General features: G+C 44.5%; 49 protein-coding genes, 1 tRNA gene and 1 riboswitch (1 of these 51 running past the window's edge). Of the genes, 26 read left to right on the forward strand and 24 right to left on the reverse strand.

Translation table 11 applies throughout. From position 1 onward, the window contains the following. Positions 1-186 precede the first annotated feature (186 nt). On the reverse strand, positions 187-1,995 hold the full coding sequence (locus AB6E51_RS08125) for a DUF3413 domain-containing protein (protein ID WP_372058201.1): 1,809 nt from the start codon (positions 1,993-1,995) through the stop codon (positions 187-189). Positions 1,996-2,023: 28 nt separating this feature from the next. After that, positions 2,024-2,251 (reverse strand): YejL family protein, encoded by a 228-nt coding sequence (locus AB6E51_RS08130; protein ID WP_004734063.1) that lies wholly within the window; start codon positions 2,249-2,251, stop codon positions 2,024-2,026. A gap of 84 nt (positions 2,252-2,335) precedes the next feature. Here AB6E51_RS08130 and yejK point away from each other — a divergent pair, with 84 nt between their 5' ends. The 3 genes from yejK to AB6E51_RS08145 all read left to right on the forward strand — a co-directional run bounded on the left by yejK (position 2,336) and on the right by AB6E51_RS08145 (position 6,101). Continuing rightward, the gene (gene yejK, locus AB6E51_RS08135) at positions 2,336-3,340 is read left to right on the forward strand and encodes a nucleoid-associated protein YejK (protein ID WP_017061190.1); all 1,005 of its coding nucleotides are present in this window, start codon (positions 2,336-2,338) and stop codon (positions 3,338-3,340) included. Positions 3,341-3,445: 105 nt separating this feature from the next. Beyond that, positions 3,446-4,846 carry an Hpt domain-containing protein gene (locus AB6E51_RS08140; RefSeq protein ID WP_372058200.1) on the forward strand — a complete coding sequence of 467 codons (1,401 nt, stop codon included), beginning with the start codon at positions 3,446-3,448 and terminating at the stop codon, positions 4,844-4,846. A gap of 76 nt (positions 4,847-4,922) precedes the next feature. Then, complete coding sequence (locus AB6E51_RS08145; RefSeq protein WP_372058199.1) at positions 4,923-6,101, forward strand: chemotaxis protein; 1,179 nt, start codon at positions 4,923-4,925, stop codon at positions 6,099-6,101. Positions 6,102-6,205: 104 nt separating this feature from the next. Here the strand turns inward: AB6E51_RS08145 and nhaC are convergent, their stop codons facing one another. Then, positions 6,206-7,642, reverse strand: a complete 1,437-nt coding sequence (gene nhaC / locus AB6E51_RS08150) for a Na+/H+ antiporter NhaC (protein WP_372058198.1) — start codon at positions 7,640-7,642, stop codon at positions 6,206-6,208. Between the two features lie 500 nt (positions 7,643-8,142). On the opposite strand from nhaC, the gene asd reads away from it, so the two are divergent. Next, a complete protein-coding gene (gene asd, locus AB6E51_RS08155; RefSeq protein ID WP_017061186.1) occupies positions 8,143-9,261 on the forward strand; it encodes an aspartate-semialdehyde dehydrogenase in 1,119 nt (372 codons plus the stop codon). A gap of 152 nt (positions 9,262-9,413) precedes the next feature. Here asd and AB6E51_RS08160 read toward each other — a convergent pair whose 3' ends face one another. Further along, positions 9,414-10,256: an ion transporter gene (locus AB6E51_RS08160; RefSeq protein WP_029235134.1), complete on the reverse strand. Its 843-nt coding sequence runs from the start codon at positions 10,254-10,256 to the stop codon at positions 9,414-9,416. Positions 10,257-10,405: 149 nt separating this feature from the next. Continuing rightward, on the reverse strand, positions 10,406-11,044 hold the full coding sequence (locus AB6E51_RS08165) for a YchE family NAAT transporter (RefSeq protein ID WP_004734056.1): 639 nt from the start codon (positions 11,042-11,044) through the stop codon (positions 10,406-10,408). Between the two features lie 638 nt (positions 11,045-11,682). Here AB6E51_RS08165 and adhE point away from each other — a divergent pair. Continuing rightward, positions 11,683-14,388 (forward strand): bifunctional acetaldehyde-CoA/alcohol dehydrogenase, encoded by a 2,706-nt coding sequence (adhE, locus tag AB6E51_RS08170; protein WP_017061183.1) that lies wholly within the window; start codon positions 11,683-11,685, stop codon positions 14,386-14,388. 186 nt (positions 14,389-14,574) lie between these two features. On the opposite strand, the gene AB6E51_RS08175 is transcribed toward adhE, so the two are convergent. The 3 genes from AB6E51_RS08175 to sodB all read right to left on the reverse strand — a co-directional run bounded on the left by AB6E51_RS08175 (position 14,575) and on the right by sodB (position 16,872). Continuing rightward, on the reverse strand, positions 14,575-15,258 hold the full coding sequence (locus AB6E51_RS08175) for an SDR family oxidoreductase (protein ID WP_372058197.1): 684 nt from the start codon (positions 15,256-15,258) through the stop codon (positions 14,575-14,577). 278 nt (positions 15,259-15,536) lie between these two features. After that, the gene (locus tag AB6E51_RS08180) at positions 15,537-16,040 is read right to left on the reverse strand and encodes a VC2046/SO_2500 family protein (protein WP_276202729.1); all 504 of its coding nucleotides are present in this window, start codon (positions 16,038-16,040) and stop codon (positions 15,537-15,539) included. Between the two features lie 247 nt (positions 16,041-16,287). Further along, entirely contained in the window at positions 16,288-16,872 is a 585-nt protein-coding gene (sodB, locus tag AB6E51_RS08185; RefSeq protein ID WP_004734050.1) for a superoxide dismutase [Fe], read from the reverse strand. 269 nt (positions 16,873-17,141) lie between these two features. On the opposite strand from sodB, the gene AB6E51_RS08190 reads away from it, so the two are divergent. After that, entirely contained in the window at positions 17,142-17,480 is a 339-nt protein-coding gene (locus AB6E51_RS08190; protein ID WP_004741702.1) for a Grx4 family monothiol glutaredoxin, read from the forward strand. Between the two features lie 98 nt (positions 17,481-17,578). Next, positions 17,579-18,208, forward strand: coding sequence for a DsbA family protein (locus AB6E51_RS08195; RefSeq protein WP_017061180.1), 630 nt, complete (start codon positions 17,579-17,581; stop codon positions 18,206-18,208). A gap of 191 nt (positions 18,209-18,399) precedes the next feature. Here AB6E51_RS08195 and AB6E51_RS08200 read toward each other — a convergent pair whose 3' ends face one another. Then, on the reverse strand, positions 18,400-19,725 hold the full coding sequence (locus AB6E51_RS08200; protein ID WP_029235135.1) for a Na+/H+ antiporter family protein: 1,326 nt from the start codon (positions 19,723-19,725) through the stop codon (positions 18,400-18,402). Positions 19,726-19,790: 65 nt separating this feature from the next. Further along, the gene (gene rnt, locus AB6E51_RS08205; protein WP_017061178.1) at positions 19,791-20,435 is read right to left on the reverse strand and encodes a ribonuclease T; all 645 of its coding nucleotides are present in this window, start codon (positions 20,433-20,435) and stop codon (positions 19,791-19,793) included. Positions 20,436-20,623: 188 nt separating this feature from the next. Between rnt and motY the strand changes: the two genes are divergently transcribed. Then, the gene (motY, locus tag AB6E51_RS08210; RefSeq protein WP_017063457.1) at positions 20,624-21,505 is read left to right on the forward strand and encodes a flagellar protein MotY; all 882 of its coding nucleotides are present in this window, start codon (positions 20,624-20,626) and stop codon (positions 21,503-21,505) included. 95 nt (positions 21,506-21,600) lie between these two features. Here the strand turns inward: motY and AB6E51_RS08215 are convergent, their stop codons facing one another. After that, a complete protein-coding gene (locus AB6E51_RS08215) occupies positions 21,601-22,035 on the reverse strand; it encodes a DUF2753 domain-containing protein (RefSeq protein ID WP_004734047.1) in 435 nt (144 codons plus the stop codon). Positions 22,036-22,234: 199 nt separating this feature from the next. Next, positions 22,235-22,651, reverse strand: a complete 417-nt coding sequence (gene gloA, locus AB6E51_RS08220) for a lactoylglutathione lyase (protein ID WP_004734046.1) — start codon at positions 22,649-22,651, stop codon at positions 22,235-22,237. A gap of 765 nt (positions 22,652-23,416) precedes the next feature. Here gloA and AB6E51_RS08225 point away from each other — a divergent pair. Continuing rightward, positions 23,417-26,170, forward strand: a complete 2,754-nt coding sequence (locus AB6E51_RS08225; RefSeq protein WP_102321073.1) for a cation-transporting P-type ATPase — start codon at positions 23,417-23,419, stop codon at positions 26,168-26,170. Positions 26,171-26,350: 180 nt separating this feature from the next. On the opposite strand, the gene nth is transcribed toward AB6E51_RS08225, so the two are convergent. From nth to AB6E51_RS08265, 8 genes are all read right to left on the reverse strand, one after another. Beyond that, positions 26,351-26,986 (reverse strand): endonuclease III, encoded by a 636-nt coding sequence (nth, locus tag AB6E51_RS08230; protein ID WP_017061172.1) that lies wholly within the window; start codon positions 26,984-26,986, stop codon positions 26,351-26,353. Positions 26,987-27,147: 161 nt separating this feature from the next. Beyond that, positions 27,148-27,840, reverse strand: coding sequence for an electron transport complex subunit E (locus AB6E51_RS08235; protein WP_012603531.1), 693 nt, complete (start codon positions 27,838-27,840; stop codon positions 27,148-27,150). Beyond that, complete coding sequence (gene rsxG, locus AB6E51_RS08240) at positions 27,840-28,469, reverse strand: electron transport complex subunit RsxG (RefSeq protein ID WP_017061171.1); 630 nt, start codon at positions 28,467-28,469, stop codon at positions 27,840-27,842. Before rsxG ends, AB6E51_RS08235 begins: the two co-directional genes overlap by 1 nt. A 13-nt stretch (positions 28,470-28,482) precedes the next feature. After that, positions 28,483-29,529 carry an electron transport complex subunit RsxD gene (rsxD, locus tag AB6E51_RS08245; protein ID WP_017063459.1) on the reverse strand — a complete coding sequence of 349 codons (1,047 nt, stop codon included), beginning with the start codon at positions 29,527-29,529 and terminating at the stop codon, positions 28,483-28,485. Then, positions 29,529-31,964 (reverse strand): electron transport complex subunit RsxC, encoded by a 2,436-nt coding sequence (gene rsxC / locus AB6E51_RS08250; protein ID WP_372058196.1) that lies wholly within the window; start codon positions 31,962-31,964, stop codon positions 29,529-29,531. Before rsxC ends, rsxD begins: the two co-directional genes overlap by 1 nt. Positions 31,965-31,975: 11 nt before the next feature. Next, positions 31,976-32,569, reverse strand: coding sequence for an electron transport complex subunit RsxB (gene rsxB / locus AB6E51_RS08255; protein WP_004734040.1), 594 nt, complete (start codon positions 32,567-32,569; stop codon positions 31,976-31,978). Between the two features lie 2 nt (positions 32,570-32,571). Next, positions 32,572-33,150, reverse strand: coding sequence for an electron transport complex subunit RsxA (rsxA, locus tag AB6E51_RS08260; RefSeq protein WP_004734039.1), 579 nt, complete (start codon positions 33,148-33,150; stop codon positions 32,572-32,574). A 487-nt stretch (positions 33,151-33,637) separates the two neighbouring features. Beyond that, a tRNA-Asn gene (locus AB6E51_RS08265) sits at positions 33,638-33,713 on the reverse strand. Between the two features lie 508 nt (positions 33,714-34,221). Between AB6E51_RS08265 and uvrB the strand changes: the two genes are divergently transcribed. The 3 genes from uvrB to luxU all read left to right on the forward strand — a co-directional run bounded on the left by uvrB (position 34,222) and on the right by luxU (position 38,312). Then, entirely contained in the window at positions 34,222-36,252 is a 2,031-nt protein-coding gene (gene uvrB / locus AB6E51_RS08270) for an excinuclease ABC subunit UvrB (RefSeq protein ID WP_372058195.1), read from the forward strand. A gap of 302 nt (positions 36,253-36,554) precedes the next feature. Then, the gene (luxO, locus tag AB6E51_RS08275) at positions 36,555-37,943 is read left to right on the forward strand and encodes a quorum-sensing sigma-54 dependent transcriptional regulator LuxO (protein ID WP_004734031.1); all 1,389 of its coding nucleotides are present in this window, start codon (positions 36,555-36,557) and stop codon (positions 37,941-37,943) included. A 24-nt stretch (positions 37,944-37,967) separates the two neighbouring features. Then, on the forward strand, positions 37,968-38,312 hold the full coding sequence (gene luxU / locus AB6E51_RS08280; RefSeq protein WP_017062179.1) for a quorum-sensing phosphorelay protein LuxU: 345 nt from the start codon (positions 37,968-37,970) through the stop codon (positions 38,310-38,312). Between the two features lie 74 nt (positions 38,313-38,386). Here luxU and AB6E51_RS08285 read toward each other — a convergent pair whose 3' ends face one another. Beyond that, positions 38,387-39,274 carry a YvcK family protein gene (locus AB6E51_RS08285; protein ID WP_017062178.1) on the reverse strand — a complete coding sequence of 296 codons (888 nt, stop codon included), beginning with the start codon at positions 39,272-39,274 and terminating at the stop codon, positions 38,387-38,389. A gap of 195 nt (positions 39,275-39,469) precedes the next feature. Next, positions 39,470-39,622, forward strand: a riboswitch (molybdenum cofactor riboswitch). Between AB6E51_RS08285 and moaA the strand changes: the two genes are divergently transcribed. The 11 genes from moaA to AB6E51_RS08340 all read left to right on the forward strand — a co-directional run bounded on the left by moaA (position 39,611) and on the right by AB6E51_RS08340 (position 49,769). After that, on the forward strand, positions 39,611-40,600 hold the full coding sequence (moaA, locus tag AB6E51_RS08290; protein ID WP_009848642.1) for a GTP 3',8-cyclase MoaA: 990 nt from the start codon (positions 39,611-39,613) through the stop codon (positions 40,598-40,600). (Overlaps the previous riboswitch by 12 nt.) An 86-nt stretch (positions 40,601-40,686) precedes the next feature. Beyond that, positions 40,687-41,199 carry a molybdenum cofactor biosynthesis protein B gene (moaB, locus tag AB6E51_RS08295; protein WP_004734027.1) on the forward strand — a complete coding sequence of 171 codons (513 nt, stop codon included), beginning with the start codon at positions 40,687-40,689 and terminating at the stop codon, positions 41,197-41,199. A gap of 12 nt (positions 41,200-41,211) precedes the next feature. Beyond that, positions 41,212-41,691 (forward strand): cyclic pyranopterin monophosphate synthase MoaC, encoded by a 480-nt coding sequence (gene moaC, locus AB6E51_RS08300; protein WP_004734026.1) that lies wholly within the window; start codon positions 41,212-41,214, stop codon positions 41,689-41,691. Beyond that, positions 41,688-41,933 carry a molybdopterin synthase sulfur carrier subunit gene (gene moaD, locus AB6E51_RS08305; protein ID WP_017063465.1) on the forward strand — a complete coding sequence of 82 codons (246 nt, stop codon included), beginning with the start codon at positions 41,688-41,690 and terminating at the stop codon, positions 41,931-41,933. Before moaC ends, moaD begins: the two co-directional genes overlap by 4 nt. A 2-nt stretch (positions 41,934-41,935) precedes the next feature. Further along, the gene (moaE, locus tag AB6E51_RS08310) at positions 41,936-42,391 is read left to right on the forward strand and encodes a molybdopterin synthase catalytic subunit MoaE (protein ID WP_372058194.1); all 456 of its coding nucleotides are present in this window, start codon (positions 41,936-41,938) and stop codon (positions 42,389-42,391) included. Positions 42,392-43,043: 652 nt separating this feature from the next. Continuing rightward, positions 43,044-44,675, forward strand: a complete 1,632-nt coding sequence (locus AB6E51_RS08315; RefSeq protein ID WP_065583971.1) for an ABC transporter substrate-binding protein — start codon at positions 43,044-43,046, stop codon at positions 44,673-44,675. A 114-nt stretch (positions 44,676-44,789) separates the two neighbouring features. After that, positions 44,790-45,710, forward strand: a complete 921-nt coding sequence (gene oppB, locus AB6E51_RS08320; RefSeq protein ID WP_017062174.1) for an oligopeptide ABC transporter permease OppB — start codon at positions 44,790-44,792, stop codon at positions 45,708-45,710. Between the two features lie 15 nt (positions 45,711-45,725). After that, the gene (oppC, locus tag AB6E51_RS08325; protein WP_017062173.1) at positions 45,726-46,628 is read left to right on the forward strand and encodes an oligopeptide ABC transporter permease OppC; all 903 of its coding nucleotides are present in this window, start codon (positions 45,726-45,728) and stop codon (positions 46,626-46,628) included. A 42-nt stretch (positions 46,629-46,670) separates the two neighbouring features. Then, complete coding sequence (locus AB6E51_RS08330; protein WP_012603544.1) at positions 46,671-47,642, forward strand: ABC transporter ATP-binding protein; 972 nt, start codon at positions 46,671-46,673, stop codon at positions 47,640-47,642. Next, positions 47,639-48,625: a murein tripeptide/oligopeptide ABC transporter ATP binding protein OppF gene (gene oppF / locus AB6E51_RS08335; protein ID WP_017062172.1), complete on the forward strand. Its 987-nt coding sequence runs from the start codon at positions 47,639-47,641 to the stop codon at positions 48,623-48,625. The genes AB6E51_RS08330 and oppF overlap by 4 nt, the downstream gene beginning before the upstream one ends. A 205-nt stretch (positions 48,626-48,830) precedes the next feature. Beyond that, positions 48,831-49,769, forward strand: a complete 939-nt coding sequence (locus tag AB6E51_RS08340; protein WP_136978363.1) for a glutathione S-transferase family protein — start codon at positions 48,831-48,833, stop codon at positions 49,767-49,769. Positions 49,770-49,851: 82 nt separating this feature from the next. Here AB6E51_RS08340 and pta read toward each other — a convergent pair whose 3' ends face one another. Both pta and AB6E51_RS08350 read right to left on the reverse strand, forming a co-directional pair. Next, a complete protein-coding gene (gene pta / locus AB6E51_RS08345) occupies positions 49,852-52,026 on the reverse strand; it encodes a phosphate acetyltransferase (RefSeq protein WP_372058193.1) in 2,175 nt (724 codons plus the stop codon). Between the two features lie 147 nt (positions 52,027-52,173). Further along, positions 52,174-53,370 carry an acetate kinase gene (locus AB6E51_RS08350; RefSeq protein ID WP_017062169.1) on the reverse strand — a complete coding sequence of 399 codons (1,197 nt, stop codon included), beginning with the start codon at positions 53,368-53,370 and terminating at the stop codon, positions 52,174-52,176. A gap of 341 nt (positions 53,371-53,711) precedes the next feature. Here AB6E51_RS08350 and yfbV point away from each other — a divergent pair, with 341 nt between their 5' ends. The 3 genes from yfbV to AB6E51_RS08365 all read left to right on the forward strand — a co-directional run bounded on the left by yfbV (position 53,712) and on the right by AB6E51_RS08365 (position 57,150). Then, on the forward strand, positions 53,712-54,164 hold the full coding sequence (yfbV, locus tag AB6E51_RS08355) for a terminus macrodomain insulation protein YfbV (RefSeq protein WP_017062168.1): 453 nt from the start codon (positions 53,712-53,714) through the stop codon (positions 54,162-54,164). 302 nt (positions 54,165-54,466) lie between these two features. Then, positions 54,467-55,432 (forward strand): ABC transporter substrate-binding protein, encoded by a 966-nt coding sequence (locus tag AB6E51_RS08360; protein ID WP_017062167.1) that lies wholly within the window; start codon positions 54,467-54,469, stop codon positions 55,430-55,432. A gap of 251 nt (positions 55,433-55,683) precedes the next feature. Further along, the gene (locus tag AB6E51_RS08365; protein ID WP_229647109.1) at positions 55,684-57,150 is read left to right on the forward strand and encodes a sensor domain-containing diguanylate cyclase; all 1,467 of its coding nucleotides are present in this window, start codon (positions 55,684-55,686) and stop codon (positions 57,148-57,150) included. Between the two features lie 138 nt (positions 57,151-57,288). Here AB6E51_RS08365 and dusC read toward each other — a convergent pair whose 3' ends face one another. Beyond that, positions 57,289-57,671: the 3' end of a tRNA dihydrouridine(16) synthase DusC gene (gene dusC, locus AB6E51_RS08370; RefSeq protein WP_017069187.1), read on the reverse strand. 574 nt of this gene lie beyond the right edge of the window; only the last 383 of its 957 coding nucleotides appear in the window; its start codon lies beyond the right edge, outside the window; the stop codon is at positions 57,289-57,291.

A 57,671-nucleotide genomic window follows, 5' to 3' on the forward strand; every position in this document is an offset into this window, starting at 1 on the left:
GTTGCCGGTTTTCAAGACCGGTGCTTTCGACCACTCAGCCATCCCTCCAGTGGCGTGAATAATATAAGGGGTGGAGGATCTTGTAAACCCTTAATTTTCATAATTTTGTTTTGTTGCTTGTTTTCTAATCATTCACGGCAATAAAAAAGGGAAGCCATTGGCTTCCCTTTGCTGTTTGCTGATTATTTAGTCATTTTTTGTGTAGAAACGCTGTAGCTCTGTCAGGCCTTGCATCAACACAGGTAAGCGAGGGCTTACGTTTTTCAGGCGCTTGTAATTTTGGTCGTACAATTTGTAGTTACCAAATTTATCCAACACCGTTGTTTGCTGGTCAGTAACAAGAGCAAGTTCACGAGAGTCGCCCGCGAGAATCCACTTTCTGTTACGTTCATTAAACAGGCTGCGACCACTACTGAAATCTGTTGGGTTCGAAGATACACCCAATAGCTCTTGCATCAGTGTTACTGACACGTCTAGATGACTAGAACGGTGGATGTATTCAGAAGCAGACTTGCCAGGCCAGCTGATAAACAGTGGTACTTGTAACTGATAACGACTGTAGTTGGAGTTTGCACCCCAGCTGTTGGTTTTGGTTTCGTTAAACTCAGTACCGTGGTTAGAGGTAATGATAACCACCGTGTTATCGGCAAGCTCTAAGCGTTCCAGTTCAGCGTAGATAGTTGCTAGCTGAGCATCGGCCGCTGTCGCCGACTTTTGATAGTCTGCTGCAAAACGCTCTGCTGTCGTTAGCGTAGAGTCCGACTCTGAACTTGAATCGTAGCTGGCGAAGTTATCCAGTGTGGTTAATTCAATAAAGTTAAACCAAGGGCGTTTAGCTTGCGGTGATTGAATCCAGTTAGACCAAGCTTTTATGGCACTCTGGTCATCATAAGTTGCTTGCTCTGGCATCACATCACGGCCTCGGAAGATAATATCCGAGTAAAGTGCATCGCTAAAGTTGTCGCCACTGAAAGCAGCGAACTTGTAATCGTGATTCTCTAAAACATCGAGCAATACTGCGCTTGACCCCTGAGCTTCAATGCTGCTTGCGTAGCTGCTCGGTAGGCCGTAGAACAAGCCAAAAATACCGAACATATCGTTACTTGAACTGTAGTGGTTGGTGAAGTTGATCGACTGTTGCGCGTAGGCATAGCTGTTTGGCATCGCCGTCGCATTAAGTGCGTCAGAGCGAAGGTTGTTCACACTCACCATCAGGATATTAAGATCATCACTGCGGCGGTTGTATTGAATTTTTTCTAGCGGGTAGCTAACTAGGTTTACGTTCTCTTTGTTCGCTTCTAAACGCTCAAGGTACTCTTCACGGTCTAATAGGCCATGTTTTTCCATAAAGCTTTTCGCTGTCATTGGATAAGACAGTGGGAAGTTCGCTTTCTGGCTAGTAATTGGGTTATAGAAGTACGCATCAGCCCACATGTAGGTCAAGTGGCTGCTGATGAAACACAAGAAGAAGACGGCAGTAATCGGACGGCCAATGTGTTTATGAGACAGTTTACGCTGCTTACGCCAAACCCACTCAGACAGACCAAGCTGTAGTAAGAAGATAAGCGGCATAACAATGAAGAGGTGCTGCAAATCAGACGTGAATGCAGATTCCTCTCCACTGAATAAAACCTCCCACACGACAGGCGTCAGGTGGAGGTTTATATTTTGATACGTTTGGGTATCAATCAGTAGGACAGTTAAACCTATGGTCGCGAAGATAACGGCAACCAAACGTAATAACTTCCTCGACGGAAGAATAAAAGTGAGCGGGAACAGCACTAATAGATAGAGCGCGAACACTAAAAAGCCAAAATGACCAACCCACGATGCAGCCAAATAGAATTGGCCTAGCAAGGTTTCTGGCCAAGCAGATTGAGTAATATAACGAGTACCAATCAACATCGCAGCAATGATGTTGAAAAATGCAAACCAGTGACCCCAACCAACCAGTCGAGATACACGATCGCTATATGAGTTTGCGCTGTCTACCATTTATAATTCTTTTATCCGTCAATCAAATTTAGTGAGACTTTTTATCTTCAAGAGAAGAAATTAAAGCCTCGGCAAATTTTTCAGCAATTCCTTTGCGTTGTGAAGCAGCAACATTCTGATTTAAGACATTGGTTGCGATATTTCCAGCGATCATCAGTGAAAGTTCTGGCGAAGCTTTGTGCTTAGTTAGTACAGCACCTACTTCAGCTAGGATTTTTTCAACTTGATCATCTGTGTATTTAGATATAATCGGCATAAGGACTCTAATAATGATAGTAAAAGCGGCTTATGATAACCTACTATGCACGACAACTGAAACCTGAACGGTAATATTTTCACTATGAGCCTTCACCTTTCCAACGTAATTTTACACCAGCTGAGCAAGAACGATCAGGATGAGCTGATTGTTAACTATCGTGCTGAATCTCTAGAAAACGATGCTTCATCTGAAAGCCTAGTTGCTGAACTTCACCGTGTTTTTAATTCAAAAGCAGGCAAAGGGTTTGGTTCTTTCAAATCTGACAGCGAATTCCAGCAGTGGTTGCATCAACTTCGTGCTGGTGAGACAAACTTTTACGATTTTTCTCAAAAGAGTGCGCAACGTCTAAAAGACGAACTATCAAAGTACCCATTCGCTGACGAAGGTATCTTGGTAATGGCTGAATATCAGTCACTTGCAACAGATTACCTTTTCATTGGTTTATTGCCTTCAAACCAAAGCCTAAAGGTAACTGAAGGGCTTGATATTAGTGCGACTGACTACCTTGATATCTCAAAAATGGATATCGCGGCTCGCCTAGACCTTTCTACTTATGAGACTGATAAAGAGTCAAACCGTTACTTAACTTATATTAAAGGACGTGTTGGCCGTAAAGTCGCGGATTTCTTCTTAGATTTCTTACAAGCTGAAGTCGGTTTGGATGCGAAACAGCAGAACCAAGTACTGATGCAAGCGGTAGAAGACTTCGTTTCTGACTCTAAATTAGAGAAAGAAGAAGCGATCAGCTACAAAAAGCAGGTTGCGGATTACTGTAACGAGCAGCTTAAAGCGGGCGATGAAGTACAAGTTCGTGAACTTTCTGGTGAGTTGCCAGCAAGCACAGATGGCACAAGCTTCTTTGACTATACTAGTGAGCAAGGCTACGAGTTAGAAGACAGCTTCCCAGCCGATCGCGCAACTATGCGTAAACTAACAAAATTTGTTGGTGCTGGTGGCGGTTTGAATGTTAGTTTTGATAGTCTGCTTCTAGGCGAACGTATCTTTTACGATCCGGAGACAGACACGCTAACGATTAAAGGCACTCCACCGAACTTACGTGACCAACTGACTCGCAATAAGTCATAGTCAGAAGTTAACGGATAAAAGCGGCAGCAGGACGTTGTCGCTTATTTTGTGCTTAATCTTTTAGCTACGGTCATGGCTTCAAGTTAACACGCACAAGGAATATAGATGGAACAATCAGTAGCAAAGCCCAAACGCTTTAAAAAACCAGCCACCTTTTTGGTTGTGCTCTTGGCTCTGTGGTTACTTCCTTCATTGGCTCTTCTTAATCTAAGCCGTTCCTACACCAATTCTCTAGCTCAAATCGAAGAGCTCGGTATTCGAGTCAACGAATTGAGGCAATCGCTTTATTTCTCAGAACCGCTTCGAGTCTCTCGTATCAATGAGCTCGCACTCGATGCTCAGTTGGTTTATTCGATCCGACTGCAGATTGAATCTGATTTCCAACACGCCTTGTTTCGTCCTGATGTCAACCAACTGTTGTACGTAGCTGATCAGTTCCTAGAAAAGTTCGATGAGTTCATTCCAATAGAAAGCCAAGTTCAAGACATCGTTGATAACATTAAGATCTTGCGTGCTGATAAAGAGCTTTCCCCTCAGCTAAAACCGCTCCTCAACGAATTCGGTGTTGTGGTATTTGAAGCCATGTATTCTGAAAATCAAAGTTCGTCAGCGACTTATCGCGCCTTTGATTCCATTCTAGAAAAATCTTATTCCTTAGAAAACGAAGAACAAGATGCACTCCAACAACTACTGGCTGATGCGTCAGCATTGTTGAGTGATTACGCTCAGCTTAACTATTTGGTTGATAAGATTAAGAAAAACTCAGTAAATGAACAGATCATAAAACTCGAAGCTGAGTTCCATGATCGTCAATTCAACCTATTGTTGGTGATGCTAGGCTTAAGCTTGGTGGCGATGAGCGGGATAGTGTTTTGGGGCGTTAGGTCCACAAAAACGATGAAAGAAGCAGACCAAGAACTCAGCTCTGAACTAGAAATTAATTCAAGTAAGGAAGACGCTTCTTATAGCGATGTTGTTTCCTCAGCAGTGAAACAAGCAGATAGTGACGCTTATGTATCCGAGAACAGGCCAACGCGCCAGTCTTCCGCCTCTCAACCTATGCAGAGCGTTAACGTTACAAGCCAACCCGTTGTACAAGACTCTATTCAGCAAGCCTCTGAGCAGGCACCAGTAGTCGAGAAACACGTTGCCAGTGTCACAGATTCAAAGCCTGCGATTGATATTGAAGACATGTTAGAAACGCTCGATGGTGACGCTGAGTCTGTCGAACTCTTGCTTGGTGTGTTTGTACAAGACCACGCAGGTGACTACGAGAAGTTTAAGTCTTTGCTGACCAAAGATGAAACCACCGCTGCTCGCATTGTACATAGCTTAAAAGGTGTGGCTGGCAGTATTAAAGCGTCTCGATTAGCCATCATTGCCGCAAGTATTGAAATGACAATGAAGCAGTCCAGAGCGATCAGTGAACATGATTTAGCTGAATTAGAGAAGGCCATAAAAGCCTCTGTGGATTCTGCTCATGAATATTTAGACAGTCAGCGTTAACTTTTACAGGATTTTTGACAATACTCTGACGAAGCGCTCATACAATCCGCGCCCTTAGTCTTTGTCAGAGGTTTATATGTTACGAGTTTCGAGTCGAAGTTGGATGGTGTTGGTGCTTAGCATTGTGCTAAGTGGTTGTTCTCTCTTAGAAGTTAAGTTAGATAGTCAAACGACGCCTCTCACTCAACAAGAGTTAAATGCTCGGATCATGACGCGTGAATACGCCAAGATGTTCTTTACACGAGTAGAAGACTCAGCCGATCTCATCGCGCAATCTTACCCTGCTGATGACACCTTACATCAATCTTATGTGTTGCTTTGGAAGATCCATGCAGAGCAGGGTTTACAACAAGCGGCTTACCAAACTTCCCCTATGTCTGCGTTAATTGATTCGTGGGTTTTCACTGCTCAAATGAATCAGTTTTATAGCCAAGGCGACGGCGCGGATCTGTTCGTGACGGATAATGCAGTAGAGACAGCTCGTTTTCTTGATCAAGAAGCCGAGAAGCTGGCAAAGGGTGTGTTGAGCTCCAGTGATTTCAAAAACAGCAAAGCGTTCGTTGCGCAGTTTTCTGCTAGCCACCCATTTAAAGACCTCACATTCAGAAGCACACCTGCTTACCGTGAATGGCTAAATTACCTTGGTAAAGACGAATCGCAAATCGTCCAGAGCTTAGGCACCATGCCAGAAGCAATGAGTGACGCATCTGATCGTTTAAGCCTTATGGCTGACCAGACACCAAAACTGATGTCGTGGAAGGCGGAGTTGGTTGCATTGAATAGCTCACTAACGGGTGAAGACCTATCGATGACGCTGGAAAGCCTTCGTCAAACATCAGCAAGCATGCAAGACTTCATTGAGAACAATCCGGAGTACATGCAAACACTGGCTTCTATTATGTCGACAGAAATGCAACCATTGCTCAACGACCTCAGTGATAAAACCGACCAAAAATTAGCGATGCTGAGTGATGAACGTGTGGCATTAGAAAAAATGGTGACACGTGAGAGAGAAGCTCTAGTAGAGATGATTGCGAAAGAGCGCATCGAGATTGCCGGCATTGTGACTTCAGAAAGAGAACTGTTCACGCAAGACCTTGATCGCGTCTCTCAAGAGGTGGTGGTACTGGCGATTGATAAGCTAATGGAGTTAATCAAAGGTGTGATTATCTACTTCATCCTGTTTATCTTAGTAGTGTTCTTTGCACCGTTAGGCATCGGTTACTGGTTGGGTAAACGAACCGCCAATAAATAGATAAATAAGTAAATCAGCAGATCAAAAAAGAGCGCTCTAGGGCGCTCTTTTTGCATTTATCCATTAACGTTTTGAGTTACGTTCGAAAGCGTTAGCTCCTGAACTTAAGCTTGTTGCTTGCTTAACTCGGTCGCTTCTTCAGCTTCAAACGCTGGTGCTGTTGGTTCACACTTATCAACGAACCAACCCATGTAAGATGTCACGATAGTCACGATGATACAGATGAAGCTTAACCACATGAAGGGTGCGTAAGACAGCGTCGCAACACCAAGAATACTCGCCATGTAGATACCGTTATCACTCCAGGGAACCATACCCGACGTTAGCGTGCCACCAAACTCAGCATTACGAGATAGGTTCTTACGCTTGTAGCCTAAACGGTCGTAGTTTTTCGCACAGATTTTTGGTGTAAGGATTAACGATACGTACATTGCAGAACCGAACACGTTACCCATGAAGGCCGTACCAATTGTGCTCGTCGCTAGTGAGCCTGCGCTGTTTACGCGGCGCTCAAACACCTTAGCGATTGTCTCTAGTACGCCCACTTTATCCAGTAAGCCACCGAAACCTAGACCAAATACGATAACCGCAACTGAACCTAGCATTGAAGACATGCCGCCACGGTTAAGAATCGAATCAATAAACTCTACGCCAGATGAGATTGAGAACGGTGCCCAAGCAGTGTTGAATGCCGTTAGGAAGTCGATATCTTGGATCATGACTGCCCAGATAATACCCAGCAGAGAACCAAAACTGATGACCGGGAATGAAGGCATACGGCAAGCCAACAGACCAAGCACGATAAGTACCGGAACGAATGAGTAAGGCGTGATGTAGAACTGAACTTCCATCGCTTTGATTACAGAGTCTACTTGGCTCATGTCAACGTTGCCCGCGTAGTGGAAACCAAACGCAGTAAACATGATGCCTGTAATCACGTAGCTGATTAACGCAACTGGAAGCATGCCTTTGATGTGTTCAACCACTTCAACACCAGACATTGAAGAAGCCAGAATCACTGAATCAGAAAGAGGAGACATCTTGTCACCGAAGTAACAGCCTGACAGCACGGCACCTGCAGTAATCGGTGCTGGAACACCTAGGCCTTGGCCGATACCCATCATCGCGATACCTGCTGTACCCGCAGCACCCCAAGAAGTACCGGTCGCCAATGCAGTTAGAGAACAGATGATCATGGTCGCTAAAAGGAAGATAGAAGGGTGGATAGCTTTCAGACCATAGTAAATGATAGTAGGTACGATCCCGCCTGAGATCCAAGTACCAACAAGAGCGCCAACGGCTAAAAGTATTAAAACCGCGCCTAAGCCATTGGATATTCCTTTGAGTGCTGCTTTTTCTAAGTCTTTGTATTGGTGTCCAAGACGAATACCAAGAACCATGATAATGAACCAGCCAATATACAAGGCAAGTTGAATTGGAAGGTCAAGCTTTGCAGTAAAGGAAAAAGCAAGGGATAGAAATAGTCCTAACGCGATGAATACCTGCAATAGGTTCGGTAGGCGAGTTTTACTCTGCTTCATAAAAGCCTCTTGTGATTTCGAGCATTTATAGTGCTTCGTTATAGTGTGTGGTGCAAAACGGACACTACAGTAATTAGTTTATTATATCGAAAAAATACGCCAAAGTTGTGATATTTGACTGTTAATTCAATCAATTGTGGTTTCATAATCTAAATTTTTGTTAAATTCATGATTGTTACATGTTGAAATCTGTCGCACGTTGTTTTCGTTTTGTAAAATAAAACTCTGATTAACCTTGGTTTAAAAGAGGGATTTACTGTTTGTGATGAGCGTCGATTGAATCGACTTTGGCGATGTAAATGTTTGAATTTGACGATAATGGACGCTTAATCAATGAGGTGGAGATGGAATGTCGATACAGAGATAACTGCACGATTCATTACGTTCACTTAAAAGAAACGAAAAAGTTACACTTTTTGACAAAAAGCACTTGAGTTCTGTTTCTGAAAAACTTATAGATGGGGGAGAGCAATTTTTAATTTATACATGGAGAGTGAGCGATGAGAGTAGGTCTAGTTGGTTGGCGCGGTATGGTTGGTTCTGTACTGATGCAACGTATGGTTGAAGAGAAAGACTTCGACTTGATTGAGCCTGTTTATTACAGCACATCTCAGATTGGTATTCCTGCCCCTGTTTTAGGTGGTAAAGATGCGGGTCTACTTCAAGACGCTTTTGATATTGATAGCCTAAAACAGCTTGATGCTGTGATTACCTGTCAAGGCGGCGATTACACATCAAAAGTATACCCAGCACTGCGTCAAGCAGGTTGGAAAGGTTACTGGATTGATGCAGCATCTACTCTGCGTATGGATGCTGACTCAATCATCACTCTTGATCCTGTTAACTTGGCTCAAATCCAGCAAGGCATTCACAGCGGCACCAACACGTTCGTTGGCGGTAACTGTACTGTGAGCTTAATGCTTATGGCTCTAGGTGGTCTGTACGAGAAAGGCATGGTTGAGTGGATGAGTGCCATGACTTACCAAGCAGCTTCTGGTGCGGGTGCTAAGAACATGCGTGAGCTGATCTCACAAATGGGTGTGATCAACGACAGCGTAAGTTCTGAGTTAGCAAACCCTTCAAGCTCAATTCTTGATATCGATAAGAAAGTGGCTGATACGATTCGTTCATCTTCATTCCCAACAGACCAATTTGGTGCTCCGCTTGCAGGCTCACTGATTCCTTGGATCGATGTGAAGCGTGAAAACGGTCAGAGTAAAGAAGAGTGGAAAGCCGGTGTTGAAGCGAACAAGATTCTTGGTCTAGATGGTCAGCCAATCCCAATTGATGGTACTTGTGTACGAATCGGTGCAATGCGTTGTCACGCTCAAGCACTAACGATCAAGCTTAAGCAAGACGTGCCAATGGACGAGATCGAAGAGATCATCGCAACGCACAATGATTGGGTTAAAGTGATTCCTAATGACCGCGACATCACGGCACAGGAGCTAACACCAGCGAAAGTAACAGGCACAATGTCTGTACCTGTCGGTCGTCTGCGTAAGATGTCGATGGGTAACGACTTCCTAAACGCCTTCACGGTTGGTGACCAACTACTTTGGGGTGCTGCAGAACCACTACGTCGTACTCTACGCATTATCCTTGCTGAGAAATCGTAATAGGCAAGATTGCTTAAATTCTATTAGCTGATAAACCGAAAGGGTTGACGACAAACGTCAACCCTTTTTAGTTTATTGCTACCTCGTTATTCGGCCCTCGAAACTGCCCTTAAATCTCTTCGCATCTCGCTACTCGAATCTCGTGTCTGCTTTTATTTCTCGTCGGTGACGACACGCTTGTCTGGATCCGCTAATTCGCTAGCACAGTGCTTGCAATACATGGCGTCTGAATCATGACCCGCTCGGTTACAGTTCGGGCACTTAACCAATTCTTTGTGCGAGTTCATCTCATTACTGAGTTCTGCAGTAATGATCCCGGTTGGCACTGCTAAGATAGAGTAACCCAATAGCATGGTCAGTGATGCTATGGCTTTACCAAGCGCGGTCTGCGGCACCATGTCACCATAACCTACCGTAGTGATAGTCACGATGGCCCAATAGATACTGTGAGGAATACTGGTGAAGCCATTGTCAGGACCTTCAATAACAAAGATCAAGGCGCCAAAGATAACCACCAAGATGCCGACGGTGCTAAAGAAGATCAGTATCTTTCGTCGTGCCATTAATAGTGAGCGCAACAGAATATTGGAATCTTGCAGGTAGCGAACCAGCTTTAGAATTCGGAAGATACGCATCACACGCAGCAGTCTCACCACACCCATAAATGAAGCGCCTGGGAAGATGATTGCTAGGTAGGTCGGAAGAATCGCCAATAGGTCAACGACACCATAAAAACTGGTGGCGTAAGATTTTGGCTTTGGGGAGCAATAGAGCCTTAACAAATACTCAAGAGTGAAGAGTGCAGTGAAGGTGTATTCGATATAACGCAGCTGTTGTGACCATTCGGTCATCACATTAGGGATGGATTCTAAGATCAGAACCAACAGCGAAGCCAAGATTGCAACGATCAGAGTTATATCAAATGCACGTCCGGCTGGCGTGTGAGTACCAAAGATAATGACGTACAAATGATGCTTGAGTGGCTTGCGTGACATAAGGAGAGGTTCGTCTTCTGTTAAATGCATTAACAGTCATTATACAAGCTTCATAATAACGAGGCGAGTGAAAGCCCAATTGCTTTACTCGCCTCATCTATATTTCAATATTGTTGCCCTTTATAGAGCAACCGAAATGTTGTTAAACGTTATGCCAAGCCTGGGAACAGATTACGTAGGCCATTGGCGATGAACTCGATGCCCAATGCGCCAAGAATCAGACCCATGATACGAGTGATCACGTTGATACCCGTTTGACCTAAAAAGCGAACGATAACCGGCGCTGAACGGAACAAAAGCCAAGAGCACGTTGCGAATGCGATGATGCTAATGCCGATGCCGACCGTATCAATAGCAGCAGGGTAGCGAGAACCATAAACAATGGTCGAGCTGATTGCACCTGGGCCTGCCATTAGCGGCATAGCAAGTGGAACAACGCCGATCTGCTCTTTGCTGATGTATTCAGACTTCTCTTGTTTGTTCTGCTTATCTTCACCGAGCTTACCGCTCATCATCGAAAATGCGATGCTCAGTAATAGTAAACCACCTGCAACACGGAATGAGTCCAGCGAGATACTAAACATATCAAGCAGCATTTGCCCCGCAACAAGAGAGACAATGAGGATCACGGCAACAGCAATGTTTGCTTGTAAGGCTGTCCTGTTCCTCTCTTCTGGCGGCATATGAGCAGTAAGAGAAACAAAAACAGGCATGATGCCGATTGGGTTTACGGCAGCAACAAGCCCAAGGAAGAATTGCATAAAAATTGCGAGTTCTAAGCCTTGCATGAGAGCGATCTCCAGTTAGCGTACTTAAGGTTGAAGGGTTGATCTGTGAATAGTTTAGGCGCGTAATGTAAGGGACAAACTCGATTTACGCGAATGAAAAAAACTAACTTGAAATGGGTGATTCTTTTTAGAAAAACTAATTGAATCTCACTTTTGTTTTAAGCCTGTTGCAAGCTAGTTGGTAGTGTTTAATTTTGTAATTTATTATTGAGTAACTGTTAACCGACGCACGAAATTAATAAAAATTATGTCAGAATCTAGCCCGTACAACGGTATGGATATACTCTCAGTAGCACGAATATAGCTGTATACATGTAATTTAACGGACTAAAAATGAAACTTTTTTACAGTTTATTACGCTATGTAGAAAAAAGTTGTCTGTTTGCTTGTTTTTTTTGCGAACGAAAAGTGTGAGTTTAATCTATATAAATCATGCTCTTAAGTTCATTTTTGCGATTGCCTTACTACTTTCTGGTTAATTCTTTTTGGGTAACTGATCTGGGTCAATTTTTTTCACACAGTGAAATAATATACTCAGCCCTGAAAGCAATTTACTAAGAACGTTGGTGTTTAAGGTTAACGGCAAGCAGCGAGTTTAATAAAAAGTTTTTAATATTTATTATTTTAGGAGATCCACCATGCCTGTAACTAACTTAGCGGAACTTGATGCTCTAGTAGCTCGCGTTAAAGCAGCACAAGAAGAGTTTGCAACATTCTCTCAAGAGAAAGTAGATGCAATCTTCCGCGCAGCTTCTCTTGCTGCTAACCACGCTCGTATTCCACTTGCTCAACAAGCAGTTGCTGAATCTGGAATGGGTATTGTTGAAGATAAGGTTATCAAAAACCACTTTGCATCTGAATTTATCTACAACAAATACAAAGACGAAAAAACATGTGGCATCTTAGAAGAAGATGACAACCTAGGCACAATGACTATCGCTGAGCCTGTAGGTATCATCTGTGGTATCGTTCCAACAACGAACCCAACTTCTACAGCAATCTTCAAATCTCTAATTTCTCTTAAGACACGTAACGGCATCATCTTCTCGCCACACCCACGTGCAAAGAACTCAACTAACGACGCAGCGAAACTAGTTCTAGACGCAGCTGTTGCAGCTGGTGCTCCACGAGACATCATCGGTTGGATCGACCAACCATCTGTAGAGCTTTCTAATGCGCTTATGAAGCACGACGGTATCGCACTTATCCTTGCTACTGGTGGTCCAGGCATGGTTAAAGCAGCATACTCTTCTGGTAAGCCTGCTATCGGTGTTGGTGCTGGTAACGTTCCTGTCGTTATCGATGAAACAGCTGACATCAAACGTGCTGTAGCATCTATCCTTATGTCTAAGACTTTCGATAACGGCGTAGTATGTGCTTCTGAGCAAGCTGCAATCGTAGTTAGCGAAGTATATGACGAAGTTAAAGAGCGTTTCGCTTCTCACAAAGCTCACGTTCTATCTAAAGCTGACGCTGATAAAGTACGTAAAGTTCTGCTTATCGACGGCAACCTAAACGCTAAAATCGTAGGTCAACCTGCTCCAGCAATCGCTGAAATGGCTGGTGTTAAAGTTCCTGCTGATACAAAAGTACTTGTAGGTGAAGGTCTTGGTAAAGTTTCTTACGATGACGAATTCGCTCACGAGAAACTATCTCCAACTCTAGGTCTATTCCGCGCAGATGACTTCGAAGACGCAGTTGCTCAAGCGGTAACTATGGTTGAAATCGGTGGTATCGGTCACACATCTGGTCTTTACACTAACCAAGATACTAACGCAGACCGCATCCGTTACTTCGGTGATAAGATGAAGACTGCTCGTATCCTAATCAACATCCCGACTACTCACGGTGGTATCGGTGACCTGTACAACTTCAACGTTGCACCTTCTCTAACTCTAGGTTGTGGTTCATGGGGTGGTAACTCTATCTCTGAGAACGTAGGTCCTAAGCACCTTATCAACAAGAAAACTGTAGCGAAGCGAGCTGAAAACATGTTGTGGCACAAACTACCTAAGTCTATCTACTTCCGTCGTGGTAGCCTTCCAATCGCAATGAGCGACCTAGAAGGTAAGAAACGCGCATTCCTAGTAACTGACCGTTTCCTATTCAACAACGGTTACGCAGATGACGTAGTTAGCTTGCTTAAAGCACAAGGCATCGAAGTTCAAACTTTCTTCGACGTAGAAGCGGATCCAACGCTATCTGTTGTTGAGAAAGGCGCTGAAGCAATGAAGAGCTTCCAACCTGACGTAATCCTTGCTCTAGGTGGCGGTTCTCCAATGGATGCTGCTAAGATCATGTGGGTTATGTACGAGCACCCAGAAACTCACTTCGAAGAACTAGCAATGCGCTTTATGGACATCCGTAAACGTATCTACAAGTTCCCTAAAATGGGTCAAAAAGCTGAGCTTGTATGTATCACTACAACTTCAGGTACAGGTTCAGAGGTTACTCCATTCGCTGTTGTTACTGACGACAAGACTGGTGCTAAATACCCACTAGCTGATTACGAAATCACGCCAAACATGGCTATCGTTGATGCGAACCTAGTAATGAACATGCCTAAGTCTCTAACAGCGTTCGGTGGTTACGATGCAGTAACTCACGCTCTTGAAGCTTACGTATCTGTTCTAGCGAACGAGTACTCAGACGGTCAAGCTCTTCAAGCTCTTAAGATGCTTAAAGAATACCTACCATCAAGCTACAAAAATGGTGCGGCTGACCCAATAGCTCGTGAGAAAGTACACAACGCAGCAACTATCGCTGGTGTAGCATTTGCGAACGCATTCCTAGGTGTGTGTCACTCAATGGCTCACAAAATTGGTGCTGAGTTCCACCTACCACACGGTCTTGCTAACGCACTACTTATCTCAAACGTTGTACGTTACAACGCGAACGATAACCCAACTAAGCAGACTGCATTCTCTCAGTACGACCGTCCACAAGCACGTCGTCGTTACGCTGAAGTTGCTGACCACCTAGGCCTAAGCCAAGCTGGTGACCGTACAGCTCAGAAGATTGAACGTCTACTGACTTGGTTAGAAGAGCTTAAAGTTGACCTAGACATCCCACTATCTATCCAAGCTGCGGGTGTTAACGAGTCTGACTTCATCGCTAAACTAGACGAGCTAGCTGTTGAAGCGTTCGATGACCAGTGTACAGGTGCTAACCCACGTTACCCTCTAATCACTGAGCTAAAAGAAGTTCTAACAACTTCTTACTTCGGCCAACCATACGTTGAAGGCGAAACTTTCGAAGGTACTACAGTTATCCTTAAGAAAGCAGACCAAAAGCCAGCTGAAGCGAAAGCGCCAAAAGCTAAAAAAGAAAAAGCTAACGCATAATAAGTAAGCATTAGTTTTGAGATAAGTTTTCGCTAGCACGATACTTATCTATCGGGAAAAGATGAAAGCCCCAGTCGAGAGACTGGGGCTTTTTTTATGTTTGGTTCGTTTGTAAAACGGATTGAGAGGCAATAGCTCTGCTACTTAATATGAGCTGAGCCAGTCATGTTCAATTGGAATAGGGAGTTAAACCTCTGCCGCGACAACTCGCCCACTGAAGTAGTCATTCGAGACAATGTATTCGGTTGTTCTGGTCAGCTCGTCTTGCAGCTGCGCCCAGTGACATCGGTTGAGCTTGCCATCGGAGTTATGAACGGCGGGAACAACGCCACCGACTCGAATGCCAAAGGGAGTCAGCTCTTTCGCCCAACTATGGGTAAAGCCAGTGATCATTGAGTTTGCGCTCTCTAAGCCAGACACATCGTGAAAGTCATCATGAGATATCACATTCACAATCACGCCTTCCTTATCTTCCTCTCGCAATCTCTCAGCACTGATTTGCCCAAATGCGAACAGGGTCGATGCCATCGATGAGAGATCATTAATAAAGCTGCTCACAGGCTGATCGCCAATTAGGCTAGGCATTGGGGAGCTTATCCAGTTATTGACCAGCACATCGGGTGTCGTGTTGAAGGTGGTTTGAATAAAATCATATACGCTGAGAATCTCTTGGCTGTCATTGCCTTTGAGCGTGTAGTGGTAAACAGAGTCAGAAAACCGGGCACACTGTAGATACGTCGCTTTAAGTGCTTCCGTGTCTTTATCACAAAGGATGACGGTGGCTCCAAGGTTAACAAAGTGGTTCGCAATCGCCCCCCCCAGTAGCGAGCCGGCAGATGTCACCAATATGATTGAGCTTTTTATTTCCATCCCAGTACCTAAACAAATCGTCCATGTCGGATAAGGATGGGTTAAAATTTATACAACGGGTGTGAATTGGTTCAAACTAAGGTGTGCCAATTAATAAGTTTTTATGAACTTAGTGGCACGTCACATTTTGTAGTAACTCCAAGCGGTAACCGACATCAGGTGTTTTTAGGTTGCCTAAGGCTAGTGGTTCATATCATTCGTGTGAATACTTTGAAGTGTGCGAGTTAGTCGAAGAAGAGCTATGGATAGACAGCGAAAAAGGGAAAGGTAGGTGATCGCTATACTTGAGCTTGAATTTGATACCGACGTTGCGCGGTGGTTAGCTCATTGTAGAGCGTGGCATGTGGCAAATCAGGTAAATGCTTGTTTGCGAGTTTGCGTCGGTCATGACCAGAAAGGTTTTGGTAAACCTCTTCGGGTAAGTCGGCTGTATCTTCAGGCATGAAGGCAAGCGCTTCAGGTTTCAAGTAATGGCTGAGTTTGGCGCTGGCAAGGCTAGCTTGATGAAAATGATTCGATTGCTGAGCTGAAATCTCATATGAAGACTGGTTTGAACGCAGTTGTTGAGGTTCTGCTACGCCAAATTGTTTGCGCAGGCGATCTTCATTTGTCTCTGTGATTTCAATGGTGTCAATTGGCGTGCAATCACGGACATCATTAGAAAACATAGATAACAGCAACGCGAAATCTGCACGGCGACCTTGCTCAACCGCTTGGCTGATCCCGATGCCGAACTTCAGTTCGTTGATGATTCCTGCTTTGTCTAAAGTATGTATTTGCATGTCGCCTCTCATTGGATACACCTTTAACGGCATGGAGTCGGCAAACTTTAGTGTTTAATTACAGGTAAATAGAGAATTTATGTAGGGTTGGGAAGAAGGCTATCAATAGTTCGAGAAGTAAGCGCTATTGGCGGGTTTATTACGAAATGTTTAGATTTTGTGGAACACGACAGATACAAAAAAGCTCACGCCGAGGCATGAGCTTTCAATAGATAACTCGCTATAAATAGCGCAGCGTAAGCAATAATTACTTAGCTAGGTTCTCTTCTACGAAAGACCAGTTTACTAGGTTCCAGAATGCAGCCATGTAGTCAGGGCGAACATTGCGGAAATCGATGTAGTAAGCGTGTTCCCATAGGTCAACAGTTAGAAGTGGAGTAACACCTTCTTCTGTTAGAGGAGTAGCAGCGTTAGAAGTGTTAACGATGTCTAGAGAACCGTCAGCTTTCTTAACTAACCAAGTCCAAGAAGAACCGAAGTTGTTGATTGCTGAATCAGTGAATTTCGCTTTGAATTCTTCGAAAGAACCGAATGCAGCGTTGATAGCTTCTGCAACAGCGCCAGTTGGTTCGCCGCCCGCTTTAGGAGCAAGACAGTGCCAGTAGAACGTGTGGTTCCAGATTTGAGCAGCGTTATTGAAAACACCACCAGTAGAAGTCTTAACGATCTCTTCTAGTGTTTTGCCTTCAAACTCAGTACCTGGGATAAGGCCGTTTAGCTTAACAACGTAAGTGTTGTGGTGCTTACCGTGGTGGAAATCTAGCGTTTCTGCTGAGATGTGTGGTTCTAGCGCGTCTTTCGCGTAAGGAAGAGCCGGTAGTTCAAATGCCATTGCTCAATTCTCCATTGATATGAAAGAGTTAACTCTTTCGATTGCTTCCAGTGATATTATTATTCATGGCTCGCTATACTGCCAACCATGGTCAATTTGCTGACTTGCGATATAGTTTAGCAAGTTTTTACTTTATTAAAAGCTTATTTCATTACTTTTGTGTGAATTGTTAGCTTAGCTTGTTAACCGCTTTTTTTATATGGTTTTTATTCTTTTAGTTTGGGGTAGAATAAAGGCAATAAAAGCCGTAATCCATTAACGAGGAAGCAATGGAAACTATCGATAAAATCAAACAGCAAATTGAAGAAAACACTATTCTACTGTACATGAAAGGTTCTCCTAAGCTACCTAGCTGTGGTTTCTCTTCTCAAGCGTCTCAAGCTCTAATGGCATGTGGCGAAAAATTTGCTTACGTAGATATCCTACAAAACCCTGATATCCGTGCAGAGCTTCCTGCTTACGCACAGTGGCCAACTTTCCCACAACTTTGGGTTGAAGGTGAGCTAATCGGTGGTTGTGACATCATTCTTGAGATGTTCCAAAAAGGCGAACTTCAGCCAATCATCAAAGAAGCAGCGGCTAAAGTTGCTGGCGATGACGCTGAATAAGTTCTAGCCTTTGCGCTGAATAGTTAAAATGAGGGGCCTTAATCAGGCTCCTTTTTTGTTTGAATTGATCGAATCATTGACTCGATAAGGAATGAACAATGAACGTAAAACTTCATTATGTGCATGATCCAATGTGCAGCTGGTGTTGGGGTTACAAGCCAACACTTGAGTTATTGAAACAACAATTGCCTGCGAGCATTGAGTTTAACTATGTAGTGGGTGGTTTGGCCCCGGATTCTGATGAGCCAATGTCAGAAGAGATGAAAGGCAAGCTGCAAGCGATTTGGAAGCAGATCGAAGCTAAGTTGGGTACTGAGTTTAACCATGATTTTTGGACAGAGTGCCAACCTGTTCGCAGTACTTACCCTGCGTGCCGTGCCGTGATTGCTGCAGGTTTTCAAGACCACTACGAAGCGATGCTTGAAGCGATTCAACATGCTTACTACCTTCGTGCGATGTTGCCACATAGCCAAGACACACATTTGCAGTTGGCTGAAGAGCTAGGTATGAATGTTCAACAGTTTGAAAATGACCTTTCTAGCAAGTTATTGGAAAGTGAGTTAGATGACCAGCTAGGCTTTAAAGAAGCGATGGGTGTATTTTCTTACCCGACCTTAATGCTTGAAGTGAACGGCATCTTTAGTGAAGTTGAATTGGATTATCATTCAACGGAAGCGACGCTTAAGTCTATTCGCGAAATTTTAGTGAGTAATGCTCCCGCTGCGTAATTCAGCGAGAGTCATCTGTATTCGCAATGATTTCTAAGGCTTACTCATCAGAGTAAGCCTTTTTTGTTTGGTGTCGCTAGTTCAATGAGAGTGAGCGGAAGGAAGAGTAGAATGAATCTCAGAGACAAAAAAGACCGCACGAGGCGGTCTTTATAAAAGTGAGCGTAGGACTGTTTAACTACAGAACCTAATTACAGAACCATGGCTGCAATCCAACCGAATACGATCAGTGGGATGTTGTAGTGCAGGAACGTCGGTACTACGGTTTCCCATACGTGCTCGTGTTGACCATCAGCATTTAGACCAGACGTTGGACCTAATGTTGAGTCAGAAGCCGGAGAGCCCGCATCACCAAGTGCAGCAGCTGTACCTACTAGAGCGATTGTTGCCATTGGCGAGAAGCCAAATGCTGCTGCTAGTGGAACGTAGATAGTTGCAAGGATTGGAATCGTAGAGAACGAAGAACCAATGCCCATAGTAACCAATAGACCAACAATTAGCATAAGTAGTGCTGCTAGAGGCTTGTTGTCGCCGATGCTTGTTGAAAGTGCTTCAACCAAAGATTCAACGCCACCTGTTTGCTTCATAACTGCCGCGAAACCTGCTGCTGCAATCATGATGAAACCGATCATTGCCATCATGTGAACGCCCTTGGTGAAGACATCTTGTGTCTCTTTCCAAGCAATAACGCCACCGAAGGTAAATACCATGAAACCCGCTAGAGCACCGATGATCATAGAGCCAGTCGATAGTTGAACTGTTAGCGCTGCTACGATACCAGCTGCTGCTACTAGGATGTGCTTCTTGTTGATCTCTTTCACTTCTGTTGAAACAACAGTGTGAGAGGTTTCTTTGTATTGGCGAGGCTTACGGTAAGTAAAGAATACTGCAGTAAGAAGACCGAAGATCATGCCCGCAGCGGGTAACAACATCGCCATTGGCACTTGGCTTGCTACTACGTTTTCAAGACCATTGTCGTGAAGGTTTTTAAGCAGAATGTTGTTTAGGAAGATGCCACCAAAACCAATCGGTAGCACCATGTAAGGTGTAATCAGACCAAAAGTAAGTACACACGCAACTAGACGGCGGTCTAGGTTCATTTTTGCGAATACGCCTAGTAGAGGTGGGATTAAGATTGGGATGAAGGCGATATGTACTGGAATCACGTTTTGCGAAGACATGGTCACTAAGATCAACGACGCAAGCATGCCGTATTTAAGACCAGTCGATGCCGCACTGTTCTCTTTGCCGTGAATGCGTTTGATAACACTTTGAGCAAGGAGATCTGTGATACCAGAACGTGAGATAGCAACAGCGAATGTACCAAGCATAGCGTAGCTAAGTGCAATCGTTGCACCGCCGCCTAATCCACTTTCGAAAGCCGCGACTGCGTCGTTCAAGCTCATACCAGAGGCTACGCCACCGATAATTGCACTGAACGTCAGAGCAACGACTACGTTTACGCGCATCAAAGCTAAAACAAGCATGATGCAAACTGAAATTACAACAGGATTCATATTATTCTCGGGATGTTGTGTTTTTTATGAAGGCAATACGAAAAAACGTTTACCGACTCTATTTTTTATTCTTCGTCAACAAGAGGCCAACCACCAAGGGCTTTCCATTTGTTTACAATGCCGCAAAATAACTCTGTGGTTTTTTGCGTATCATACAAAGCAGAGTGTGCTTCTTTGTTGTCAAATTCCATCCCTGCAGTGCGGCAAGCTTTAGCCAAAACGGTTTGACCGTAGGCAAGACCACTAAGAGCTGCAGTGTCAAAAGTAGCAAATGGATGGAAAGGGACGCGTTTAAGCTTACAGCGCTCACTTGCCGCATTAACGAAGTTCAAATCGAATGTAGCGTTGTGAGCAACCATGATTGCGCGACTGCAATCTGAAGCTTTTTGTTCTTTTCTCACTAGCTTGTAGATTTCTTTAAGGGCTTCTTGTTCCGACACAGCACCACGTAATGGGCTAAATGGGTCTTTAATTCCGTTAAAGTCTAATGCTGCCTGCTCTATATTTGCGCCTTCAAAAGGCTCAATGTGAAAATGAAGCGTTGATGCAGGGTGCAGATCTCCGTTCTCATCCATTTTTAATGTAATGGCACAGATTTCTAATAATGCATCGGTTTCAGCGTTAAACCCTGCGGTTTCCACGTCGATGACCACTGGAAAATAGCCGCGAAAGCGTTTTTTTAGGGTCAGAGCTTCGTTTTCTACAGTCATGTTAGCCCAAATAAGTGTGATTAAGGCTGCATTATTGCAGATAATAGCAGTGATAAAAACTAGGGAAGGGCAATAAATCTTAAATTACCCAATCCATTACGGCTTGATAATTGCATATTTAAACGTGAGAGAAAAATGCGGCAATTGGCTGCATTGTTAAACGAATTGCTTAAGAGATACTCCACTTTATGAAGAAACAACTCATAACAGGTTCAATGCTATTTTCGCTACTTGTGTCGTCATCGGTCATGGCACAAGAAAAGCGTTACGGAGCATCTCCTCAACAGTCGACATGGGAGATGGTAGCCAACACGCCACTTGAATGTCGCTTGGTTCACCCAATTCCAAACTTTGGTGATGCTGAGTTCTCATCTCGCGCGAGTAAAAAAATCATTTTGGACTTTGAGCTTAAAATGCGCCGTCCAATGGGTGCGACGCGCAATGTAAGCTTGATCTCTATGCCGCCACCTTGGCGTCCGGGTGAAAGTGCTGATCGTATGACAACCATTAAGTTCTTCCAGCAATTTGACGGCTATGTCGGCGGTCAAACAGCTTGGGGCATCTTGAGTGAGTTGGAGAAAGGGCGTTATCCGACATTCAGCTACCAAGAGTGGCAGAGCCGAGATCAACGTATCGAAGTGTCGTTGTCGTCGGTGTTGTTCCAAGAAAAATACAATGTGTTCAGTGACTGTGTTGCTAATCTGCTGCCTTACAGCTTTGAAGATATCTCTTTCACTATTTTGCATTACGACCGCAACAGCGATCAGCTGAATAAATCGTCGCGTAAAAGGCTGAGCCAGATTGCTGATTACGTTCGCTATAATCAAGACATCGACCTTGTGCTGGTGGCAACGTACACCGACTCTGTCGACAGCAAAGGGATTAGCCAAAACCTTTCAGAGCGCAGAGCGGAATCGTTAAGAGAGTACTTCAAATCTCTAGGCTTGCCAGAAGATCGTATTCAAGTACAAGGCTATGGTAAGCGTCGTCCGATTGCAGACAATAACTCGCCAATTGGTAAAGACAAGAACCGACGTGTTGTGATCTCTTTAGGTCGTACACAGGTTTAAGCTAAACAATAGCTTGTTTTGAAATGACAAAGCCCGTCTTGATGACGGGCTTTTTTATGTTTTAGATTTGGAGTCGTTGTTTGGACGTAACTTGTTTAGTTCAAGCGGAAGCGGGCGATCATTTCACAGTTGGTCGCGGTATCGATCTTCTCCACCATAGAGGCAATTTTAGGGTTTGGGTGGCGTTTCATGAAATCGATCAGCGCTTTCTTACAGCAACCAATAGAATCGATAAAGCTTGAACATTGAGTATTAGGGCACTGAGGGATCAGTGTGAGTACCTTTTCAGAAGCCAGTTGAAGATACTTGAGCTCGTATTCAGTGTCGCCAGCCCAACGCCAGAATTGAGCAAGATTGTGGCAAGAAATCACCGAAATCAGTAACCGCTCATCGGCTTGAATATCGGTGCGTTCTGTAATTTCTTCACTTAAGTTCAAAGCCTGCTGATAATGAAGAATACTTCGTACAGGATCGTCGAGCTGCAATGCAGTATCGGCAAGTAACGTGTGTTTTTCCCATTCGCTAATCATTGTATTACCTCACTAATCAATAGGTGGTTAATTTAAATGATAATCATTATCATGTAAAGTTTCATCAATGAGATTGTTAAGAATAATTGGTAAAGAATATCGATTATGGTGAGAGTGATAAAAAAGAAGCGAGCATAGTGCTCGCTTCTTTTTTATTTCATCAGGCGTTCAAACTCAACTTCTCAAAGAGGTTAAGGAATTAACCTTCTAGACCTGCGCTTGCTTGTTTGTTCTGAATCAGCTCAATCATGTAGCCATCAGGATCTTTCACGAACGCAATGTGTGTAGAGCCGCCTTTAACCGGACCCGCTTCTCGCGTTACGTTGCCGCCAGCTGCTTTAATCGCATCACACGTTGTGTAGATGTCATCAACACCGATAGCAACGTGACCAAAAGCAGAGCCAAGATCGTATTCCGTGGTGCCCCAGTTGTAAGTCAGCTCAATCACTGCGCCTTGAGATTCGTCGCCAAAGCCAACGAAAGCCAGTGTGTATTCGTACTCTTTGTTTTCGTTCTTACGTAATAGCTGCATGCCCATTACATTGGTGTAGAACTCGATAGACTTGTCTAGATCACCCACGCGTAGCATGGTGTGTAAAATACGACCGTTTGACATGATTTGCTCCTAGCTTGTTATTGGTTGTTTCTTTTATAGCACTATATATGAGCAAGCTCATAAGCAACACCAAAGAGATGATGAGTTTGGTCATATTTTCTTATTCTCATCATCTATCCTACTCTCCCCCTCTACCTTTTTTCTTATTTGTATTACAAGAAATTAAAGAGCGACGGCCTTATTAATTTGTCAGTCACTAGCGCTTAATTCGCAGTTTTGCATAAATAGTAAGTTTGAGTGTTGGTCTTTTTTGTAATGGCCAAGAATGGCCTTGGTTGTTGAATTGTGACTTATATCTCCATCTTGTTGCTGATTTCCTTTCGTTTTTAAAATTGGCATCTAACTTTCCATTTTATCAATTTATGATTACGTCAACATCTCCCTGTTTATAGAAAGGTTATTCCGATGTTTTACTTCGTTATTAAGGAATTTTCGATAAAATACGCCGATAACCAATGGTTTTTACGAAAGTGCAAAGGGTGTCTATTTTTTGTGCTTATCTTTTTTAAACAATAGTTTGGGCTTGTATTGTTTGTTTTATGTTTGATGTTTGATGTGGTTGTGTTTTCAAAGTAGTTGTCAAGTGTGTATCAAGTGTATCTTTTGCGATCTTTGCTAAATAGACAATCCTTACTATATAGTTTTTCAAACGCACCAAATCGACTAAATATTCACTTTTGATTTGTGCGATTTTTCTATCACATAAGAATAAGTATTATTTTATTACATTAGCCTCGGCGTGAGGCATTGATGTGGAGTACTCAAATGACGAGTAAATGGTTTACACAACAAAGTTCAGATGTTTTAAACGAACTGAACGCAGATCAAACGACAGGTTTATCAACTTCTGAAGCGGATGCACGCTTAGAGAAGCACGGCACTAACGAACTGACTGCACAAGAGTCAGCTTCTGCGTGGGAACTGTATATTCATCAATATAAAAACCCACTGATTTTTATTCTAGCTGTTGGTGCAATCGTTTCTTGGTCTACTGGCCACGCGATTGATGCTATTGCTATTGCAGTGATTATCCTTATCAATACTGGTATCGCGTTCTGGCAAGAATTTAAAGCTCAGAAAGGGATGGAAGCGCTAAAAGAAATGGCAGCTCCAGAAGCCGAAGTGATGCGCGATGGTAAATGGATCAGTGTTCCAGCTAAAACCCTCGTTCCTGGTGACATCATCAAAATTAATACTGGCGATATTCTGCCTGCTGATGTTCGTATTCTTGAGTCAAACCGTCTGACGGTAGATGAGGCTGCACTGACCGGTGAATCTGAGCCAGTGAATAAGCAGTCTGAACGCCTTGAAGATGAGACCCTTGGTCTTGGCGATCAGAAGAACATGGGCTTCATGACAACAATCGTGACTACAGGTACAGGCCTTGCTGTGGTAACAAGCACAGGTATGCAAACTGAAGTTGGTCACATCGCTGATATGATGAACCAAACGGAAGAGACGAAAACACCAATGCAAGAGCGTATGGACACCATCGCACTCGCATTATTGGTTGTTGCTCTTGTGGTTGTTGCTATTGTTTGTGCTATCGGTGTTTACCACGGTATGCCATGGTTAGAAATCCTAACAACAGGTATCTCTTTATCGGTTGCCGCTATTCCTGAAGGTTTACCAACGGTGGTTACTATCGTATTAACGATGGGCTCGACTAAGATGGTTAAGAATAATGCTTTGGCTAAACAGCTAGCAGCAATCGAAACGCTTGGTTCTACAACCGTTATCTGTTCAGATAAAACCGGTACGCTAACACAAAACCAAATGCAGGTGATGAAAGCGTACGATGTGTCTGGTCGTTACTGGGATGTGTCAGGTAAAGGTTTTGATCCTAAGGGCGAATTCATTACCAAAGGTCACAATGTCGAAGCGACAAACAGCCCTGCAATGATGAAAGGTCTTGTTGTTGCAACGCTTTGTAACGATGCTGAATATGTAAATGCTGATGGTAAATGGACGGTTCGTGGCAACCCGACAGAAGGTGCACTAATTGTTGCAGCTGCAAAAGCAGGTCTTAAACAAGATGAAATGCTATCAACGGGTGGCTACTCAATCGTTAAGAAGTTCCCGTTCGATTCTGGTCGTAAGATGGCTTCTGTTATCGTTCGTGACCCACAAGGTAAGCACTTCCTAGCATTGAAAGGTGCGCCAGATGTTGTTCTTGGTAAATCAACCAGCTTCATGGTTGACGGTGGTTTCGTACCAACGGTTGGCTGTGAAGTTTCAGGCAACTTGGCTCTCGATACCGCACCGTCTCAAGAGCTTCATTTAAACTTTGAAGCGGCAATCCAAACCTTTGGTGGTGATGCTCTGCGTACACTTGCCGTTGGTTTCCGTGAATTAAAAGAAGAAGAGCTTGAGTTAGATTTCCCTGAGCTTGAAAAAGACGTCAGCATCCTGGGTATCTATGGCATCATGGATCCACCACGCCCAGAAGTACGCGATGCAGTAAATAGCTGTTATAGCGCTGGTGTTCGTACGGTAATGATTACCGGTGACCACGCAGTCACGGCAGCAGCGATTGCTCGTGAAATCGGAATCATCCGTAGCGAAGACGATCTAGTGGTAACGGGTGCTGAGCTTGACCAAATGGATGACGAGAAGCTGTTGTCTATCTGTTCTCAGGTTGCAGTATTTGCCCGTGTTACTCCAGAGCACAAGCTGCGTATCGTAAAAGCGCAGCAAGAGAACAATGAAGTTGCCTCTATGACCGGTGACGGCGTGAACGATGCGCCAGCACTGCGTCGTGCAGACATTGGTGTTGCGATGGGTATTACAGGTACGTCTGTTGCGAAAGACTCAGGTGACCTTATCCTGTTGGATGACAACTTCAGTACTATCGTGAAGGCGGTACGTCAGGGTCGTCAAATTTTCGATAACCTACGTAAGTTTATCCGCCAAGCACTTACAGCGAACGTGGGTGAGGTTTCGGTAATCCTATTTGCATTCCTACTCATGGGACCAGATGTAGTACTTCCGCTAACTCCACTAATGATTTTATGGGTTAACCTCGTTTCTGATGGTCTACCAGCACTCGCACTCGGTGTTGAGCCAGAAGAGAAAGATCTCATGGAGCGTAAGCCAGGCAAACGTGACCAAGGCTTCTTCTCTAATGGTCTAGGCGCTCGTATCCTAACTCGTGGTCTCGCATTAGGTGGTCTAAGCTTTGTGACATTCTCTTACGCACTCGACGGTGGTTACAGTGCTCAATACGCACAAACCGTTGCGTTTTTAACACTGATCTTTGCTCAACTTTGGAGCTTGTTCGATGCACGTACGTTTACAACGATTTATCGTAAGAATCCGTTCACTAACCACTACCTACTTGGTGCGGTGGCAGTATCGGCTATCTTGTCTTTAAGCGTTGTGTACACAAGCTTCGGTCAGTTGGTATTCAGCACAGAAGCGCTAGAGTTTAATCACTTAATATCGTTAATCTTCATTGCAGCAGTACCAACATTTGTTCTATCTGCTATCAAAGAAGTGACTAAAGTGGAGTTTATCTAAGACAGACTTCTTAGCTAAATAATTGAATCCCGCCATAAAAGGCGGGATTTTTTATGCCTGTTGTCTTGGGAGCGCAGAATTAGAAGTGAAAACTTATGTAGAGGCGGATTCTAGAGAGTGGCAATAAAAAAGCAGCGCTTTAAGCGCTGCCGTATTGATTAATCGTTGTGAACGGAAAGACTAATCTTCGCTCTTTTCTTTGAATTCACAGAGGTCTTCAATGATACAGCTGCCACAGCGTGGTTTACGTGCGACACAGGTGTAACGTCCATGAAGAATGAGCCAATGGTGGACATCCAGTTTGAATTCTTTTGGGATAACTTTAAGTAGTTTTGCTTCGACATCGTCGACGGTTTTACCCATCGCTAGCTTAGTGCGGTTTGATACACGATAGATGTGAGTATCAACGGCAATGGTTGGCCAACCGAATGCGGTATTTAACACTACGTTTGCTGTTTTACGACCGACACCTGGAAGGGCTTCTAATGCAGCGCGATCTTCCGGTACTTCACCATTATGTAGGTCAAGCAGCATACGACACGTTTTGATGGTGTTTTCTGCTTTTGAGTTAAATAGGCCGATGGTCTTGATATACTCTTTTAAGCCATCAACACCTAGGTCGAAAATTGCTTGCGGAGTGTTGGCTAAAGGGTACAGCTTATCCGTCGCCTTGTTCACGCTGACATCGGTTGCTTGTGCAGATAATAGAACGGCAATCAGCAGCTCGAATGGGCTGTTCCAGTTAAGCTCAGTCTCTGGCTTTGGATTGTTTTCTCTTAAACGCTCAAGTATTTCTACTCGTTTTACATTGTTCATAGCGACATTACTTTCAAATAGTTAGGGCATGAAGCTTGGATTGCTTCTGCTTTATCATCGGTTACGCGCTCTTATGAGCGTCATTATTATGTGTACTTGGTCAACCTATTTACCTGATGAGCGGTTGAGCTACTCAGCAGGGTTTAAGCTACCGTAACTTATTAGGCATTGGTAACGCGAGCGCGTTCAATGACTGGTTTTTCTTGTTTTGGTTGTCTAGATTTTGCTTGGTTATCGATGATATTTTTCAAAGCAATTAAGAAACCAACACCAATGAAGGCACCCGGTGGAAGCAGGGCTAACAAGAAGCTGTTATCAAATTGGAATATCTGGATTCGTAACACCGAAGCCCAGTCACCAAGCAGCAGGTCTGCGCCATCAAATAGGGTCCCGTTACCAATAATCTCACGCATCGCACCTAACACGACCAATACTGATGTCATGCCTAGACCCATCCAGAAACCATCTTGAGCCGCTGGTAGCACTTCATTTTTTGAAGCGAAGGCTTCCGCACGACCAATGATGATGCAGTTGGTTACGATCAGCGGGATGAAGATACCCAAAGAGAGGTAAAGCCCATAGGCGTAAGCGTTCATCAGCAATTGAACACAGGTTACTAGCGAGGCAATGATCATTACGAATACTGGGATACGTACTTCTTTTGGCACATGATTACGAACCAAAGAAACAGAAACGTTTGAGCCGACCAGTACAAGCAAGGTAGCAATGCCTAGCCCAAGTGCGTTAGTGACTGTTGACGATACAGCCAGCAGCGGACATAACCCAAGAAGTTGCACTAGGGCAGGGTTATTGGCCCACATGCCATTTTTGATCAATGTTTTATGGTCACTCATTATTCACCACCACAATTTAGAGGTTGAGCAAGCAATGCTTGGTTGTTTTGGTTAACGTACTGGACCGCTTGTTTGACTGACTTCACGACTGCTCTTGGCGTGATAGTAGCGCCAGTAAACTGGTCAAAATCACCACCGTCTTTACGAACCTTCCAACGGTCTAGATTAGAATCCGTCACTTGCTTACCTGCAAACGAAAGAATCCAATCACTCACACGCAGATCAATCTTATCACCCAAGCCCGGAGTCTCTTGGTGAGAAAGCACGCGAGTACCTAAAATAGTACCGTCAGTTTTCATTCCAACAATGACTTTAATCGCGCCATTGTAGCCGTCTGGTGCAATCGCTTCGATCGCAATCGCGCTTGGCTCACCATTAAGCTTAGCAATGTAAGCCGGCATCGCTTGCTCAGTACCAAGCTCTTCTGCTTGAACCAAAGTACAAGACGAAAACAGCTCGTTGTCGTGCTGATCGTGTGGGATCACTTGGTTAAGAACAGACAGTAACTGAGCCTGTTCTTGTTGTTTGATCTGATCTTTGGTCAGGTAGTGAGTTACCGCGACCAAACCCGTCGAAGCACACGCAAAAATCGCGAGTACAAGGCCGTTTTTCTTAATTGCATTTAGCATGGTATCCGCTCCCTTAGTGACCGTATGTGCGAGGTTTGGTGTAGTAGTCAATCAGTGGAACACACATGTTGGCTAACAATACAGCAAACGCCACGCCATCAGGGAAACCACCCCAACTGCGGATGATAAAGACTAAACCGCCGATCAGAGCGCCAAACACTAAGCGACCTTTGACTGTCGTGGATGCTGAAACTGGGTCGGTTGCAATAAAGAATGCACCAAGCATAGTCGCGCCAGACAGAAGGTGAATGGTTGGAGAAGCGGTTTCTCCAGGAGTGAGCACTAAGAACACTAAGCTAAACAGAGTAAGACTGCCGATGAAAGCCACAGGGATATACCATTGAATAACACGTTGCTTAATCAGCACTAAACCGCCGATTAGGTAAGCAAGGTTTACCCACTCCCAGCCTACGCCAGCTAACCAACTAAATTGAGGTTGAGATAGTGCTTCTGAGGCAGTATTGCCTGCCGTTAATGCCGTTTTGAATGCATCAAGCGGCGTCGCCATTGTGGTGCCATCAATGCCAAGGCGTGCTTGTTGCAGAGACAAACCTTCGTTATTGAAGCCAGTAAAGATCATCAAGAATGAGTCAATAAAGCTTGTTGCTTCTGCTGTCAGGCTCGCGGGAGCATTCCAACTGGTCATTTGAACTGGGAATGAAATCAGCAAAACAACGTAAGCGACCATCGCAGGGTTAAATGGGTTCTGCCCTAGGCCGCCGTATAAGTGTTTCGCGATAATAATAGCGAAGAACATACCAATGACGAGGATCCACCACGGAGAGTGTGGGGGAATCGCGACACTCAGTAGCCAAGCGGTTACAACAGCACTGTAATCACGCAGTGCCATTACTGGCGGGCGTTTTCTCAATAGCATGACGGCTGCTTCAAAGGTAACAGCAAGTGCAATAGCAAATACTAACTGGATGAGGGTACCCCATCCAAAGAAGTAGGTTTGAGCTAGTAGACCTGGCAATGCACAAATAGCCACCCATTTCATTAGATCTGGGGTGCTTCTACGGCTATGCGCGTGCGGTGAGCTGGCGATAAAGAAGGCCACTACTCTTTCTCCTCATTGTTCTTTTTATCTAGCTCTTGCTGGGCTTTTTTCGCTTTAGCACGAGCGATAGCTGCAGCAACAGCAGCTTTCTTCGGATCGACCTGTTCAGATTGAGTATCAGTTTCTACTTCAACTACTGGTTCAGATGTTTCTGCTTGCTTAGCTTGCTGTGCTTTTTTTGCTTTAGCACGGGCTATAGCGGCAGCAACGGCGTCTTTCTTAGCATCGCCAGAACTTCCAGCTTCAGTTTCAACTGCAGGTTCAGGAGCTTCGGTTGTTTCTTGTGTCGCTTGCTGTGCTTTCTTAGCCTTAGCGCGAGCGATGGCCGCAGCAACAGCAGCTTTCTTAGGGTCGACTTGCTCCGATTGAGTCTCGGTTTCAACTTCAACCACTGGTTCAGATGTTTCTGCTTGCTTCGCTTGCTGGGCTTTTTTGGCTTTAGCACGAGCGATAGCGGCAGTAACAGCATCTTTCTTGGCATCGCCGGATTTTTCAGCAGGAGCTTCAGCAGCAGATTCAGCTTGTTGAGCTTTCTTGGCTTTAGCACGAGCAATGGCCGCAGCGACAGCATCTTTCTTAGCATCGCCAGAGCTTTCAACAAGAGCATCCGAAGCAGATTCCGCTTGCTGTGCTTTCTTCGCTTTAGCGCGAGCAATCGCAGCAGCAACGGCGTCTTTCTTCGTATCGCCTGAGCTTTCTGCAGGAGTATCGGCTGCTGCTTGTTGTGCCTTGCGCTCTCTCGCTTGACGCTTGCGCTCTTCACGCAGTTTAGACATTTCAGAGTTGTCTGGTTCAGCGCCTTCCGCTTTTTGAGCTGCAGCTTGTTTCGCTTTTGCCTTCGCAATAGCGGCAGCAACCGCAGGTTTCACTGCTGGTTCTTCATTCGGAGCCTGATCCGCAGCGGCTTTTTGTGCTTTAACACGAGCAATCGCAGCAGCAATAGCATCATCACCGCCGGATGTTTTCATATCTTTACGGCGGTTATCTGCGGCTTTTTTAAAGCGGTTTTCACGTTCGGCTTTATCACGCTCCATACGAGCGTTCTTCTCTTCAAAACGAATCTTGGCGCGTTCTGCAGCAGCGGCTTCATCTTTTCGAGTTTTGATTTCAGCTTTTGCTTGGCGATAGTACTGAACAAGAGGGATTTCGCTTGGGCAGACAAATGCACATGCACCACATTCAATACAGTCTTTAATATTTAGCTCTTCACACTTATCCAACTCGTTGGCTTTGGCGTGCCATTGCAGTTGTTGAGGAAGTAGAGACGCAGGGCAAGCTTCAGCACATGCGCTGCAACGGATACATTCCATCTCGTAAGTGCTTGGTGAGATCTCACGACGCGTTGGCGCCAAAATACAGTTCGACGTTTTGGTGATTGGCACATTGGCATGCGGCAAGGTAAAGCCCATCATCGGGCCGCCCAAAATTAAACGCGGCAGTTTTTTATCTGCTTTGTAGCCAAACTCTTCAAGTAACTCATGTACTGGTGTGCCTAATAGCGCCCAAACGTTACGAGGTTGCTTAAAGGTTTTACCGGTTAATGTCACAACGCGGTTAACCATAGGTTCGCCGTCAATTACTGCTCGCTTAATCGAGTAAAGAGAGCCGACGTTCTGAACCAAAACACCAATATCTGCAGGTATACCACCAGCTGGAACCTCTTTATTGGTGAGGATCTTGATGAGCTGTTTCTCACCACCCGAAGGGTATTTAGTTGGGATAACTCGAATGACGATGTCTTTGTTTTTCGCTGCAACCTCAAGTGCTTTTATTGCATCAGGTTTGTTGTCTTCAATACCGATAACGGTCAGCTTTGGTCGAAGGATATGTTCAACCACTTCAATGCCTTTTAAAACTTCGTTGGCATGCTCTTGAAGCAACTTGTCATCTGAGGTGATGTAAGGTTCACACTCAGCAGCGTTGACGATCAAAATGTCGGTACGACCTAAACCTGATTGAAGCTTCTTAGCCGTAGGGAAGCCCGCGCCGCCCATGCCTGAAATACCGGCTTGGCGAATCACATCCAGCAGTTCGTCAGAGGTTTTTTTAGAAAAGTCTTCAACTGGATTTTTTTCAATCCAAGTGTCTAAGCCATCAGGTTTAATAACCACGCACATTTCGCTCAGACCTGAAGGGTGAGCGGTGGTTCTTGGTTCAATAGCGGTAATCACACCCGAAGTTGGTGCATGTACTGGCAAAGTAAAACCCGTATCTAAGGCCGTCAGTTGTTGACCTTTTAGTACGGTGTCACCAACAGCAACCAATAGGTTACCGGGCTTACCGATGTGCTGTTTCACTGGAAGAACGATTTCTTCAGGAAGCCTTGCATGGGTGATATCGGTAGTATTTGACTGTTTTTTGTTTTCAGCAGGATGCACGCCGCCCGGGAAATCCCAAATAGAGCCCGTGCGAATTTGTTCAATTAAAGAGATCATACCAACTAACCCTATGCTTTTGGCTCTGATGCAGTCGCATCAGTGGCTTGGTTAGTGATATCAGTAACAGGAATGATGTTCATCTGCCATTTCCAATTTTCAGTCGTTGTTGCCACTGGAATCATTTCGATACAGTCAGTAGGGCACGGTGCGACACATAGATCACAACCTGTACATTCATCTTTAATTACTGTGTGTAGTGCCTTGGTACCACCAACAATGGCGTCAACAGGGCAGGCTTGAATACACTTAGTACAGCCGATACACATATCTTCATGAATGAAGGCAACGGTTTTTACTTTGTTATCTAAATCATGAGCGGAGTCTTCAACTTCTACGCCCATTAAGTCTGCTAGCTTCTCAATAGTTGCTTGGCCGCCCGGAGGACATTTGTTGATCTTGTCTCCGTTAGCAATCGCCTCTGCGTATGGGCGACAACCTGGGTAGCCACATTGACCACATTGAGTTTGCGGTAAGATGGTGTCGATTTGATCGACGATAGGATCGGCTTCAACTTTAAAGCGGATAGAAGCAAAGCCCAAAATAGCGCCAAAAACAGCGGCTAAAACGGCTAGCGCAATGATCGCAATTAAAATGGTACTCATGCTTATTTCACCAACCCAGTAAAGCCCATAAATGCCAAAGACATTAAGCCTGCTGTGATCATCGCAATCGATGCGCCTTTGAAGGGCATTGGAACATCAGCAACCGCAATACGTTCACGCATCGCAGCAAATAGGATCAATACAAGAGAGAAACCCACCGCAGCGCCAAAACCATAGATGATCGACTGAATGAAGTTGTGGTTTTCATTGATGTTCAAAAGTGCCACACCTAATACCGCACAGTTGGTGGTGATAAGAGGCAGGAAGATACCCAATAGGCGATAAAGAGTCGGGCTGGTTTTGTGAACGACCATTTCCGTAAATTGAACGACCACCGCGATAACCAAAATGAAGCTCATGGTACGCAGGTATTCAATACCCAGAGGGGTAAGGATGTAGGTTTCTACTAGGTATGCAGATACCGACGCTAACGTCAGAACGAAAGTCGTCGCGAGGCCCATGCCAATCGCAGTCTCCAGTTTCTTGGAGACTCCCATGAAAGGACATAGCCCTAAAAATTTCACTAGCACAAAGTTATTGACCAGCACTGTGCCAACCAACAACAAAAGGTATTCGGTCATAATGGATTAATTCTTGAGATTCCGATCCCGATATTATCCTGCTTTGCTCACCTAATAACAACCAAGGATCACTAGGGATTTAGACACTTGGTGAAAAAAACATCAGGTAATCGATTGATTATTAAAGTTACCGTAAGTATAGACGGCCAATTTTTACTTCGTGAGACAAGTTTGTAGGAGTAGTTGAATTGGATCTTTCATAAGATCATTCTTGAATTGAACTCGATTTGCTTCCTACGAATAGGGTCATATTTGTGGCTTTTTGTGCTCAGAACTATCAAAAAGAGGAGTGAAAGAGGCGAGTAAAATACGAGCCCAAAGCACTAAAACGCAAAAAGCCGCATCGAGTGATGCGGCTTCTTTAAATTTGGCCCCCTTGTCGAGACTTGAACGCGGGCGGCTAGGTTTGTGACATTAACTTGGAACAAGTTAGTCGCAGTTATATACGAAAAAAGCCCAATCTTTCGATTGAGCTTTTTTCTGAATTTGGCTCCCCTTGCAAGACTTGAACTTGCGACATACGGATTAACAGTCCGCCGTTCTACCAACTGAACTAAAGGGGAATTGCTTGTTAGCGACGCGAATTCTAATAATTGTCCGGATTTCTGTCAATAAAAAATATCAGAAAAAAGTAAGATAAAAAACTTTACTTTCTTGAACGCCTTATAGGATTTAGCTTTGCTTTAGTTATCCACCAAAATTGTGGATAAGTGTGTGTGTGAAACTTTAACAACAATAATCGGGATAAATCGAAAAATGTAAAAACCTTATCTAACGTAATGTATTTAAAAGATTTATAGCAAAATGTCGCAATTGTATAACTTTTGTAGATTATAAAACGAACAGTAAAACAAGCGGTATTTTTAGGTTTTTTGGGGAAAAGTAGTGGATTAAAATTCGAGTAATTTAGCTGGGGAAACTTTGCAGGGCACGGATAATACCAAGTTCTAAAAATAAAAGCTATAACTGATCTCTGATCTTAAGATGCATTTCTCTAGATAATTGTTGCAACGACACTCCTCCTAGAGTGACAATGACCTGATTAAAAAAACAGTATGGAAATGGCGACCTATGAGTAAACTCTTTGACTTGGTATCGGACTACAGCCCGTCCGGTGATCAGCCGACAGCGATAACCAAATTACTAGACGGATTAGATTCTGGTTTGGCACATCAAACTCTACTAGGGGTAACGGGCTCAGGTAAAACCTTTACCCTTGCCAACGTCATTTCCCAATCTCAAAGACCTGCGATTCTGTTAGCGCCTAACAAGACATTGGCGGCTCAACTTTACGGTGAGATGAAATCTTTCTTTCCAAACAATGCCGTTGAGTATTTCGTTTCTTACTACGATTACTACCAACCTGAAGCCTACGTTCCAACCACGGACACGTTCATCGAGAAAGATGCGTCTGTGAACGCTCATATCGAACAAATGAGGCTTTCGGCAACCAAAGCCTTATTAGAACGAAAAGACGCCATCATTGTGGCTTCTGTGTCGGCTATCTACGGTCTGGGTGATCCTAAGTCTTATTTGAAGATGATGCTTCATTTGAGTCGTGGCGAGGTGATGGATCAGCGAGACATCCTGCGTCGATTGGCTGAGCTGCAATATTCAAGAAACGATGTCGCCTTTGAACGTGGTCAGTTCCGTGTTCGTGGTGAGGTGATTGATATCTTTCCGGCTGAATCTGACCAAGATGCGGTTCGAATTGAGATGTTCGATGACGAAGTGGACTGCATTAGTATTTTTGATCCTCTGACTGGTGCGGTGAAACAAAGAGACTTGCCGCGCTTTACGGTTTATCCAAAAACTCACTATGTAACGCCAAGAGAAAAAATCCTTGAGGCGATTGAGAACATCAAGGACGAACTGCGCGATCGTGCTCAATACTTAAAAGACAACAATAAGCTTTTGGAAGAGCAGCGTATCTCTCAAAGAACTCAGTTTGATATTGAGATGATGACTGAGCTTGGCTTCTGTTCCGGTATCGAAAACTATTCACGATACTTGAGCGGCCGTGCGGAAGGGGAAGCGCCGCCAACGTTATTTGACTACCTGCCTGATGATGGTTTGCTGATCATCGATGAGTCACACGTGACTGTGCCGCAAATTGGTGCGATGTATAAAGGTGACCGTTCTCGTAAAGAAACCTTGGTCGAGTTTGGTTTTAGACTGCCTTCTGCATTGGATAACCGTCCAATGAAGTTTGAAGAATTTGAGTCTATAGCCCCACAAACGATTTTTGTGTCGGCAACACCAGGTAATTACGAGATTGAAAAATCAGATGGCGAGATTGCTGATCAAGTGGTACGTCCTACTGGTCTGTTAGACCCAATCATCGAAGTAAGACCTGTCGCGACGCAGGTGGATGACTTGCTGTCTGAAATCAGAATCCGTTCAGTGAAAGAAGAGCGTGTTTTGGTTACCACGTTGACCAAGAGAATGGCAGAAGACTTAACCGAATACCTAAGTGAGCACGGCGTTAAAGTGCGTTACTTGCACTCGGATATCGATACCGTTGAGCGTGTAGAGATCATCCGAGACCTACGTTTGGGCAAGTTCGATGTGTTAGTGGGCATTAACTTACTTCGTGAAGGTTTGGATATGCCTGAAGTGTCGCTGGTGGCGATTCTTGATGCAGATAAAGAGGGCTTCTTGCGTTCTGAGCGTTCTCTGATTCAAACCATTGGTCGTGCTGCGCGTAACTTGGAAGGTCGAGCGATCCTTTATGGTGATTCGATTACTAAGTCGATGAGAAAAGCGATTGATGAAACCGATCGTCGTCGCGAGAAACAGCAAGCCTACAACGAAGAGCAAGGTATCACGCCGCAAGCGTTGAAACGCAATATTAAAGACATTATGGAACTGGGTGATCTAACCAAGTCGAAGCAGCAGCGCCAATCGAAGCAAGTTCCTTTATCTAAGGTGGCTGAGCCTTCTGAAAGTTATGCCGTACTTACGCCGCAACAGCTTGATAAAGAGATCAGTAAGCTAGAAGCTGCGATGTATCAGCATGCTCAGAATCTGGAATTTGAATTGGCAGCACAGAAGCGTGATGAAATTGAGCAGCTAAGAAAGCAGTTTATTACCAACAGCTAATCTCACTTTTCATTCGAAGAATTGTTCCCCTCAATACAAGAATTGAGAGTGTTTCAGGCAAAAAAACAGCCAGTAGTAAATGTTCTACTGGCTTACGTTTGTGAACACTCGGTCCACTAACAACGTCAGTTGGCTAGGTGACCCGAAGGTCATTTAAACCGTTGCATCGTTCGTGCCAGATAGATAAAACATTGATTGTTTGAAGTAAGTAAAAAAACACACTACAAATATTGTTGCTAATTTGCATAATGCAAAGCGGAATGCGACTATAATAAGAAATGCAAATTATAAATGGCTAGGATATGCAATCAAAAACGCTAGATAACAAATCGAAGTATTTGTTGATGGTAGAGGATACCGCTTCGGTAGCAGCTTTATATCGCTCGTATCTTACACCGCTCGAAATTGATATCAACATTGTCGGCACTGGCCGCGATGCAATCGAGAGTTTGAATCATCGAATCCCAGACCTTATTTTATTAGATCTACGTCTGCCTGATATGACGGGTATGGACGTACTATTTGCTGTAAAACAAAAATACCCTGAAGTTCCAGTTATCTTCATGACGGCTCACGGCTCTATCGATACCGCTGTAGAAGCGATGCGTCATGGCTCTCAAGATTTCCTTATCAAACCGTGTGAAGCCGACCGACTCCGTATTACGGTGAATAATGCGATCCGCAAAGCCACCAAACTTAAAAATAGCTCGGAACACCCGGGAAACCAGAACTACCAAGGTTTTATCGGCAGCAGCCAAACCATGCAGCAGGTTTACCGAACTATCGATTCTGCTGCATCGAGTAAGGCGAGCATTTTCATTACTGGTGAAAGTGGTACCGGTAAAGAGGTATGTGCAGAAGCCATTCATGCGGCGAGTAAGCGTGGCGATAAGCCGTTCATCGCGATTAACTGTGCCGCTATCCCTAAAGACCTGATTGAAAGTGAGCTGTTTGGCCACGTTAAAGGTGCCTTTACCGGTGCTGCGACCGATCGCCAAGGTGCTGCTGAGCTTGCTGATGGTGGAACACTGTTCCTTGATGAACTGTGCGAAATGGACTTAGAGCTGCAAACCAAGCTGCTGCGCTTTATCCAAACCGGTACTTTCCAAAAAGTCGGCTCTTCGAAGATGAAGAGTGTCGACGTTCGTTTTGTGTGTGCGACCAACCGTGACCCTTGGAAAGAAGTACAAGAAGGTCGCTTTAGAGAAGATTTATACTATCGTTTATACGTGATTCCATTGCACTTGCCGCCATTGCGTGAGCGTGGTGAAGATGTCATCGAGATCGCGTATTCTCTGCTAGGCTATATGTCGGTCGAGGAGGGGAAGGCGTTTGTACGTTTTGCTCAGGAAGTACTTGATCGCTTTAATCAATATGAGTGGCCGGGTAACGTTCGTCAGCTACAAAACGTGTTGCGGAACGTGGTGGTTTTGAATAACGGCAAAGAGATTACTCTCAACATGCTTCCACCACCGTTGAACCAACCGATTGAAAACAGTCTGCGATTGAAAGAGAAGCAGAATGAAGACATTACGGTAAAAGATATTTTCCCATTGTGGATCACTGAGAAAACGGCTATCGAGCAGGCCATTAAAGCGTGTGATGGCAACATCCCTCGTGCGGCAGGTTTCTTAGATGTCAGTCCATCGACGATATACCGTAAGTTGCAAACGTGGAATGCGAAGCAGTAATCAACAAACAATAAGAAAATAATAATGACGAAAGTATTAAATCAGCAAAAAGTTGATGAGCTTGCCGGCGAAATAGGCCAAGAGAATGTCCCGGTTTTACTGGAAATCTTTTTAGGTGAGTTGAAAGGCTACTACGAACACCTAGAGATAAATAAAGAGTCGGATACCTCTAAGTACTTGGCTGATATCAGTCATGCGCTTAAGAGCAGCGCAGCAAGCTTTGGTGCGGATTCTTTGTGTAGTTTTGCGATTAGCTTAGACGCAAAAGTGAAGCAAGCGTTGCCTGTAACCGAGATTGATTTTCAAGATATGCAAGACCTCCTGTTATCGACGTACACTGAATATCAGCAGTTGATGACGGACCTTTAAAACAGCGAGTTATTACTGAGATTAAAAAAGGAGCAGCATGCTCCTTTTTTGTTGTTTGTCGCTTGAACCTATGGCTACGCCAACTGGGCTTCAATGGCTTGTTGAAGCTTCACACGGTCGTGTCGCCAATCTCGGTTTGCCGATGCAAGATCTGTGGTCACACAATTCCATTGCACTTCTAGTTCCGGGTGAGGTTCATTGCCTAACACGATGTCTATTTTCCTTGCCTTACAGGTACGTTCACACCACTCCAATTGCTCTTGAAGCGTCATTTTCCCTGCGGGACCGTGCTCTGGTGAAAGGTTTTCAACGAAGATAACTTTTGCCTTGGTGTTCTCAGAGATTGCTTTGCCAATCTCTGGAAGGAGAAGAGGGGGCATCACACTGGTTAAAAAGCTTCCAGGGCCAAGGACAATGCAGTCTGCTTGCTCAACGGCAGCAACGGCTTCTTTGGTTGCTGGCACTTCTGGAGACAAGTCCATCATGCGCAGCTTTTCCGTCATGTCATCAACGTTGGTTTCGCCGGTAACCCAGCGGCCGTCCATTGATAGAGCCGTGAGGTCTGAAGGATGCTCAGTCATCGGCACGATATTGACATCGACCTTGAGCATATTTCGAATCAGGTTAATTGCTTCCAATGGGCGAACGGAAAGGTTGTCTAACGCCGTCAGCATTAGGTTACCCAAGTTATGACCGTCTAACTCACCTTGACCACGAAAGCGGTATTCGAACATCATCGAACTGATTGAAGGCTCTGTGATTAATTGGTTGATACAGTTGCGTGTATCTCCCCATGCGATGCCACCTTGGCAATCTCTAATACGTCCGGTGGAACCGCCGTTATCTGTCGTTGCAACAATGCCAGTTGCGTTGTTACCAAAGTCTTTTAATGCAGCTAACATGCGACCTAAGCCATGGCCACCGCCGATTGCTACGACTTTCTTTGAAGAGTAAATATTCATTTATTGTTCTTGTTAGGTTATTACCAACTATAATTTAGGTTAAATGCTTCTCGCTATATACTCAACAAGAGTTATTTTGAGCGTTTGATACGTTTTTTTTTGCCGATGTGACCCGTTTTTTACCATCAGAGCTAGATTCACGTACAAATATTAAGTATTTTATTACTCAGCTACTGCGCGTGTGAATATAACGCTCAGTTGCCATAACTCCGAGCTCTCGCATGCTAAGTCGCACAGTGGTATTTGCTGTACCGATACGCATCAAGAGCCAGTGACATGTTGTCACAAGGGCTTAATTGGAAATGATTATGCCTCCCGTGTTTGGAAAGGTGTTCCGTGGCGCAACAATTCGAAGATAGATTCCATCGCAAGTTTTATTACTTGCGCTTGTCGGTTACAGACGTCTGTAACTTTAAATGTACTTACTGCTTGCCAGATGGTTACAAACCGTCAGGGCAAAAAAACTCGTCTTTTTTAAGTGTTCCCGAGATCAAACGCGTTGTTAAAGCGTTTGCAGATTGTGGTACCTCAAAGATCCGCATTACAGGCGGAGAGCCGAGTCTGCGTAAAGACTTTCCTGAAATCATACATACCGTTGCTTCTACTCCAGGCATCGAAAAAGTAGCCACCACAACGAATGGCTACCGCATGGAGAAACAAGTAGGGCAATGGCGTGATGCTGGTTTAACCCATATAAACGTGAGCGTGGATAGTTTAGATTCGCGCATGTTCCATCAGATCACTGGTGAGAATAAGTTTACTGAGGTTATGCGAGGCATTGATAAAGCGTTTGAGGTTGGCTTTGAACAAGTCAAAGTCAACGTCGTATTAATGAAAGACCTCAATAGTCAGGAATTACCAGCCTTCCTTAATTGGATCAAAGACAAACCTATTCAATTACGTTTTATCGAGCTGATGAAAACCGGCGAGATGGACGAGTTGTTCGATAAACATCATGTGTCTGGCGTTGCGATTCGCAACCAGCTTATTGCTAATGGTTGGCTGTTAAAAGTCAAAGCCGTTAACGATGGCCCGGCGCAAGTGTTTGTCCACCCAGACTACAAGGGTGAAATCGGTTTGATCATGCCTTACGAGAAAGACTTTTGTGAGAGTTGTAACCGACTGCGCGTTTCTGCGACCGGTAAACTTCACTTATGTCTGTTTGGCGACCATGGTGTTGAACTGAGAGATCTGATTCAAGAAGATCAACAAGAGCAAGAACTCATTGATCGAATTCAGGCTCAGCTTCAAACCAAGTCCGTTAGCCACTTCTTACACGATGGCAACAGCGGCATGACTCCAAACTTGGCGTCAATCGGCGGTTAACCCGCTACACACTCTAAAGCATTTTATCGCTCAGCTTCTTCAGGCTGGGCGAATCAGTCTAATGAAAAATTTATATAGGTGAACAAATGGGTCACGCAGAAAGCAAATTCCAAGCAGCAAACATCGCAGTACTAACGGTTTCAGATACTCGTACAGAAGAAAACGACACTTCAGGCGGTTACCTAGCAGAGCATGCTAAAGAAGCGGGTCACAACGTGGTTGATAAGCAAATCGTTATTGATGACATGTACAAGATCCGTGCGATCGTATCTAAGTGGATCGCTGATGAAAGCGTACAAGCAATCATGATCACAGGCGGTACGGGTTTCACTTCTCGTGACAGCACTCCTGAAGCGCTTAAGCCACTATTCGACAAAGAAGTAGAAGGCTTTGGTGAGCTATTCCGTCAAGTATCTTACGAAGAGATCGGTACTTCGACAATTCAATCTCGTGCGATTGCGGGTTTTGCTAACCACACGGTTATCTTTGCGATGCCAGGTTCTACAGGCGCTTGCCGCACCGGTTGGACTAAGATCATCAAGCAACAGATGGATGCTAGCCACCGTCCTTGTAACTTCATGCCACACCTTTCTGTATAAGGCGGTTTGAGTATGAGCCAATTTACACACATTAACGCGTCTGGCGAAGCAAACATGGTCGATGTATCGGCTAAAGCGGAAACAGTACGTGAAGCGAGAGCGGAAGCCTTCGTTCAAATGTCGGCAGAAACGCTAGAGCTGATTGTCTCTGGTAGCCACCATAAAGGTGATGTTTTCGCAACGGCACGTATTGCGGGTATTCAAGCGGCGAAGAAGACGTGGGATCTGATTCCCCTGTGTCACCCTCTGCTATTAACTAAAGTAGAAGTGCAGCTTGAAGCTATCGAGTCTGAAAACAAGGTTCGCATCGAATCTGTTTGTAAGCTTGCGGGTAAGACGGGCGTAGAGATGGAAGCGCTAACGGCTGCTTCTGTGGCTGCGTTAACGATTTACGATATGTGTAAAGCTGTTCAGAAAGACATTGTTATCGAAAACGTGCGCCTGCTAGAGAAGACAGGTGGTAAATCTGGTCACTTTAAGGTGGAGTCATGATTACAGTACTTTTCTTTGCTCAAACTCGTGAACTTGTTGGTGTGGACAGCGTTGAAGTTGATGCACAATTTAAGACGATTGAAGCGATTCGTAGTCATCTTGTGACACAAGAAGGCAAATGGGATATCGCATTGGAAGAGGGGAAGCTTCTGGCTGCACTTAACCAATCAATCGTACCTCTGACAGCTGAAGTGAAAGACGGCGACGAAGTGGCTTTCTTCCCACCAGTGACTGGAGGCTAAGCATGGATCCAAGAGTATTAGTGACAGCTGAGGACTTCTCGGTAGGCGACGAATACGACTACTTGGCTCAAGGTACAGCTGCCGGAGCGATTGTGACGTTCGTTGGTAAAGTTCGCGACATGAACCTTGGCGACAATGTGATTGGTTTGTCTCTGGAGCACTATCCGGGTATGACAGAAAAATCACTGAGCGAGATCTGTGACCAAGCTGAGGCTCGCTGGCCTATTCAGAAGATGCGTGTTATCCACCGTATAGGTGACTTAGATATCGGCGACCAGATTGTTTACGTTGGTGTATCCAGTGCACACCGCGGTGCGGCCTTTGAAGCCTGTGAGTTTGTGATGGATTTCCTAAAAACCAAAGCGCCGTTTTGGAAGAAGGAACGCACCACTGAAGCAACTCGTTGGGTTGACTCTCGTGATTCAGACACGAAAGCAGCGGAACGCTGGGAGAAGTAATTTCTCTTAAAGTGATGTTGCTTCAGCATTCACTCATTTGTATATGAGACAGTCAAAAACCGACCACTTAGGTCGGTTTTTTTGTACCTGCTATAAATCTATTTATAGATAATCATTGATTTGACAAATGATAATTCATTGTGGTTGCATATAAATTCAGCGCGTAATTTTGTCTTAATTGGTGCATTGGATAACCCGGTTTGGTGCAGAGCATTATGCTGTCTTGTATAAAGTGATTATCCTCACAAATAGTGTAGACGGTTTAGGTGATATGTGATGTGCAATTAGATTTCATGTGGCATTAATGTTAATTTGCGCTCAGTGTTCTAGCATAAGATGCTAAAAAAAAGTATCAACACAGATACATCAACACTAAAGGCTGTTTTTTAATTAATCCCTCTACGCAAGTCACTACTGATTTGGGGTTTTTTAGATATTTACACTGATACCTTAAGTATTTCGGAGAATTATCCGATTTTTTGCGACTTGTTTGTGGCAAATTACTTCAATGGTTGATAGTGTGTGCCTCAATCTTTGTAAGGTTTTAGATTTTTATGCTTAAATTTTGAGCTAAATAAATCTAAATCACTGCCGTTCAGTGAACCAAGCAAAGAAGTCATGGATGCAATACATAAAACTTGGAGTTTATTAAATGTACAAGAATAAAATCACTCAGGCCCTTCTTCTAGGTGCTGGTTTGGCAGTGGCTGCCTCTTCTACTCTTTCTATCGCTGCTGAAGTTCCAGCAGGCACAGAACTGGCAAAAGTTCAGGAACTTGTTCGCGGTAACGGTACTGAAGTTGCAACTATCGACCCACACAAATCTCAAGGTGTACCAGAATCTCACGTAATTCGTGATCTTCTAGAAGGTCTAGTGAACCAAGACGGCGACGGCAACACTATCCCTGGTGTTGCGGAAAGCTGGGAAACGACAGACAACAAAACATTCACTTTCCACCTACGCAAAGACGCAAAATGGTCTAACGGCGATCCTGTAACAGCTCAAGATTTTGTATACAGCTGGCAACGTGCAGTTGATCCTGCAACGGCTTCTCCATACGCTTGGTACATGGAATACACCAAGATGGCGAATGCGAAAGATATCGTAGCGGGTAAGAAAGACAAGAGTGAACTAGGCGTTAAAGCAGTGGATGCAAACACTCTAGTTGTTGAATTAGAAACAGCGGTACCATACTTCGTAATGATGATGGGCCACACAACAATGAAGCCAGTACACCAGGCAACTGTTGAAAAATACGGTGACCAGTGGACTAAGCCAGAGCACTTTGTTGGCAACGGTGCATTCTCTGTTGATAAATGGGTTGTTAACGAGCGTCTAGTACTCAAGCGTAACGAACAGTACTGGGACAACGATAAAACAGTTCTTAACAAAGTAACGTTCCTACCAATCGAAAACCAAGTAGCGGAAATGAACCGTTTCCTATCTGGTGAAATCGATTTCACAAACGAACTTCCAACTGAGCACTTCAAGCGTCTTCAAAAAGAGTACGCAGAAGATGTATCTGTAGCGGGTAACCTATGTACTTACTACTACATCTTCAATACGAAGAAAGCACCATTTGATGATGTTCGTGTTCGTCAAGCAATCTCTTACGCGATCGACCGTGATATCGTAACAGGTGCTATCCTAGCGCAAGGTCAAAAACCTGCGTATTTCCTAACGCCTGAAATCACAGCTGGCTTCGATCCTGAGCTACCTGCTTACGGCAAGATGTCTCAGAAAGAGCGTAACGCAGAAGCGGAACGTCTTCTTGAAGAAGCGGGTTACGGTAAAGACAACCCACTTAAATTCAACCTGCTTTACAACACTTCAGAGAACCACAAGAAGATTGCTGTAGCGCTAGGTTCTATGTGGAAGAAAACACTGGGTCTTTCTGTAACACTTGAGAACCAAGAGTGGAAAACGTACCTATCTTCTAAAGATTCTGGTGACTTCGAAGTAGCACGTGCTGGTTGGTGTGGTGACTACAATGAAGCGTCTTCGTTCCTGACGCTAATGAAGAGTAACAACACTACCGGTGGTGTTCACTACGACAGCGCGGCTTACGATAAGATCATCGATAAAGCACTTAACTCAACTTCAGAAGAAGAGCGCAAAGCACTTTACCTAGAAGCTGAGGCGCTAATGGCAAACGACATGCCAATTGCTCCTATCTACCAATACGTGAAATCTCGTCTACTTAACCCGCATGTTGGTGGTTTCCCAATCAACAACGCGGAAGACAAGATCTTCTCGAAAGACCTATACATCAAAGCTCAATAATAAGCTTCGATTCTAAAAAGTTAATATAACTATAACGATACAGGCACTACATGCGCAGGGCGCGCATGTAGCGTCTTTCTAATTTTAATTGTCACAGACTGAAAGAGTGAGTTTATGCTTAAATTCATTATGAAAAGGATATTTGAAGCGATTCCAACCATGTTGGTGTTGATCACTATATCTTTCTTTCTCATGCGTTTCGCACCGGGTAACCCGTTTTCAAGCGAGCGTCCATTACCGCCAGAAGTTATGGCTAACATCGAAGCTAAATACGGCTTAGATAAACCAGTGTTTGAACAATACACCACGTATTTGACAAATATCTTACAAGGTGACTTCGGTCCCTCTTTTAAATACCAAGATTACACAGTAAATGAGCTGATCGCGGTTGCACTTCCAGTATCTGCGAAGGTAGGTTTCGTTGCTTTTATCTTCACATTATTGATGGGGGTAACGGTCGGAACCATTGCCGCCTTGAAGCACAACACCTGGGTCGACTACACCATAATGTCGACCGCCATGCTCGGGGTGGTAATGCCATCTTTCGTGTTGGCACCGGCGCTTATTTACCTTTTCTCCCTGCACTGGAACATATTCCCAGCAGGTGGTTGGCATGGCGGTACATTCATGTACATCGTGCTGCCTGTTATCGCGATGTCTCTTCTTTACGTAGCAACCTTTGCTCGTATTACTCGTGGTAGCATGATTGAAACGCTAAACAGTAACTTTATCCGAACTGCACGTGCAAAAGGTCTAAGCTACCGTTATATCATTCTAAAACATGCACTTAAGCCAGCAATGCTACCTGTTGTTTCTTACATGGGACCTGCGTTCGTAGGTATCATCACAGGTTCAGTTGTTGTTGAAACCATCTTCGGCCTACCAGGTATCGGTAAGCTGTTTGTTAACGCCGCGTTTAACCGTGACTACTCGCTAGTAATGGGTGTAACCATCTTGATTGGTTTCCTATTCATCTTGTTCAACGCAATCGTTGATATTTTGCTAGCGCTTATTGACCCGAAAATTCGCTACTAACAGGGACGCATGGTTATGTTGAAGAAAAAAGAAAATTTAGAAGCGATCGAAAAGTTCTCTGAGAGCTTAGAGATTGAAGGTCGTAGTTTGTGGCAGGACGCGCGCATTCGTTTCATGCGAAACAAAGCTGCGATGGTGAGTCTGTTCATTCTTACGCTTATGGTACTGGCAGTTATCTTCTTACCAATGCTGGCTCAGTACACTTATGATGATACTGACTGGTACGCAATGCACGTTGGTCCGAATGCGGATCACTGGTTTGGTACCGATAGCTTAGGTCGTGATTTGTACGTTCGTACTCTTGTCGGTGGCCGCATCTCATTGATGGTTGGTGTGATGGGTGCCTTCGTAGCGGTACTGATTGGTACGCTTTACGGTGCAGCTTCAGGCTTCATCGGCGGTCGTACTGACCGAGTGATGATGCGTATCCTAGAGATCTTGTACGCAGTGCCATTCATGTTCCTAGTAATCGTACTGGTAACGTTCTTTGGTCGTAACATCGTCCTAATCTTCGTTGCTATTGGTGCGATTGCTTGGCTAGATATGGCGCGTATTGTACGTGGTCAAACGTTGAGCCTACGTAGTAAAGAGTTCATTGAAGCTGCACACGTATGTGGTGTAAGCAAATGGAAGATCATTACACGTCACATCGTACCAAACGTACTGGGTATCGTAGCGGTTTACTCTACGTTGCTTATTCCAAGCATGATCCTTACAGAATCATTCTTATCTTTCCTTGGTCTTGGTGTTCAAGAGCCTATGACAAGCTGGGGCGCATTGCTTCAAGAAGGTTCGCAAACAATGGAAGTTGCAATCTGGCAATTGACATTCCCTGCGGCATTCATGGTAGTTACGCTGTTCTGCTTTAACTACGTAGGTGATGGTCTGCGCGACGCGCTTGATCCAAAAGACAGATAACGAAATAGCAATTAAAAGCTATAAAAGATTAAGGAAGCAATAATGAGCTTATTAGATGTCAAAGATCTGCGCGTCGAATTTACCACACAAGATGGTATCGTAACCGCAGTAAACGACTTGAACTTCTCACTTAACCAAGGCGAAACGCTGGGTATTGTTGGTGAGTCGGGTTCAGGTAAATCACAAACGGTATTTGCACTGATGGGGCTGCTGGCTAAGAACGGCATCATCTCAGGCAGTGCAAAGTTTGAAGGCAATGAAATTCTCAACCTGCCTGAAAAAGCACTGAACAAGGTTCGTGCTGAACAAATCGCGATGATCTTCCAAGATCCAATGACCTCACTGAACCCTTACATGAAAGTAAGTGATCAGCTGATGGAAGTACTTATGCTGCATAAAGGCATGGGTAAAGCAGAAGCGTTTGAAGAATCAGTACGCATGCTTGAAGCGGTGAAAATTCCTGAAGCTCGTAAACGTATTACCATGTATCCGCACGAATTTTCGGGCGGTATGCGTCAGCGTGTGATGATCGCAATGGCACTGCTGTGTCGTCCTAAATTGCTTATCGCTGATGAACCAACAACGGCACTGGATGTAACCATTCAAGCGCAAATCATGGAATTGCTGAACGAACTTAAAGATGAGTTCAATACGGCAATCATCATGATCACCCATGACTTGGGTGTTGTTGCTGGTTCTTGTGACAAAGTACTTGTGATGTACGCGGGTCGTACAATGGAGTACGGCACGGTTGATGAAATCTTCTACGAGCCAAGCCACCCATACGCGGAAGGCTTGCTTAAAGCGATTCCTCGTTTGGATACCGAAGGTGAAATTCTACCGACGATTCCAGGTAACCCACCTAACTTACTTCGCCTACCAACAGGTTGTCCTTACCAAGACCGTTGTCACCGTGTAATGGACCGTTGTAAGCAAGAAGCACCGATTTTGCAGCCATTTGCTAAAGACCGTCAGCGTGCTTGTTTTTCAGACTGGGAGACTTGGACAAAATGAGTAAAGAATTACTATTAGATATTAAAGACCTGAAAGTTCACTTTAGCATTGCAGCTAAGTCTGCTTGGCCTTGGGCAAAACCATCAAACCTTAAAGCGGTTGATGGGGTTGATGTTCACCTTTACGAAGGCGAAACACTAGGCGTAGTGGGTGAGTCTGGTTGTGGTAAATCAACTTTTGCCCGTGCGATTATCGGCTTGGTTGAAGCGACTGAAGGTCAAGTGATGTGGTTAGGTCAAGACCTAACTAAGATGCAGGAAGTGAAGCGTCGTGAGACTCGTAAAGAGATTCAGATGATCTTCCAAGACCCGCTAGCATCGCTTAACCCACGTATGTCAGTAGGCGATATTATTGCTGAGCCTCTAGAGACTTTCTTCCCTGAACTTTCTAAACAAGAAGTGAAGGACAGAGTTAAAGAGATGATGGCAAAGGTTGGTCTACTACCCAACGTAATCAACCGTTACCCTCATGAATTCTCTGGTGGTCAGTGTCAGCGTATTGGTATTGCACGTGCGCTTATCTTGAAACCTAAGATGATCATCTGTGATGAACCTGTTTCTGCACTTGACGTATCTATCCAAGCTCAAGTTGTTAACCTTTTGAAAGAACTGCAAAAAGAGCTAGGTCTTTCGCTGGTATTCATCGCGCACGATTTGTCAGTGGTTAAACACATTTCTGACCGTGTCTTGGTGATGTACCTAGGTAACGCGGTAGAGCTTGGTGAATCAGATGCCTTATTCTCTGATCCAAAGCACCCGTACACCAAGGCGTTGATGTCTGCCGTTCCGATTCCAGACCCTCGTCTAGAGCGTAGTAAAACTATCCAGATGTTGGAAGGTGATTTACCATCGCCAATCAATCCTCCATCAGGTTGTGTGTTCCGTACACGTTGCCCACAAGCAACAGAGGCGTGTGCGCAAACTAAGCCAACTATCCAAGGCGATGACGTACACGCAGTATCTTGCTTGCACGTGCAAGTCTAGAGCCAATCTAAAACGGTTCAGCCTGTGACAGGCTTAAGCGCGACTAGTTTTTAGAGTCGCGCTTTTTTTGTACTGCAGACCTAGTTCCTATATTTTGCTCAACAGCTTCATCAAATAATTCGAACAACTAAGCCAACTTTTTCTAGTTTTGAAAAAGTTGGCTTTTTTTATACTAGAGAAAAGTTAGCATCACAGAGGTTTGGATATGGGCAAATTAGTTGAAGGTGTTTGGCATGATGTGTGGTACGACACGAAAGAAAGCGGTGGTAAGTTTGTTCGTGAAGATGCGGGCTTTCGTCATTGGGTAGAGAACAAACCGGGCGCGCAGTTTGAGCCGGAAAGCGGCCGTTATCACTTATACGTATCGTTAGCTTGCCCTTGGGCGCACCGAACCCTTATCTTCCGCGAGCTGAAAGACCTAACCGATCACATTGACGTGACGGTTGTTTGCCCAGACATGATGAGTGAAGGTTGGCAAATGGGGTTACCTGAACCTCTATTTGGCCATACCCGCATGCACCAAATCTACACTCAAGCCAAGCCTGACTACTCGGGTAGAGTAACGGTACCTGTGCTGTGGGATAAGAAAACCAACACCATTGTGAGTAACGAGTCGTCTGAAATCATTCGCATGTTTAACTCAGAGTTTAACGAGCTAACGGGTAACACCGATGATTACTACCCGTGGGAGTTGTCCAAGAAGATTGATGAGTGGAATGATTATATCTACCCAAACATCAACAACGGCGTATACCGAACCGGCTTTGCGACAACACAAGAAGCCTACGAAGAGGCGTATGAAGCGTTATTTGAAGCGTTAGATAAAGTGGATGCGCATCTTAGTGAGAAACGTTATTTAGCGGGAGAGCAGATTACTGAAGCGGATTGGCGGTTGTTCACGACCTTGGTTCGATTCGATGCTGTGTATGTGGGTCACTTCAAGTGTAACAAGCAACGAATTGCGGATTACAAACATATCCAAGGTTATCTAAAAGAGCTCTATCAAATAGAGGGTATTAAAGAGACGACCGATTTCTATCATATCAAGCGTCACTACTACTACAGCCACACTGGTATCAATCCGACTCAAGTTGTACCCAAAGGACCAGAGCTAGACTTAGAATCACCACATGGTCGAGGCTAGGCTTACCAAGTAGTTCCTTTACTCCAGACATAAAAAAACCCTAGATAAACATCTAGGGTTTTTGCTTTTTACAAAAGAAAAATTAGTTAATTACTTTTTCTTCAGCTTGTGCAGCTTGTGCAGCTTGGTCTGCTTGGATAGCCGTTAGAGCTACTGTGTAAACGATATCGTCTACTAGAGCGCCACGAGACAAGTCATTTACTGGCTTGCGCATACCTTGAAGCATTGGACCGATAGATACTAGATCTGCTGAACGCTGTACAGCTTTGTAAGTCGTGTTACCCGTGTTTAAGTCTGGGAATACGAATACTGTCGCTTTACCTGCAACTGGAGAGTTAGGCGCTTTAGAAGCGGCTACGTTTTCCATGATTGCTGCATCGTACTGTAGAGGACCGTCGATCACTAGATCAGGACGCTTCTCTTGAGCAAGTTTCGTTGCTTCACGTACTTTATCTACGTCTGCACCCTTACCAGATTCACCAGTAGAGTAAGAGATCATAGCAACGCGTGGGTCGATACCGAATGCCGCAGCAGAATCTGCAGATTGGATAGCGATTTCAGCAAGCTGTTCAGCTGTTGGATCTGGGTTGATCGCACAGTCACCGTATACAAGAACTTGATCAGGCAGAAGCATGAAGAAGATCGAAGATACGATAGAAGCATCAGGAGCAGTCTTGATGATCTGGAACGGAGGAACGATAGTGTTCGCCGTTGTGTGAACAGCACCAGAAACTAGGCCGTCAACTTCGCCAGCTTCAAGCATCATAGTACCTAGGAATACTGAATCTTCTAGCTTCTCACGAGCAACAACTTCAGTCATACCTTTAGCGCCACGAAGTTCTACTAGACGAGCTACGTAGTTTTCGCGAACTGATGCAGAATCGATGATCTCAACGCCAGCGCCAAGCTCAACACCTTGCTGCGCTGCAACGCGACGGATTTCTTCAGGGTTACCTAGAAGTACACACGTTGCGATACCGCGCTCAGCACAGATAGCCGCAGCTTTAACTGTACGTGGCTCATCACCTTCAGGAAGAACGATGCGCTTAGCCGCTTTACGAGCAAATTCAGTTAGCTGGTAACGGAATGCTGGTGGGCTTAGACGACGGATGCCTTGAGTACCTTCAGATAGAGAATCAATCCAAGGGCCATCAATGTGGCTTGCAACGTGATCGTTAACGAACTCGATACGCTCTTTATCGTCTGCAGGAACTTCTAGGTTGAAGCTCTGTAGGTTTAGAGATGTCTGCCAAGTGTTACCTTGAGCCTTGAAGATCGGCAGACCTGAAGCGAATGCTGGTGCACAAAGGTTAGCAATGCTTTCTGGAATGTCGTAACCGCCAGTAAGCAGGATTGCGCCAATCTCAACACCGTTTTTCGCAGCAAGAGCCGCAGCAACGATAACGTCAGGACGGTCTGCAGAAGTTACTAGCAGTGAGCCTGGTTTGAAGTGCTCAATCATGTGCGGTAGAGAACGTGCACAGAAAGTGATGCTCTTAATACGACGAGTTGAGATTTCACCTTCGTTAACGATTTCAGCGTTAAGGTGCTTAGCCATATCAACCGCACGAGTTGCGATTAGATCGATGCTCCATGGCACGCAGCCAAGAACACGGATAGGGCTAGAGTTGAAGATTTGCATTACTTCAAGGTTCGCTTGCTGAGCGCTGTCTGCATCATCAAAGATTTCAGATAGGTCAGGGCGAGTACGGCCAGCCTCATCAACAGGAGCGTTAAGCTTGTTGATGATTACGCCTTTGATGTTTTTGTTCTTAGTACCGCCGAAGTTAGAACATGCTACTTCTATACGCTCTTTAAGCTGCGTAGGGTTGTCAGTACCAGGAGTCGCAACGAATACGATCTCCGCGCCAAGTGTTTTTGCGATTTCCGCGTTCACTTGGTTAGCAAATGGGTGCTTACGAGTAGGTACTAGACCTTCGATTAGCGTAACTTCTGCGTCTTTGTTGATCTTGTTGTATTGCTCAACAACAGACTCAAGAAGCTCGTCCATTTTTTCGCTACCGATCAAAGCTTCAGCTTTAGTCATTGCGATTGGCTCACCAATCTTAATGTCGCTGTTTGCGCTGATGATAGTAGACGTTAGATCTGGTTGGTTACCACCGCTGCGAGGCTGAGCGATTGGCTTGTAGAAAGAAACACTTACGCCCTTACGCTCCATAGCGCGAAGAACACCCATGCTAACACTAGTAAGACCAACACCAGCGCTTGTAGGGATAAGCATAATAGTACGTGACATTGACGAACACCTTTGACTATTGGAAATAAAAAAAGCTCAACTGCTATTCCCACCGATATTTAAATTGGGGTAGGAATAGAAGTTGAGCCCCATTTTCTTGATATGAAAAACTGACTAGCTTCGAATGAAGCTAGTCAGGAAAATCAATTAAAGACCTGCTAGTTTCGCAGTGTCTTCAGCAATTACTAGCTCTTCGTTAGTAGAGATAACCATTGCAGGGATACGGCTGTTAGCTGTAGTGATAGTACCTTCGCCGCCGAAACGAGCTTTAAGGTTAGCTTCACCGTCAACTTCGATACCGAAGATGCCTAGGCGGTTAAGAACCATTTCACGGATTGGGCCTGAGTTCTCGCCGATGCCGCCAGTGAAAGTGATTGCGTCTAGACGACCTTCTAGAGTTGCAGTGTAACCAGCTACGTACTTAGCTAGACGGTGACAGAACACGTCCATTGCACGAGTTGCTTCTTCTTTCTCACCGTAGTTGTCTTCAACGAAACGACAGTCAGAAGTCACTTCAGTTAGACCAGCAAGACCAGACTCTTTAGTTAGCATGTTGTTGATTTCTTCAACAGAGTAACCAAGTGCGTCGTGTAGGTGGAAGATGATTGCAGGGTCTAGGTCACCACAACGAGTACCCATTACAAGACCTTCAAGAGGAGTAAGACCCATAGAAGTGTCTACAGATTTACCGTTCTTGATTGCACATACAGAAGCGCCGTTACCTAGGTGACAGTTGATGATGTTAACTTCTTCAACTGGCTTGTTTAGTAGGCCTGCAACTTCACGAGTGATGAATAGGTGAGAAGTACCGTGCATGCCGTAACGACGGATGCCGTGCTCTTTGTACAGGTTGTACGGTAGAGCGTATAGGTAAGACTCAGAAGGCATTGTTTGGTGGAACGCAGTGTCAAAAACAGCAACGTTTTGTAGACCAGGGAAGTTCTGTTGAGCCGCTTCGATACCGATAAGGTGAGCAGGGTTGTGAAGAGGTGCGAAAGTCGCAGCGTCTTGAATACCCTTAAGAACTTCATCAGTGATAAGTGCAGAAGAAGTGAACTGCTCGCCACCGTGTACGATACGGTGACCGATAGCGCCAAGGTTAGCTTTAAGCTCAGGCTTAGAAGCAAGAATAGTTTCTACCATGAAAGATAGTGCTTCTACGTGAGCTGCGCCCGCGCCTAGTTGTGCTTCATGCTTGCCATCAAGTTTCCACTTCATACGAGCTTCTGGAAGACCTAGACACTCAGCAAGACCAGTTAGGTGCTCTGCACCTGTTTCTGCATCAACAACAGCGAATTTAAGAGAAGAACTACCACAGTTTAAAACTAAAACTAGCTTAGACATTAATGACTACCTGTTTATTTTTCTGATCGAAATCAGTTAAGGATGAAAATTAATCTCAAGAATAGTCGAAGCACATAGGCTTGCGTACTAACCTTGGTCAAAAAAACGTTAATTTCCGTATAAAGTGAAAGCGCTCTTTATCAAAAAGAGGCTTGTGCATTCCTTGCAGAAGTCTTCTCAAAGTTGCTTAAATTGTAAATAAGGGCAACAATGAGATTGAGGTCTGCAAATAATAGCGATATTGTGCAAATATAACAAAAAAATTTGAAAGAATATTATTTTTCGTCAAATTTTTGTGTTTTTAGTTGATGATTTCAACTTTTTTTTAATGGGAGACTCATATGAGCAATAGAGTTGGTTTAGCTAGTAGTTTAAAAGATGGCCAAAAGTACATGGATCTCTGGCCCGTCCGAAAAGAGTTAAACGCGATCTTCCCAGAACAACGCATTATTAAAGCGACCCGCTTTGGCGTGAAAGTGATGCCTGCGATTGCCGCTATCAGTGTTCTTACACAAATGGTCTTTAATAATTACCAAGCGATGCCACAGGCTGTGGTTATGGCTTTGTTTGCGATCAGCTTGCCGCTACAAGGTATGTGGTGGTTGGGCAATCGCTCAAATACACAACTTCCGCCGGCGCTAGTATCGTGGTACCGCGAACTGCATGAAAAGATCACTGAAACGGGTTTTGCGTTAGAGCCTATGAAGCCGCGCCCTCGCTATAAAGAATTGGCAATCATTTTAAATCGTGCCTTTCGTCAGTTAGATAAATCCTCAATGGAGCGTTGGTTCTAAAGAATCCCAGCTCTCCCTCTTGTCTGAGAACAACTATTCATCTTCTATAGCTTGTTCTCAGATTTGCTCCTCTTTTTGTTACCTCGCTTACTTTCCGTTTAGCTTACCTGTCCTTATTCACTTGGTTTCTTACCTTCCTCCGAAGTCAATATAACCTTTCTCACATAACTCGAGCTTTGTTGTATTTTTGTTAAATATCACTTCAAGTTATCAATGGTTACTGGTAATAATGTCAATAGTGATTTTGATGTTGTTCTCTTTGAGCGAGTAATGACGGGTAGAGCTTGATTCAGGGAGCGATAATGAGTTCTGTAAGAAAGGTATTGGCAGCGGTTTTAAGTTGCTTGATGTTGCTATGGACTGGCAATGCAATGGCAAACGTTGCCAAAGTGTCGGTTTCACAAGTTGTTGACCATCCAGATCTGAATGCGACACGTTTAGGGCTTCTTGAAGGATTGAGAGCCAATGGTTATGAACCCGGTAAGAACTTAGAATTCTCCTATGAAATGGCGAATGGTAACCCGGCTCAGGCAGCCAAGATTGCCAGAGAGCTCGTCAGTGAAAATCCACATGTACTTGTTGGTATCGCGACACCGACTTCACAAGCCTTAGTGTCGGCGACTCGCTCGATTCCTATCGTGTTTACCGCGGTTACGGATCCTATCGGCGCTAGGCTCGTTAAACAATTAGAAAAGCCGGGGCGTAATGTCACGGGGCTTTCTGACTTATCTCCGATCACTCAGCATGTGTCATTAATCAAAGAACTGCTCCCTGAAGCTAATTCAATCGGTGTAGTTTACAACCCAGCAGAAGCAAATGCCGTTGCGTTAGTTGGGTTATTGAGAAAGGCAACTCGAGATTTCGGTTATACACTTCACACCGAAAAAGCGCTGACTGTTGACGATGTCGAAGCAAAAGCAGAATCCATTGCTAAGAAGTCCGATGTTATCTATGCCTTGACCGATAATACGGTTGCAAGCGGCATGGAGGGTCTTATCAAAGCGGCTAACCATGCAGATACGCCAGTCGTCGCAGGCGCCACATCTTATGTCGGAAAGGGAGCGATTGCTGGTTTAGGTCTAGATTATTATGATGTTGGGGTTCAGACCGCGGATTATGTCGCAGCCATTTTGGAAGGACAGAAGCCCGGGAAGTTGAGTGTCAAAACTGCGCAGAGCTCTCAGCTGGTGGTCAACCTAGATGCTGCTCGTGAGCTTGGCGTGACAGTGCCTCAATCTGTGATTGAGCGTGCGGTCATTAGCCGGTGAATTGAGTTTGGTGTTAGGTGAGCTAATAGGCCATAAGTCATATTATTAACAGCATTGAAATGGGCTCAGATAACAAACTCACCTGCTCTATATGTTGGCGCTTCTCTATTTTATTCATTTGTAAGCGGTTATTTGACCGTTAGGTGTGTCGTTAATATCAATTTACATTATTTTACGTCGAGCGAATTGCCGATTAATGTAATAATATTAATGGGGAAAATGAAAATAGCTGAACGCTAAGAGCACATTATATGAAAGTAAATAGGCACTTTAGCCTAACCTTTGTTTTCGGGTTTCCCGCTGTGATCGCCGCGATGTTACTTGGCCTAATAGGAAAGAATCATTTTGACGCGGTAGAAAAAGATATCAGTAGTGAGTTTCATCGTATTGAAGATGTGTTCAAAAGAACCACAAAAGTGGCGACAGCCCTAGACTACAGCTTCTCCAACTATTATAAATCAGGAAACCCTCTCTTTCTTGATCACAACAAACATGTTGTGGATGGTCTTTGCCAAATCTGGCCTATTGATGTATTGCTACTTGCCGACGGTAAAACCTCAGACATTCCCTCTGTCGATATCGACTATATGCTAATTGGTCAAGAGTCTCTTTGTTCTGAAAGCAGTGATAGTTATAAGAGCGCGTCAGAAAAAATAGCGTTAGCTCCTATTCTTTCATTTTTATCCCAGCTTGATGAATACCATGCCGGCGTGCACTTTATTGATACGAGCGGCTATGTGATCTCTTCACCTGAAGGTTTTGCCAAAGGGCTGAGCAAAGAGTTACTCTCGACCATAAAGAGTCGTCCTTATTGGCAGAAAACAGCCAACAACCCTGACCAACTCACCCTTTCAGGCCCTGGTTATCGTTTTGATTCCCTTGACCGTATAATCAGTATGACGATCCCTGTATTCCATAAAGGCGTTCACCAAGGGATGCTGTCGGTGGATATTAATGCTGACAAGCTGCTCGCAAACTCGAATGAGCATCTTGCAGGTCGGATCGATATCATTGATACCACTTTAGCGACTCCGGTAGATTCTGCGGCGTTTTATCACGAGATCAAACTGGATGGTGTCTCGTCTCACCATGCGATGTATTACAAATTAGACATCGCGAAAGAGGTTGAGCACTTTTTCGTCTACGAGAAAGACAGCCTTATTGTTGCCATCATTGTGTATCTGTTCTCAGTAACCATCTTCTTCTACGTCAATTCCAATATTGAACGTGGTTACTTCAAAGATCTCGCAGCCAAAGACCCTATGACAGGGTTATTGAATCGTCGTGGCTTAGAAGCGTTCTGGCGCAGTGTAGAGCACGATCAACTGTTTGCATTAACCGTCTTCGATATTGATGATTTTAAGTCAATTAACGACACCTACGGCCACGATAAGGGGGATGATGTGATTCGTTATATGTCGCGTCAGATCAGCAACAGTATTCGAAGCAGTGACGTTGCAGCACGGTTTGGCGGTGAAGAGTTTGTCGTTTATATGAAAGGCGAAGATCGTGAAACTTTGATGAGAACATTAGAGCGAGTGAAGAATGCGATTTGTTCCACTTCAGCCGACATTATTCCAAATGGATTTACGGTGTCTGGCGGTGTCTGCATTGTTGAAACTGAGCAAAGTAAACTTAACTTCGATGAGATATTTAAGTACGCCGATGAAAAGCTGTACGTGGCTAAGACGACGGGTAAAGACCGTCTTGAATTTTAACCACGTTATTGAATCGATGCTTTGTATGAAAATGAAAATGAAAATGAAAGAGGGAAGAGCGAACGTGTCTACCAAGCAAAGCTTATTTGCACCGGTAAACACGTTTGTAGCGTTGGGTATTTAACCCTAAACATAATCTTAAACAGGTTGGCGGCGTTCTTCTTGATAACGCTGAAGGCGTTCTACAATCGGTGGCGCCTTTTTGAAAGTACGAATTTCTTTAAACAGTTCGTTCGCTTCAGGGTAGCCTTTACTTAGATAAACAAACCACTGCTTCACTCTATTGGGGTAGTACATGCCTTTGTCCCCTTTAATTTGAAACTCTGAATAGCGCAGCAAAAGTTCAATGACTTTATCCCACGGCATTTTCTGGTGGTTGTGCTTAACGACGTTACCAAGGTTTGGAATATTGAAAGCACCACGGCAGACCATTAATGAATCGACGCCTGTTGCTTCTATGCAATCTTGACCATCTTGATAGTTCCAGATCTCCCCATTAGCAATCAACGGCAGAGATGTTT

It is taken from the genome of Vibrio sp. 10N.247.311.47 (genome assembly GCF_041467535.1).
Classification (GTDB): domain Bacteria; phylum Pseudomonadota; class Gammaproteobacteria; order Enterobacterales; family Vibrionaceae; genus Vibrio; species Vibrio crassostreae_C.

Coding starts and splice junctions, on each gene's coding strand:
- AB6E51_RS08140 (WP_372058200.1), top strand. CDS start 3,446: ATGGAACAATCAGTAGCAAAGCCCAAACGCTTTAAAAAACCAGCCACC.
- gloA (WP_004734046.1), bottom strand. CDS start 22,651: ATGTCAAACGGTCGTATTTTACACACCATGCTACGCGTGGGTGATCTA.
- AB6E51_RS08215 (WP_004734047.1), bottom strand. CDS start 22,035: ATGATTAGCGAATGGGAAAAACACACGTTACTTGCCGATACTGCATTG.
- oppC (WP_017062173.1), top strand. CDS start 45,726: ATGTTGAAGAAAAAAGAAAATTTAGAAGCGATCGAAAAGTTCTCTGAG.
- motY (WP_017063457.1), top strand. CDS start 20,624: ATGAAGAAACAACTCATAACAGGTTCAATGCTATTTTCGCTACTTGTG.
- AB6E51_RS08365 (WP_229647109.1), top strand. CDS start 55,684: ATGAAAGTAAATAGGCACTTTAGCCTAACCTTTGTTTTCGGGTTTCCC.
- moaD (WP_017063465.1), top strand. CDS start 41,688: ATGATTACAGTACTTTTCTTTGCTCAAACTCGTGAACTTGTTGGTGTG.
- AB6E51_RS08360 (WP_017062167.1), top strand. CDS start 54,467: ATGAGTTCTGTAAGAAAGGTATTGGCAGCGGTTTTAAGTTGCTTGATG.
- adhE (WP_017061183.1), top strand. CDS start 11,683: ATGCCTGTAACTAACTTAGCGGAACTTGATGCTCTAGTAGCTCGCGTT.
- AB6E51_RS08340 (WP_136978363.1), top strand. CDS start 48,831: ATGGGCAAATTAGTTGAAGGTGTTTGGCATGATGTGTGGTACGACACG.
- rsxC (WP_372058196.1), bottom strand. CDS start 31,964: ATGATCTCTTTAATTGAACAAATTCGCACGGGCTCTATTTGGGATTTC.
- oppB (WP_017062174.1), top strand. CDS start 44,790: ATGCTTAAATTCATTATGAAAAGGATATTTGAAGCGATTCCAACCATG.
- uvrB (WP_372058195.1), top strand. CDS start 34,222: ATGAGTAAACTCTTTGACTTGGTATCGGACTACAGCCCGTCCGGTGAT.
- oppF (WP_017062172.1), top strand. CDS start 47,639: ATGAGTAAAGAATTACTATTAGATATTAAAGACCTGAAAGTTCACTTT.
- AB6E51_RS08160 (WP_029235134.1), bottom strand. CDS start 10,256: ATGTCACGCAAGCCACTCAAGCATCATTTGTACGTCATTATCTTTGGT.
- AB6E51_RS08145 (WP_372058199.1), top strand. CDS start 4,923: ATGTTACGAGTTTCGAGTCGAAGTTGGATGGTGTTGGTGCTTAGCATT.
- AB6E51_RS08200 (WP_029235135.1), bottom strand. CDS start 19,725: ATGAATCCTGTTGTAATTTCAGTTTGCATCATGCTTGTTTTAGCTTTG.
- AB6E51_RS08165 (WP_004734056.1), bottom strand. CDS start 11,044: ATGCAAGGCTTAGAACTCGCAATTTTTATGCAATTCTTCCTTGGGCTT.
- asd (WP_017061186.1), top strand. CDS start 8,143: ATGAGAGTAGGTCTAGTTGGTTGGCGCGGTATGGTTGGTTCTGTACTG.
- moaC (WP_004734026.1), top strand. CDS start 41,212: ATGAGCCAATTTACACACATTAACGCGTCTGGCGAAGCAAACATGGTC.
- moaE (WP_372058194.1), top strand. CDS start 41,936: ATGGATCCAAGAGTATTAGTGACAGCTGAGGACTTCTCGGTAGGCGAC.
- moaB (WP_004734027.1), top strand. CDS start 40,687: ATGGGTCACGCAGAAAGCAAATTCCAAGCAGCAAACATCGCAGTACTA.
- AB6E51_RS08285 (WP_017062178.1), bottom strand. CDS start 39,274: ATGAATATTTACTCTTCAAAGAAAGTCGTAGCAATCGGCGGTGGCCAT.
- AB6E51_RS08190 (WP_004741702.1), top strand. CDS start 17,142: ATGGAAACTATCGATAAAATCAAACAGCAAATTGAAGAAAACACTATT.
- rsxG (WP_017061171.1), bottom strand. CDS start 28,469: ATGCTAAATGCAATTAAGAAAAACGGCCTTGTACTCGCGATTTTTGCG.
- rsxB (WP_004734040.1), bottom strand. CDS start 32,569: ATGAGTACCATTTTAATTGCGATCATTGCGCTAGCCGTTTTAGCCGCT.
- yfbV (WP_017062168.1), top strand. CDS start 53,712: ATGAGCAATAGAGTTGGTTTAGCTAGTAGTTTAAAAGATGGCCAAAAG.
- nhaC (WP_372058198.1), bottom strand. CDS start 7,642: ATGAAGCAGAGTAAAACTCGCCTACCGAACCTATTGCAGGTATTCATC.
- AB6E51_RS08195 (WP_017061180.1), top strand. CDS start 17,579: ATGAACGTAAAACTTCATTATGTGCATGATCCAATGTGCAGCTGGTGT.
- sodB (WP_004734050.1), bottom strand. CDS start 16,872: ATGGCATTTGAACTACCGGCTCTTCCTTACGCGAAAGACGCGCTAGAA.
- rnt (WP_017061178.1), bottom strand. CDS start 20,435: ATGACTGTAGAAAACGAAGCTCTGACCCTAAAAAAACGCTTTCGCGGC.
- yejK (WP_017061190.1), top strand. CDS start 2,336: ATGAGCCTTCACCTTTCCAACGTAATTTTACACCAGCTGAGCAAGAAC.
- nth (WP_017061172.1), bottom strand. CDS start 26,986: ATGAACAATGTAAAACGAGTAGAAATACTTGAGCGTTTAAGAGAAAAC.
- luxU (WP_017062179.1), top strand. CDS start 37,968: ATGACGAAAGTATTAAATCAGCAAAAAGTTGATGAGCTTGCCGGCGAA.
- luxO (WP_004734031.1), top strand. CDS start 36,555: ATGCAATCAAAAACGCTAGATAACAAATCGAAGTATTTGTTGATGGTA.
- rsxA (WP_004734039.1), bottom strand. CDS start 33,150: ATGACCGAATACCTTTTGTTGTTGGTTGGCACAGTGCTGGTCAATAAC.
- AB6E51_RS08125 (WP_372058201.1), bottom strand. CDS start 1,995: ATGGTAGACAGCGCAAACTCATATAGCGATCGTGTATCTCGACTGGTT.
- AB6E51_RS08130 (WP_004734063.1), bottom strand. CDS start 2,251: ATGCCGATTATATCTAAATACACAGATGATCAAGTTGAAAAAATCCTA.
- pta (WP_372058193.1), bottom strand. CDS start 52,026: ATGTCACGTACTATTATGCTTATCCCTACAAGCGCTGGTGTTGGTCTT.
- AB6E51_RS08235 (WP_012603531.1), bottom strand. CDS start 27,840: ATGAGTGACCATAAAACATTGATCAAAAATGGCATGTGGGCCAATAAC.
- AB6E51_RS08330 (WP_012603544.1), top strand. CDS start 46,671: ATGAGCTTATTAGATGTCAAAGATCTGCGCGTCGAATTTACCACACAA.
- AB6E51_RS08315 (WP_065583971.1), top strand. CDS start 43,044: ATGTACAAGAATAAAATCACTCAGGCCCTTCTTCTAGGTGCTGGTTTG.
- AB6E51_RS08350 (WP_017062169.1), bottom strand. CDS start 53,370: ATGTCTAAGCTAGTTTTAGTTTTAAACTGTGGTAGTTCTTCTCTTAAA.
- AB6E51_RS08175 (WP_372058197.1), bottom strand. CDS start 15,258: ATGGAAATAAAAAGCTCAATCATATTGGTGACATCTGCCGGCTCGCTA.
- AB6E51_RS08225 (WP_102321073.1), top strand. CDS start 23,417: ATGACGAGTAAATGGTTTACACAACAAAGTTCAGATGTTTTAAACGAA.
- AB6E51_RS08180 (WP_276202729.1), bottom strand. CDS start 16,040: ATGCAAATACATACTTTAGACAAAGCAGGAATCATCAACGAACTGAAG.